Annotated in this window: 54 protein-coding genes and 2 pseudogenes (2 of these 56 cut by a window edge); 31 read left to right on the forward strand and 25 right to left on the reverse strand. The window is 69.8% G+C overall.

Annotation, left to right across the window (positions count from 1 at the left end; genetic code table 11):
* The 3 genes from ACFXJ8_RS04310 to ACFXJ8_RS04320 all read left to right on the forward strand — a co-directional run.
* Window positions 1-1,848 carry the 3' portion of an alpha/beta fold hydrolase gene (locus ACFXJ8_RS04310; protein ID WP_379642352.1) on the forward strand. Its footprint begins 807 nt before the window's first position, so the window shows 1,848 of its 2,655 coding nt (coding positions 808-2,655); the start codon falls outside the window, past its left edge; the stop codon is at window positions 1,846-1,848.
* 507 nt (window positions 1,849-2,355) lie between these two features.
* Entirely contained in the window at window positions 2,356-3,036 is a 681-nt protein-coding gene (locus tag ACFXJ8_RS04315; protein ID WP_379642353.1) for a DUF4191 domain-containing protein, read from the forward strand.
* Entirely contained in the window at window positions 3,036-3,797 is a 762-nt protein-coding gene (locus tag ACFXJ8_RS04320) for a class I SAM-dependent methyltransferase (protein ID WP_379642354.1), read from the forward strand. The genes ACFXJ8_RS04315 and ACFXJ8_RS04320 overlap by 1 nt, the downstream gene beginning before the upstream one ends.
* 10 nt (window positions 3,798-3,807) lie before the next feature.
* Here the strand turns inward: ACFXJ8_RS04320 and ACFXJ8_RS04325 are convergent, their stop codons facing one another.
* Complete coding sequence (locus tag ACFXJ8_RS04325; RefSeq protein WP_379642355.1) at window positions 3,808-4,275, reverse strand: RDD family protein; 468 nt, start codon at window positions 4,273-4,275, stop codon at window positions 3,808-3,810.
* 220 nt (window positions 4,276-4,495) lie between these two features.
* On the opposite strand from ACFXJ8_RS04325, the gene ACFXJ8_RS04330 reads away from it, so the two are divergent.
* Both ACFXJ8_RS04330 and glnA (ACFXJ8_RS04335) read left to right on the forward strand, forming a co-directional pair.
* Window positions 4,496-5,533 (forward strand): hypothetical protein, encoded by a 1,038-nt coding sequence (locus ACFXJ8_RS04330; protein WP_379642356.1) that lies wholly within the window; start codon window positions 4,496-4,498, stop codon window positions 5,531-5,533.
* A 95-nt stretch (window positions 5,534-5,628) separates the two neighbouring features.
* Window positions 5,629-7,053 carry a type I glutamate--ammonia ligase gene (glnA, locus tag ACFXJ8_RS04335; protein ID WP_379642357.1) on the forward strand — a complete coding sequence of 475 codons (1,425 nt, stop codon included), beginning with the start codon at window positions 5,629-5,631 and terminating at the stop codon, window positions 7,051-7,053.
* Between the two features lie 199 nt (window positions 7,054-7,252).
* Here glnA (ACFXJ8_RS04335) and ACFXJ8_RS04340 read toward each other — a convergent pair whose 3' ends face one another.
* Window positions 7,253-7,423 (reverse strand): hypothetical protein, encoded by a 171-nt coding sequence (locus ACFXJ8_RS04340; RefSeq protein WP_379642358.1) that lies wholly within the window; start codon window positions 7,421-7,423, stop codon window positions 7,253-7,255.
* A gap of 37 nt (window positions 7,424-7,460) precedes the next feature.
* On the opposite strand from ACFXJ8_RS04340, the gene ACFXJ8_RS04345 reads away from it, so the two are divergent.
* The 10 genes and pseudogenes from ACFXJ8_RS04345 to ACFXJ8_RS04390 all read left to right on the forward strand — a co-directional run.
* The gene (locus tag ACFXJ8_RS04345; protein ID WP_379642359.1) at window positions 7,461-7,778 is read left to right on the forward strand and encodes a UTRA domain-containing protein; all 318 of its coding nucleotides are present in this window, start codon (window positions 7,461-7,463) and stop codon (window positions 7,776-7,778) included.
* Window positions 7,779-7,933: 155 nt separating this feature from the next.
* Window positions 7,934-8,137: a hypothetical protein gene (locus ACFXJ8_RS04350; RefSeq protein WP_379642360.1), complete on the forward strand. Its 204-nt coding sequence runs from the start codon at window positions 7,934-7,936 to the stop codon at window positions 8,135-8,137.
* Window positions 8,134-8,661, forward strand: a complete 528-nt coding sequence (locus ACFXJ8_RS04355) for a DUF6879 family protein (protein ID WP_379642361.1) — start codon at window positions 8,134-8,136, stop codon at window positions 8,659-8,661. Before ACFXJ8_RS04350 ends, ACFXJ8_RS04355 begins: the two co-directional genes overlap by 4 nt.
* Window positions 8,642-9,496 (forward strand): helix-turn-helix domain-containing protein, encoded by an 855-nt coding sequence (locus tag ACFXJ8_RS04360; RefSeq protein ID WP_379642362.1) that lies wholly within the window; start codon window positions 8,642-8,644, stop codon window positions 9,494-9,496. The genes ACFXJ8_RS04355 and ACFXJ8_RS04360 overlap by 20 nt, the downstream gene beginning before the upstream one ends.
* A 60-nt stretch (window positions 9,497-9,556) precedes the next feature.
* Window positions 9,557-9,952 carry a hypothetical protein gene (locus ACFXJ8_RS04365; protein ID WP_379642363.1) on the forward strand — a complete coding sequence of 132 codons (396 nt, stop codon included), beginning with the start codon at window positions 9,557-9,559 and terminating at the stop codon, window positions 9,950-9,952.
* Entirely contained in the window at window positions 9,949-10,566 is a 618-nt protein-coding gene (locus ACFXJ8_RS04370) for a hypothetical protein (protein ID WP_379642364.1), read from the forward strand. Before ACFXJ8_RS04365 ends, ACFXJ8_RS04370 begins: the two co-directional genes overlap by 4 nt.
* 118 nt (window positions 10,567-10,684) lie before the next feature.
* On the forward strand, window positions 10,685-10,903 hold the full coding sequence (locus ACFXJ8_RS04375) for a putative ATP-grasp-modified RiPP (protein ID WP_379642563.1): 219 nt from the start codon (window positions 10,685-10,687) through the stop codon (window positions 10,901-10,903).
* 26 nt (window positions 10,904-10,929) lie between these two features.
* The gene (tgmB, locus tag ACFXJ8_RS04380; protein WP_379642365.1) at window positions 10,930-11,877 is read left to right on the forward strand and encodes an ATP-grasp ribosomal peptide maturase; all 948 of its coding nucleotides are present in this window, start codon (window positions 10,930-10,932) and stop codon (window positions 11,875-11,877) included.
* Complete coding sequence (tgmC, locus tag ACFXJ8_RS04385) at window positions 11,874-13,004, forward strand: ATP-grasp peptide maturase system methyltransferase (RefSeq protein ID WP_379642366.1); 1,131 nt, start codon at window positions 11,874-11,876, stop codon at window positions 13,002-13,004. Before tgmB ends, tgmC begins: the two co-directional genes overlap by 4 nt.
* Window positions 13,005-13,330: 326 nt before the next feature.
* A pseudogene (locus ACFXJ8_RS04390) lies at window positions 13,331-14,109 on the forward strand (IS30 family transposase); the annotation flags it as partial.
* A gap of 506 nt (window positions 14,110-14,615) precedes the next feature.
* On the opposite strand, the gene ACFXJ8_RS04395 reads toward ACFXJ8_RS04390, so the two are convergent.
* The 5 genes from ACFXJ8_RS04395 to ACFXJ8_RS04415 all read right to left on the reverse strand — a co-directional run bounded on the left by ACFXJ8_RS04395 (window position 14,616) and on the right by ACFXJ8_RS04415 (window position 20,939).
* Window positions 14,616-15,038, reverse strand: coding sequence for a hypothetical protein (locus ACFXJ8_RS04395; protein ID WP_379642367.1), 423 nt, complete (start codon window positions 15,036-15,038; stop codon window positions 14,616-14,618).
* A gap of 268 nt (window positions 15,039-15,306) precedes the next feature.
* The gene (locus tag ACFXJ8_RS04400; protein ID WP_379642368.1) at window positions 15,307-16,056 is read right to left on the reverse strand and encodes a GNAT family N-acetyltransferase; all 750 of its coding nucleotides are present in this window, start codon (window positions 16,054-16,056) and stop codon (window positions 15,307-15,309) included.
* 264 nt (window positions 16,057-16,320) lie between these two features.
* On the reverse strand, window positions 16,321-16,821 hold the full coding sequence (locus ACFXJ8_RS04405; RefSeq protein ID WP_379642369.1) for a hypothetical protein: 501 nt from the start codon (window positions 16,819-16,821) through the stop codon (window positions 16,321-16,323).
* Between the two features lie 47 nt (window positions 16,822-16,868).
* Window positions 16,869-17,915 (reverse strand): hypothetical protein, encoded by a 1,047-nt coding sequence (locus ACFXJ8_RS04410; protein WP_379642370.1) that lies wholly within the window; start codon window positions 17,913-17,915, stop codon window positions 16,869-16,871.
* Window positions 17,916-17,966: 51 nt separating this feature from the next.
* The gene (locus tag ACFXJ8_RS04415; protein WP_379642371.1) at window positions 17,967-20,939 is read right to left on the reverse strand and encodes a bifunctional [glutamine synthetase] adenylyltransferase/[glutamine synthetase]-adenylyl-L-tyrosine phosphorylase; all 2,973 of its coding nucleotides are present in this window, start codon (window positions 20,937-20,939) and stop codon (window positions 17,967-17,969) included.
* A 74-nt stretch (window positions 20,940-21,013) separates the two neighbouring features.
* On the opposite strand from ACFXJ8_RS04415, the gene ACFXJ8_RS04420 reads away from it, so the two are divergent.
* Window positions 21,014-21,679 (forward strand): HXXEE domain-containing protein, encoded by a 666-nt coding sequence (locus ACFXJ8_RS04420; protein WP_379642372.1) that lies wholly within the window; start codon window positions 21,014-21,016, stop codon window positions 21,677-21,679.
* On the opposite strand, the gene ACFXJ8_RS04425 is transcribed toward ACFXJ8_RS04420, so the two are convergent.
* Both ACFXJ8_RS04425 and ACFXJ8_RS04430 read right to left on the reverse strand, forming a co-directional pair.
* Window positions 21,651-22,322 carry a type 1 glutamine amidotransferase gene (locus tag ACFXJ8_RS04425; RefSeq protein WP_379642373.1) on the reverse strand — a complete coding sequence of 224 codons (672 nt, stop codon included), beginning with the start codon at window positions 22,320-22,322 and terminating at the stop codon, window positions 21,651-21,653. The two genes, ACFXJ8_RS04420 and ACFXJ8_RS04425, sit on opposite strands and share 29 nt — an antisense overlap.
* An 8-nt stretch (window positions 22,323-22,330) precedes the next feature.
* Complete coding sequence (locus ACFXJ8_RS04430; RefSeq protein WP_379642374.1) at window positions 22,331-22,552, reverse strand: hypothetical protein; 222 nt, start codon at window positions 22,550-22,552, stop codon at window positions 22,331-22,333.
* A 108-nt stretch (window positions 22,553-22,660) separates the two neighbouring features.
* On the opposite strand from ACFXJ8_RS04430, the gene ACFXJ8_RS04435 reads away from it, so the two are divergent.
* Entirely contained in the window at window positions 22,661-23,509 is an 849-nt protein-coding gene (locus ACFXJ8_RS04435; protein WP_379642375.1) for an alpha/beta hydrolase, read from the forward strand.
* Between the two features lie 47 nt (window positions 23,510-23,556).
* On the opposite strand, the gene ACFXJ8_RS04440 is transcribed toward ACFXJ8_RS04435, so the two are convergent.
* On the reverse strand, window positions 23,557-24,273 hold the full coding sequence (locus ACFXJ8_RS04440; protein ID WP_379642376.1) for a hypothetical protein: 717 nt from the start codon (window positions 24,271-24,273) through the stop codon (window positions 23,557-23,559).
* A gap of 216 nt (window positions 24,274-24,489) precedes the next feature.
* On the opposite strand from ACFXJ8_RS04440, the gene ACFXJ8_RS04445 reads away from it, so the two are divergent.
* Complete coding sequence (locus tag ACFXJ8_RS04445; RefSeq protein WP_379642377.1) at window positions 24,490-25,737, forward strand: serine hydrolase domain-containing protein; 1,248 nt, start codon at window positions 24,490-24,492, stop codon at window positions 25,735-25,737.
* A gap of 397 nt (window positions 25,738-26,134) precedes the next feature.
* Window positions 26,135-27,760, forward strand: a complete 1,626-nt coding sequence (locus ACFXJ8_RS04450; RefSeq protein WP_379642378.1) for an alpha/beta fold hydrolase — start codon at window positions 26,135-26,137, stop codon at window positions 27,758-27,760.
* A 216-nt stretch (window positions 27,761-27,976) separates the two neighbouring features.
* Here ACFXJ8_RS04450 and ACFXJ8_RS04455 read toward each other — a convergent pair whose 3' ends face one another.
* Window positions 27,977-28,423: a hypothetical protein gene (locus ACFXJ8_RS04455; RefSeq protein ID WP_379642379.1), complete on the reverse strand. Its 447-nt coding sequence runs from the start codon at window positions 28,421-28,423 to the stop codon at window positions 27,977-27,979.
* Window positions 28,386-28,529: a hypothetical protein gene (locus tag ACFXJ8_RS04460; RefSeq protein WP_379642380.1), complete on the reverse strand. Its 144-nt coding sequence runs from the start codon at window positions 28,527-28,529 to the stop codon at window positions 28,386-28,388. Before ACFXJ8_RS04460 ends, ACFXJ8_RS04455 begins: the two co-directional genes overlap by 38 nt.
* An 882-nt stretch (window positions 28,530-29,411) precedes the next feature.
* Between ACFXJ8_RS04460 and ACFXJ8_RS04465 the strand changes: the two genes are divergently transcribed.
* Window positions 29,412-29,894: a Pycsar system effector family protein gene (locus ACFXJ8_RS04465; RefSeq protein WP_379642381.1), complete on the forward strand. Its 483-nt coding sequence runs from the start codon at window positions 29,412-29,414 to the stop codon at window positions 29,892-29,894.
* A gap of 483 nt (window positions 29,895-30,377) precedes the next feature.
* On the opposite strand, the gene ACFXJ8_RS04470 is transcribed toward ACFXJ8_RS04465, so the two are convergent.
* Window positions 30,378-30,725 (reverse strand): hypothetical protein, encoded by a 348-nt coding sequence (locus tag ACFXJ8_RS04470; protein ID WP_379642382.1) that lies wholly within the window; start codon window positions 30,723-30,725, stop codon window positions 30,378-30,380.
* 170 nt (window positions 30,726-30,895) lie between these two features.
* Between ACFXJ8_RS04470 and ACFXJ8_RS04475 the strand changes: the two genes are divergently transcribed.
* The gene (locus ACFXJ8_RS04475; protein ID WP_379642383.1) at window positions 30,896-31,564 is read left to right on the forward strand and encodes a hypothetical protein; all 669 of its coding nucleotides are present in this window, start codon (window positions 30,896-30,898) and stop codon (window positions 31,562-31,564) included.
* Window positions 31,565-32,184: 620 nt separating this feature from the next.
* Window positions 32,185-32,436 (forward strand): annotated as a pseudogene (locus tag ACFXJ8_RS04480) (tyrosine-type recombinase/integrase); the annotation flags it as partial.
* A gap of 168 nt (window positions 32,437-32,604) precedes the next feature.
* On the opposite strand, the gene glnA (ACFXJ8_RS04485) reads toward ACFXJ8_RS04480, so the two are convergent.
* Window positions 32,605-33,969 (reverse strand): type I glutamate--ammonia ligase, encoded by a 1,365-nt coding sequence (gene glnA, locus ACFXJ8_RS04485; RefSeq protein ID WP_379642384.1) that lies wholly within the window; start codon window positions 33,967-33,969, stop codon window positions 32,605-32,607.
* 165 nt (window positions 33,970-34,134) lie between these two features.
* Between glnA (ACFXJ8_RS04485) and ACFXJ8_RS04490 the strand changes: the two genes are divergently transcribed.
* A complete protein-coding gene (locus tag ACFXJ8_RS04490) occupies window positions 34,135-34,680 on the forward strand; it encodes an EF-hand domain-containing protein (RefSeq protein WP_379642385.1) in 546 nt (181 codons plus the stop codon).
* A gap of 8 nt (window positions 34,681-34,688) precedes the next feature.
* Window positions 34,689-35,573 carry a terpene synthase family protein gene (locus ACFXJ8_RS04495; protein WP_379642386.1) on the forward strand — a complete coding sequence of 295 codons (885 nt, stop codon included), beginning with the start codon at window positions 34,689-34,691 and terminating at the stop codon, window positions 35,571-35,573.
* A 61-nt stretch (window positions 35,574-35,634) separates the two neighbouring features.
* Here ACFXJ8_RS04495 and ACFXJ8_RS04500 read toward each other — a convergent pair whose 3' ends face one another.
* The gene (locus ACFXJ8_RS04500) at window positions 35,635-36,876 is read right to left on the reverse strand and encodes an RNA-guided endonuclease InsQ/TnpB family protein (RefSeq protein WP_379642387.1); all 1,242 of its coding nucleotides are present in this window, start codon (window positions 36,874-36,876) and stop codon (window positions 35,635-35,637) included.
* A 260-nt stretch (window positions 36,877-37,136) separates the two neighbouring features.
* Between ACFXJ8_RS04500 and ACFXJ8_RS04505 the strand changes: the two genes are divergently transcribed.
* Window positions 37,137-37,490 (forward strand): RlpA-like double-psi beta-barrel domain-containing protein, encoded by a 354-nt coding sequence (locus tag ACFXJ8_RS04505; protein WP_379642388.1) that lies wholly within the window; start codon window positions 37,137-37,139, stop codon window positions 37,488-37,490.
* Window positions 37,491-37,515: 25 nt separating this feature from the next.
* Here the strand turns inward: ACFXJ8_RS04505 and ACFXJ8_RS04510 are convergent, their stop codons facing one another.
* Complete coding sequence (locus ACFXJ8_RS04510) at window positions 37,516-38,484, reverse strand: DUF5937 family protein (protein ID WP_379642389.1); 969 nt, start codon at window positions 38,482-38,484, stop codon at window positions 37,516-37,518.
* Window positions 38,485-38,542: 58 nt separating this feature from the next.
* On the opposite strand from ACFXJ8_RS04510, the gene ACFXJ8_RS04515 reads away from it, so the two are divergent.
* From ACFXJ8_RS04515 to ACFXJ8_RS04525, 3 genes are read left to right on the forward strand one after another with little or no spacing between them, the layout of a single operon-like run.
* The gene (locus ACFXJ8_RS04515; protein ID WP_379642390.1) at window positions 38,543-39,754 is read left to right on the forward strand and encodes an MDR family MFS transporter; all 1,212 of its coding nucleotides are present in this window, start codon (window positions 38,543-38,545) and stop codon (window positions 39,752-39,754) included.
* Window positions 39,755-39,776: 22 nt separating this feature from the next.
* Complete coding sequence (locus ACFXJ8_RS04520; RefSeq protein ID WP_379642391.1) at window positions 39,777-41,255, forward strand: BTAD domain-containing putative transcriptional regulator; 1,479 nt, start codon at window positions 39,777-39,779, stop codon at window positions 41,253-41,255.
* A gap of 55 nt (window positions 41,256-41,310) precedes the next feature.
* On the forward strand, window positions 41,311-43,086 hold the full coding sequence (locus tag ACFXJ8_RS04525) for an NAD+ synthase (RefSeq protein ID WP_379642392.1): 1,776 nt from the start codon (window positions 41,311-41,313) through the stop codon (window positions 43,084-43,086).
* Here the strand turns inward: ACFXJ8_RS04525 and ACFXJ8_RS04530 are convergent.
* Genes ACFXJ8_RS04530 through ACFXJ8_RS04545 form a run of 4 tightly spaced genes read right to left on the reverse strand, consistent with a single transcriptional unit; the run spans window position 43,048 to window position 47,163 of the window.
* Window positions 43,048-43,575, reverse strand: a complete 528-nt coding sequence (locus tag ACFXJ8_RS04530; RefSeq protein ID WP_379642393.1) for a TetR/AcrR family transcriptional regulator — start codon at window positions 43,573-43,575, stop codon at window positions 43,048-43,050. The two genes, ACFXJ8_RS04525 and ACFXJ8_RS04530, sit on opposite strands and share 39 nt — an antisense overlap.
* Complete coding sequence (locus tag ACFXJ8_RS04535) at window positions 43,572-44,783, reverse strand: hypothetical protein (RefSeq protein WP_379642394.1); 1,212 nt, start codon at window positions 44,781-44,783, stop codon at window positions 43,572-43,574. Before ACFXJ8_RS04535 ends, ACFXJ8_RS04530 begins: the two co-directional genes overlap by 4 nt.
* Window positions 44,784-44,788: 5 nt before the next feature.
* Window positions 44,789-45,181 (reverse strand): hypothetical protein, encoded by a 393-nt coding sequence (locus ACFXJ8_RS04540; protein WP_379642395.1) that lies wholly within the window; start codon window positions 45,179-45,181, stop codon window positions 44,789-44,791.
* Window positions 45,178-47,163: a hypothetical protein gene (locus tag ACFXJ8_RS04545; RefSeq protein WP_379642396.1), complete on the reverse strand. Its 1,986-nt coding sequence runs from the start codon at window positions 47,161-47,163 to the stop codon at window positions 45,178-45,180. The genes ACFXJ8_RS04540 and ACFXJ8_RS04545 overlap by 4 nt, the downstream gene beginning before the upstream one ends.
* Before the next feature lie 93 nt (window positions 47,164-47,256).
* Between ACFXJ8_RS04545 and ACFXJ8_RS04550 the strand changes: the two genes are divergently transcribed.
* On the forward strand, window positions 47,257-48,786 hold the full coding sequence (locus ACFXJ8_RS04550; protein WP_379642397.1) for a BTAD domain-containing putative transcriptional regulator: 1,530 nt from the start codon (window positions 47,257-47,259) through the stop codon (window positions 48,784-48,786).
* Between the two features lie 25 nt (window positions 48,787-48,811).
* On the opposite strand, the gene ACFXJ8_RS04555 is transcribed toward ACFXJ8_RS04550, so the two are convergent.
* The 3 genes from ACFXJ8_RS04555 to ACFXJ8_RS04565 form a co-directional block, all read right to left on the reverse strand.
* Complete coding sequence (locus tag ACFXJ8_RS04555) at window positions 48,812-49,417, reverse strand: TetR/AcrR family transcriptional regulator (protein WP_379642398.1); 606 nt, start codon at window positions 49,415-49,417, stop codon at window positions 48,812-48,814.
* A 7-nt stretch (window positions 49,418-49,424) separates the two neighbouring features.
* Window positions 49,425-50,963 carry an MFS transporter gene (locus tag ACFXJ8_RS04560; protein WP_379642399.1) on the reverse strand — a complete coding sequence of 513 codons (1,539 nt, stop codon included), beginning with the start codon at window positions 50,961-50,963 and terminating at the stop codon, window positions 49,425-49,427.
* Window positions 50,964-51,067: 104 nt separating this feature from the next.
* Window positions 51,068-52,270: an MFS transporter gene (locus ACFXJ8_RS04565; protein ID WP_379642400.1), complete on the reverse strand. Its 1,203-nt coding sequence runs from the start codon at window positions 52,268-52,270 to the stop codon at window positions 51,068-51,070.
* Between the two features lie 125 nt (window positions 52,271-52,395).
* On the opposite strand from ACFXJ8_RS04565, the gene panB reads away from it, so the two are divergent.
* Window positions 52,396-53,220 carry a 3-methyl-2-oxobutanoate hydroxymethyltransferase gene (gene panB, locus ACFXJ8_RS04570; protein ID WP_379642401.1) on the forward strand — a complete coding sequence of 275 codons (825 nt, stop codon included), beginning with the start codon at window positions 52,396-52,398 and terminating at the stop codon, window positions 53,218-53,220.
* A 240-nt stretch (window positions 53,221-53,460) separates the two neighbouring features.
* Here panB and ACFXJ8_RS04575 read toward each other — a convergent pair whose 3' ends face one another.
* Entirely contained in the window at window positions 53,461-54,540 is a 1,080-nt protein-coding gene (locus tag ACFXJ8_RS04575; protein WP_379642402.1) for a pyridoxal-phosphate dependent enzyme, read from the reverse strand.
* Between the two features lie 123 nt (window positions 54,541-54,663).
* Here ACFXJ8_RS04575 and ACFXJ8_RS04580 point away from each other — a divergent pair, with 123 nt between their 5' ends.
* Window positions 54,664-54,972 (forward strand): hypothetical protein, encoded by a 309-nt coding sequence (locus tag ACFXJ8_RS04580; protein ID WP_379642403.1) that lies wholly within the window; start codon window positions 54,664-54,666, stop codon window positions 54,970-54,972.
* Window positions 54,973-55,305: 333 nt separating this feature from the next.
* On the opposite strand, the gene ACFXJ8_RS04585 is transcribed toward ACFXJ8_RS04580, so the two are convergent.
* Window positions 55,306-55,660 carry the end of a trans-sulfuration enzyme family protein gene (locus ACFXJ8_RS04585; protein WP_379642404.1) on the reverse strand. 827 nt of this gene lie beyond the right edge of the window, so only the last 355 of its 1,182 coding nucleotides appear in the window; its start codon lies off the right edge, out of view; the stop codon is at window positions 55,306-55,308.

Here is a 55,660-nt window from a genome sequence, read left to right on the forward strand (position 1 = left end):
ACGGCAGTGGAACGTGTTCGGGCCCGCCTGCGCAGCGGCAGGCTCGTGACGCTCACCGGGCCGGGAGGCGTGGGCAAGACCAGCCTGGCCCTGGAGGTCGCCCGGGATCTGGACGACGCCTGGCTGGTGGAGCTGGCCGCCCTCGACGCCTCCGCCGGTGAGCAGGACCTCCTCCAGGCGATCCGGAACCTCACCCAGCCCGACGGGGAGCGCGTGCTGGTCCTGGACAACTGCGAGCACGTGGTAGAGCAGGTCGCCGCAGTGGCCGACAAGCTGCTGCGGACCGCTCCGCATCTGCGGATCCTGGCCACCAGCCGCGAACCCCTTGGCATCCTCGGCGAGCAGGTGTGGCCGGTCCCGCCGCTCGGCCTGCCGTCCTCGGCCACCGACTCCGGCGCCGTGGCGCGATCCAGCGCCATCCAGCTGTTCGTGGCCAGGGCCACCGCCGCCAAGCCCGACTTCCAGCTCACTCCCGCCAACACCCCGGCCGTGGTGGAGATCTGCCGCAGACTCGACGGCCTGCCCCTCGCGCTCGAACTGGCGGCGACCCGCGTCCGCGCCCTGGAGATCCACGATCTCGCCACGCGTCTCGACGATCGTTTCCGGGTGCTCGCCACCGGCCGTCGCGGCGCGCCGGACCGGCAGCGGACGTTGCAGGCCATGATCGAATGGAGCTGGGACCTGCTCACCGAGCCAGAACGGACCGTGCTGCGCCGATTGGCCATCCACCCCGACGCGTGGAGCCTGCAGGCGGCGGAGGCGATCTGCCCCGGTGACGTCGCCGACCTGCTCATCCGCCTCGTCGATCGTTCCCTGGTTTCGCCGCTGACCGGGACGACCGGCTCGCGGTACCGGCTTCTGGAAACCGTACGGGCCTTCTGCCTGGACCGCCTGCGCGACTCGGGCGAGTTCGAGGAGACCCGCAGGCAGTACGTCGCCTATTACGAGGAGCTGACAGACCGTAACGAGCCACGGCTTTTCGGGCACGGCGGCCTGCTCATCCAGGCCAGCGACCTCTACCGTGAGCCGCGCCCGGCGACGGGCACCCCGGATGGCGGGGGGCATGGCGGCGCGAAGGCCACCACCATCTCGGCAGACGGCACGATTATTGCCGTCGAGCGATGGGGCCAAGGCCCGCCACTCATCCTGGTCGGCGGCGCACTGAACGAGCGGACGGACTTCACCTCGCTGGCCGTACGGCTAGCTCCGCGGTTCACCGTGATCACCTATGATCGCCGCGGCCGCGGCGGGAGCGGGGACACCAAGCCGTACACGGTCGTCCGGGAGATCGAGGACCTGACAGCCGTCCTCGGCCAGGCCGGTGAGGCCGCGTTCGCCCTCGGCGTCTCCTCAGGCGCCGTCCTTGTCGCCGACTCGGCTGCGCGCGGCGTGCCGATCACCGGACTGGTGTTGATCGAGCCGCCCTTCATCCTCGACGGCACCCGCACAGCCATGCCCCTGGACTTCAGCGCACAGCTCGACAAGCTCGTGCGGGCAGATCGCCGAGGCGACGCGGTCGAACTCTTCCTGACCACCGCTGTGGAGACGCCGGCCGAGGTCATCGCCGCGATGCGCTCGGCTCCCCAGTGGCGAAGCCTCGAAGCCATGGCCCACACCCTGGCCTATGACATGGCTGTGATGGGCGACTTCTCCCTGCCCGTGCACTGGGCCGCCACCATCACCGTCCCCACCTTGGTCATCGACGGCACGCACAGTGCCGCCTGGCGACGGGACGCCGCACAAACGGTCACCGACCTGCTGGCTCACGGACGGCGCCACAGCGTGGACGCACCACACGACATGGCACCCGACGTCCTGGCGCCACTGCTGGAGCAGTTCCTCCTCTGAGACCCCGCTCACGACCGGATCGCCCGACGCGCCGGCCATGACGCCCACCGCGCCGCACACGCCGACACCGACCTGCTCAACGCCATCGCGGCAGGCAGCAGCCCGATCGAATCGTTCGTCCCGATCTCCCTCGGCCTGCCTACCCTCACCGTGGACACCTCCGACGGCTACCAGCCCGACATCGCAGTCTTCGCCACAGCCAACCGACTCGCCGACCGACAGGGGCATGGGTCCAGCCACTTGGTCTGCGAAGGACCTACGTGGGCGGTCGCCGACCAGGCCGCCCACGCCCGAGACCGGTAGAAACCAGTACGAACCGTAGTAGCAGAGATCGTCAGGCGTCCCCTCAACCCAAATAACCCCAGGTCAGAGGTGGGTTGCTCCATTGCTACTGGGACCCCTTCGACGGGCAGAGCCGCCGCTACCCGGAGGTGAAACCGATCCCCTTGTACGACTCGGTGGGTCACGTTTTCATCTCCGGCGGGGGGTGTTTGTATCCTTCACAACATGGCGAAGCCCGTAGACCCAGAGAAGCCGGGGCGCATCAAGCAGCTCCGCATGATCGCGAAGATCATCCAGCAGGCCAACCCCAAGGGGATGCCGATCGTCTTTCTTTCGGCGGTCGCCACGCTGGCGGTGGTCATCGTGATCGGCCTGGTCACGGGATTCTTCTGGTATTCCATCTTCATCGGCCTCATGCTCGCGTTCACCGTGGGCCTGGTCGTGTTCGGCCAGCTCGCGCAGCGGGCCCAGTACCGCATGCTCGACGGCCAGACCGGCGCGGCCGCTGCCGTACTGCAGGGCATGCGCGGCAACTGGGAGGTGACCCCGGCGATCGCCGCCAACCGCGACCAGGACCTCGTGCACCTGGTCGTCGGCTACCCGGGCATCGTCCTGGTCTCCGAGGGCCCTGGCAACCGCGTGCAGAAGATGCTCGTGGGCGAGAAGAAGCGGCTGCAGCGCGTCGTCATGGACGTGCCCGTCTACGACATCCAGTGCGGTGACGGCGAGGGGCAGATCCCGCTCGGCAAGCTGCAGCGGCACCTGATGAAGCTCCCCCGCAACCTCAAGAAGCCCGCGGTCAACCAGGTGAAGGACCGGCTGCGCTCGCTGCCGAAGAACCTGCCGATGCCCAAGGGCCCCATGCCCAAGGGCGCCCGCATGCCGCGCGGCCCGAAGATGCGCTAGTGCTGTCGCCTTCGTCGCGGGCCAACCGCTTCTGGTGGGACGGCAACGCCGACGACTACCAGGTGGAGCACGGCGAGTTCCTGCGCGACTCCGGCTTCGTCTGGTGCCCCGAGGGCGTCGACGAGGCCGAGGCGGGGCTGCTCGGCCCGGTCGAGGGCAAGGACGTGCTGGAGATCGGCTGCGGTGCCGCCCAGTGCTCACGCTGGCTCGCCACGCGCGGCGCGCGCGTGGCGGCCTTCGACATCTCCCACCGGCAACTGCGCCACTCCCAGCGGATCGACCTGGAGACGGGCCTGCGGGTGCCGGTGCTCCAGGCCGACGCCGAGAGCCTGCCGTTCGGCGACGACACCTTCGATGTGGCGTGCTCGGCCTTCGGGGCACTACCGTTCGTGGCCGCGCCGCTGAGCGTCTTCACCGAGGTCAAGCGGGTGCTCAGGCGGGGCGGCCGGTTCGTGTTCTCGGTGAGCCACCCGATCAGGTGGGCCTTTCCCGACGATCCGGGCGAGCGCGGGCTCACCTCCGACCGCTCCTACTTCGACCGCACGCCGTACGTCGAGGCCGACGACGACGGCACGCCCACCTACGTCGAGCACCACAGGACCATGGGCGACTGGGTCGGCCTGATCGCGGCGAGCGGGCTCACGTTGACCTCGCTGCTGGAGCCCGAATGGCCGCCGGGCCACGACCGGGTGTGGGGCGGGTGGAGCCCGCTCAGGGGCCGCCACTTCCCCGGCACGGCGATCTTCAGCTGCCGCGCGTAGCCCGCGCGCGTCACATCCGGACGACCACGGTGTTGGACACGCGGTCGTGCACGCCGCGCTGGTCCCTGTCGAAGATCACGGCTGGTACGGCCAGGCACAGCAGGATCGTGCGGACCAGCACGGGGAACCACCTGGGCCGCCCGCCGTCCATCGCGGCGACCCTGATGCCCAGCAGGCGATGCCCGAACGTCTGCCCGAGGAACCCGACGAGCAGCAGGTACTGCACGGCGAAGATCGCCACCGGCACCCACGGCGACTCGGCGGGATTGACCCTGAACAGCGCCTGCGCGATCGCCCACGTACAGATCAGCCAGTCGATGACCAGCGCGCCGATCCTGCGCCCGTACCTGGCGACCGAGCCGCTGCCCTCCTCGGGCAGGCCGAGGCGCTCACCTGGGTACCCGAGATCGACGCCCGCGGACCTCACCCCGCCCAGCCAGGTCTGGGTCCAGCGGGGCTGCTGCTCCTTGCTGCTCATGCCATCAACGGTATCCGCAGGGGTGGCCGGTCCTGACAGCCGTACATCGTGATCCAAACGCGCTTCAGTCCAAGGTCATCCCGCCAGCATCATGGCTGCGCACCTTTCACCTGCCCCTGGTACAGGGGCGGGTGACAGGGCCGGTTTTCACGGCCGGATCGCAAGGCCGGATCGCAAGGCCGGATCGCAAGGCCGGATCGTAGGGACGGGGAGTCAGGGGATGGACGGGGACGATCTCGACGAGCGCTTCAACGCGCTCGTCGCGCAGATCGACGCGGGCGAACAGCGCAGGATGCGGACCGCTGCCACCAAGGGGGTGCGCGGGCCGCGCCGGGCCCGTGCGCGGCGGCGCCGGTGGCCTGCGGTGTGGGCCGTGGTCGCCGTCGTGGTGGTGGCGGGCGCGGTCGTGACGACCAGGCCCGACCTGCTGTCGGGGATCTCGCCCGCCGTACGGCAGGCATCACCTGCCGCCGAGGAGACCAGCCCTGTCTTGGCGGAGACCGAGCCCACCACCGAGGAGACCGAGCCCACCCCCGGCGAGACCAGGCCAGCCCCCGTGGCGTCCGGAAACGTCGGCCCCTTCGACGGCTCCCCCGCGGAGCGGTACGCCGAGGGCGCGGCGGGCATCGTCCTGCCGCAGGCCAGGGCCATGGGTGGGCTGTCGAAGAAGGCGATCGCCAAAGGACTCCAGCAGGCCAAGGCCCTCCTCGCCGCCGCCTTCCTCGACCGTGCGACGCTCATGGGCGGCAGGCCCGAGGCGTACATCGCCGCTCTCGACCCCGCGCAGCGCGCCGAGTTCCGCGCGAACCTCGACGTGCGCACCAAGAATGGTCACCACAGCCGCGACATGCTGGCCAGCTTCGCGCCGGGGACCGCCGAGCTGGTCACCGACGTGATCAAGACCACCGGACGGATCACGCTCGCCGACGACCCCGACGGCGTGACCGTCAAGGTCAACCAGTTGTTCGTCTACGCCATCCAGCGGCCCGGCGCGCCGGACACGGCCATGCGGCTGGTCGTCCATGCGAAGGGCGAGGTCCTGCTCCGGCGCGATGTCGTGTGGTCGCGTGTCTACCAGGACGGGGCGACCCCCGCGCGCTGCGACGTGAACGACGGCTTCATCCACGCCTTCTACGCCGACTCGCCGCCCGACACCACGCCCAGGGAGTCCGGCGGCCCGTCCGACCCCTACGACCTAAGCGAGCAGTCAGGCAGGAAGAGGGCCGAAGCCGAGTGCACGGACTCCCAGCCGACCTGACGGCCCCTTAACACATGCGAAACAATCGGGACACGACCTGGAAACGGCCGACCCCTAGGGTCGGCCTGACAGCCCATGCCCCGGGAGGTTCGAGAGTGTTCAACTCCGCCGACGACGTCCTGAAGTTCATCAGGGACGAAGGGGTGCAGTTCGTCGATGTCAGGTTCACCGACCTGCCCGGGACGACGCACCATTTCACCTTTCCCGTAGAGAACTTCGGCGCCAACGTTTTCTCCGACGGCCTCATGTTCGACGGCTCGTCTATCCGCGGCTTCCAGGCCATCCACGAGTCGGACATGCTCCTGCTGCCCGACCCCTCCAGCGCGGTGCTCGACCCGTTCCGTCAGCACAAGACGCTCAACATCAACTTCTTCGTGCACGACCCGCTGACCGGTGAGGCCTACAGCCGCGACCCGCGCAACGTCGCGCGCAAGGCCGAGGAGTACCTCAAGGGCACCGGCATCGCCGACACGGCCTACTTCGGGCCCGAGGCCGAGTTCTACATCTTCGACGACGTGCGCTTCGAGACGAGCGCGAACGCCGGCTATTACTACATCGACTCCATCGAGGGCGCCTGGAACACCGGCAAGGCCACCGAGGGTGGCAACCTCGGCTACAAGCCCCGCTACAAGGGCGGCTACTTCCCTGTTCCGCCGATGGACCACTTCACCGACCTGCGTTCGGAGATGGTCCGCAACCTCATCGAGTGCGGCATCGACGTCGAGATGCAGCACCACGAGGTCGGCACCGCGGGCCAGGCGGAGATCGACTTCAGGTTCGGCACGCTGCTCAAGACGGCCGACAACCTGATGCTCTACAAGTACGTCATCAAGAGCACGGCGCTGGAGTACGGCCACACGGTCACCTTCATGCCCAAGCCGATCTTCGGTGACAACGGCTCGGGCATGCACTGCCACCAGTCGCTGTGGAAGGACGGCTCGCCGCTCTTCTACGACGAGGTCGGCTACGCGGGCCTGTCCGACACCGCCCGCTACTACATCGGCGGCCTGCTCAAGCACGCGCCCTCGCTGCTGGCCTTCACCAACCCGACGGTCAACTCCTACCACCGGCTCGTGCCCGGCTACGAGGCGCCCGTCAACCTGGTCTACTCCCAGCGCAACCGCTCGGCCTGCGTGCGCATCCCGATCACCGGGTCCAACCCGAAGGCCAAGCGCATCGAGTTCCGGGTGCCCGACCCTTCGTGCAACCCGTACTTCGCGTTCGCGGCGATGCTGATGGCGGGCATCGACGGCATCCGCAACAAGATCGAGCCGCCGGAGCCGGTCGACAAGGACCTGTACGAGCTTCCCCCCGAGGAGGCGCGGATGGTTCCGCAGGTGCCGGGCTCGCTGTCGGAGGTGCTCGACGCGCTCGAGGCCGACCACGACTACCTGCTCGAGGGCGGCGTTTTCACGCCCGACCTGATCGAGACGTGGATCACCTACAAGCGGGAGAACGAGGTCGACCCGATCAGGCTGAGGCCGCACCCGCACGAGTTTGAGATGTACTACGACGTGTGACGGCACGGTTTCCCAGCCTTGGTGATCTTCTCGAGAATGGGCGCTGAGCTGGGAGCACCTTGTCGTTAGTTGTCGTTGTTTGTCGTTGCTGAGCAACGTCAGCCGGAACAGAAGTCGCGAAGCTTGTCCGGCTCGATGCGGAGCTGCTCCGCTTCGAGCCGGGCGCGCTCACGTTCGGGGCTGGGCGCGAGGAGTCCTTTTACGCCGCCACCTCGTCGTAGCCGAACTCAGCGCCGATGCCGAGCCGGCGGCGCAGCTTGTGGTCGGTGCCGCCGATGACGCCGATCGGGTCGTACGGCTGGAACCGCGTCCGCTCGACGCAGGGACCGGCCAGCCCGGTGAAGGGGCAGCCGTGGCAGCGCCGCGGCATGATCGTCTAAGGTCCGGCCGTCATCATCGAGATCCCCATGGCCATCGAGCGGCGCGACGAGGCTACCGCGTGGGCGGCTGCCTGCCGCCGAGCCGGAAGCACAGGCCACCTGAAGCCGCAGACGGGACGTGTCGAGTCCGCGACCCAGGAAGTCGCCCAAGGCCTGCGCACCCGGATCCGCCCCGCTGGCCCGAAGGAAGCGTCGAAGCTCAAGGTCAGCCGCGGCAGTCCCCTGCTCGACATCACCCGTATCACCTACGACGACACCGGCCAGCCCCTCCACCTGCTGAGCCGCCTCGTCAACCCGCAGCGGGTCCACATCACCGACCAGCGGCTGCCACTCACTTCGCCCTGAACTTCCAACTCTGGGAGATCCTGGGATCAGCTTCGGAGAACACGGCCCGGCTCCCAACGGATTGATTAGCCGATTCGCCATCCCCCTTGACGCCTCTCGCGTCAAACCAGACGATCGAGGCGCGCAACAATCCGCAACTCGATAGGAGAGCGATCATGCGCCTCACGCTCGTGGCCAAGGACCCCGAAAGCAACCCGACCGGGTCGCCGACTCTCTACCGCACCGACCGGGGCACATGGATGGTGCAGGGCTGGGTCGTCACCGACCCCGAGGCCCTACAGGAAATGCGCATCCCCGACGGAGAGACCGTCGTCGAGATCCCCGACAGGATGATTCCGTTCTTCCAGGACGGCGCATGATCGTCTCAAGCGAGGAGTTCGAGAAGCTGCTGACCGACTTCCGTCACGACGCCATCCACCTGGAGACTCGCGACGCGTACGGAACGGAGGTCGAGCTGCCTTACATGGCCAAGTGGGCGGCTGGAGAGCTGGATGGTCTGGAGTGGCTGCAAGGCTGGTGCGCCACCCTGCGCGAGCACGTCGCCGCCGGTCGATCAGTGCGCCGGGTCCGGATCGTGTCGGAACCGCTGAGCGACTATCAGCGGTGGTCCCACAGCATCGCCCAACCCATGGTCGACGCCGGCGAGGACATCCGGTGGGTTCCGCGCCAACGCCTCACTGAGCCGGGCAACGTGGTTATGCTGCCCGGCAACGACTTCTATGTGTTCGACAGCCGCCTGGCCGTCTTCCTCACCTACGCGGGCAACGGCCTGTCCCGGGAGATGGTCAGCTCCACCGATCCCAAGGACATCGCTGCCTGCGAAGACGCCTTCGCGGACGTCTGGAAGCTGGCCATCCCCCACCGTGACTACTCGCCCCAGTAGCCCCGCCCAGCAGGTCGCCGAAGAGCTGGGGGCCCGCCTGCGTGAACTCCGAGCGGATGCGGCCTTGACGGGCCGCGCGCTCGCCGCGCAGGCGGGGTGGCATTACACCAAGGTCAGCCGCATGGAGCACGGCGCCAAGACCGCGACGGAGGAGGAGATCCGCGTCTGGTGCCGGATCTGCGGCGCGGAGGACCAGATTCCCGACCTTATCGCGACCGTGCGCGCCATCCAGTCCATGTACCAGGAGTTGCGGCGGCAAACGCGAGCGGGCATGAAGAGACTCATGCAGGCGCCCGTCCCGCTGTACGAGCGGACCAGACGCTTCCGCATCTATGAGCACAACGTGATCCCGGGCCTGTTCCAGACGGCTGACTACGCGCGCTCCATGCTCACTTTCTGGTTCGGGTTCCTCGACGCGCCGAACGACCTCGACGAGGCTGTCGAGGCTCGCATGGACCGCCAGCGAGTCATCCACGCGCCAGGCAAGCGCTTTGACGTACTTCTGGAGGAGCAGGCGCTGCGGACCTGGTTCGGCTCGGCCGTCGTCCAGCGAGAGCAGCTGGAACGACTGCTGACGGTCATGTCGCACCCGCACGTATCGGTGCGCATCATCCCCATGATGATCGAGCGGCCCTGCGTTGCCTCGGCGGGCTTCTGGATCTACGACGATGAGTTGGCGACCTTGGAGACCCCCACCGCCAGTCTTGAGGTCACCCGGCCCCGCGAGATCGAGCTCTACGACCGCATGTTCGAGCATCTGGCTAGCGTCGCGCTCAGCGGGCGCGCGGCGCGGACCCTCGTCCTGGCCGTCATTGAGGAGCTTAGCGCCCACTGATTGTCGCAACATTCCGCAACATTCTGGCCTGCGCGCGGCGGCTTACCTACGTTCCCAGATATGGACAGTCACGGGTCCACGCCCTCCACACCATCACCCGCCCGCACGGGCGCCACGAGCAGGCCTGCCGGCACTGACGTGACGCGGCGTGGGCAGGCCGAAATCCCTGGGTTTCGGAGCGTCGAGGAGCAGCCGGACGGCACCCGGATCGCCGACCACCACAGCGACCGCACCCCCGCGGTGGCGCCTGCCGGATGGAGTCTCCCGGAGATCCCTCACTGCACGGTCGAACGCACTGATGACGGACTGATGCGCATCACCCACAACCGCACCGGCGACACGGAGACGGCTGACACCGAGGAGCGCGCCGTCATCGCGGGCGTGATCCTGCGGGTGTCCGCCGGGTGGCCGCGCCGCGACCCGGAGCTCCCGTTCCGGACAGGCGACCGGCCATGACCGAGGGCGGCTACACCATCGTGCCGTACACGATCGCGTACGCCAACGAGCTGGTGGCGGACCCGATCTACTTCGAGTGGCACGCCCACGAATACCGCCTCACCTACGGCAAGCCCCGCCGCGGTGACTGGGTGAACGGCATCCTGCGCGCTCGCGTCCGTGATTGGAGGAACAGGCCAGACCGACGCGGCCCCGAGCGGATGCGCAAGCTCAACACCGCCAGGCAATGGCGCTGTATGGACAGGCTGCTGTGCCAGGTGTGCGGCGGGCCGGCGACGGACCGGGAGACCGGCCGAATCCCGTGGGCGCTGACCAAGACCGTGTTCGAGCGCACCGGCCCGGACAGTGGACGCACCAACGCGCCGCCGTCCTGCTTGTCCTGCATCCCCAAGGCCATGGAGCAGTGCCCGATGTTGCGCGACGACTTCACCTTCTACACGGTGGCCTCGACCACGAGCGCGGGCGTCCTGTCGGACCTGTACGACCACGGCATATGCGACCGGCCCATCCTCGCCAAGCACAACGTTTTCGTCGCCTGGGATGCCGTCCGCTACCACGCGTACGCGCTGGCCGTGGCCCAGGTGGTCGAGCTGCACGGCATGAAGTCCCTGTAAGAGCCCAAGTGCCCCTGTCTGGAGTCCTCCTCAGGCGAGGGCACCCTGCACCACCACTCAACCGCAGCAACAACGGCAGAGAGAAGGACAGCATGACCGCAGCAACAGCAGTTGCCCCCTGGGGCTCAGCCGGGTGACCGATCCACTTCCGGATTCTCCGCAGCTGTACACCACGGTCCACCTCGACCCGGAGACCCAGATCACGACGTTCCGCGACGCGGACGGCGAGATCGTGGACATGGGCAACAAGGTCACCGTCACCACGTCCAAGGGCGGCGGCAGCGACGGCTCAGGCGGCAGCGCGAACGTCGCCGACGACTCCACCACCGACTCGTAAGTCCCGTGCAGCCCACACCACAGACCGTGCTGGTCATCACCTCGGAAGAGGACGTCACCGCCAACCTGGTGATCGAGGCGCTGCACGAGCGCCAGGTGCAGGTCGTCCGAACCGATCCGGCCGATATCGGCGCCGAGCTGACGTTCAGCGCCTTCATCGGCGATGACCGCAAGGAGTGGGCGGGCCGGCTACGTACGGCGAGTCGCGACATCGCACTCGCAGAGGTTGGGGCGGTGTACTACCGCCGCCCCAACCCGTACTCGACCCGATTCGCCCACCTGCCCGCCCAGCAAAGCGCCTTCGCCACCGCTGAAGCACAGCACGGACTCGGCGGCATCCTGCGCACCCTGCACGGCGCGACGTACGTCAACCACCCTGCGGCGATCAACTCCGCTGACTACAAACCGGCCCAACTCCAAGCGGCCACCCAGCTCGGGCTGACCATCCCGCTGACCCTGATCACCAACGACCTTGAACAGGCGCAGAAGTTCGCCGCCGAGCACGGGCCGATCGTCTACAAGTCATTCCGAGGCGCCCCATCCACTCCAGATGGCCACGTCGCGATATGGACGCAGCGGATCGCCCCGCAGGACCTGGACGACTCGGTGTCAGTGACCGCCCACCTGTTCCAGCAGGAGGTGCCCAAAGTCGCCGACGCGCGGGTGACAGTGATCGGGCAGCGCGTGTTCGCCAGTAGGATCACCACTCCTGACGGTGCGCTCGACTGGCGCAGCGGCGGCTGGGAGAAGCTGGCCCACGAGCCCATCAACGTGCCCGAGCCGATCAGACGTGCGCTGCACGCCTACCTGGACCACTTCGGGCTGGTGTTCGGCGCGTTCGACTTCGCGCTCAACGCCGACGAGCAATGGACTTTCATCGAGTGCAACCCCAACGGCCAATGGGCCTGGCTGCCTGACTCCGACGCGATGGCACACGCCCTCGCTGATGTGATCTTGAAAGGATGGTGGTCGTGAGCGACACAGCCGCAAAGCTCCGCCACGCCCTGGCGGACACCGTAGGATCCGCAGGCTGGCACGCGGCGCTGGAGGCAGTGCCCCGCGAGCTGTTCGTCGGCGACGCCGTCCTGCTGCGCGACGCGGCCCGCGGCGACCTGTGGACAGCCTCTCGCCGCGCCGAGATGGACGAAATGGACTGGCTGGGCCTGGTCTACACGGACGAGACATGGGTGACCCAGGTCGATGGCGTCCTGGCCGAAGAGGCGAACGGCGCGGTGACGGGCGCACCCAGCTCCTCATCGACGACCCCGAGCCTGGTCGTGCGGATGCTGGAGGCCGCCCAGATAGCCGAGGGCGACAGGGCGCTGGAGATCGGGACCGGCACCGGCTACTCCACGGCGCTGATGTGCCACCGCCTCGGCGAAAGTTCGGTCATCTCGATCGAGTACGACCCGGCCGTGGCCAAGCGCGCGAGGAAGGCGATCACCGAGGCCGGATACACGCCGACCCTTGTAGTGGGTGACGGCCTTCACGGCTACGACGACAACGCCGGCTACGACCGGCTGATCGGTACCTGCTCAGTACGGACCATCCCCCCAGCCTGGATGGGGCAGGTACGCGCCGGAGGAACCATCACCACACCCATGTGGGGCTGGATGGGTGGGGTCGCGTTCGCGCACCTCACCCTCACCGACAACGAGGAGGCGAGCGGACGCTTCCTGCCGGACGACCTGTACTTCATGCGCGCCCGAACCCACATGCCGCCGCCCCGGCCACCGGTCAAGACGGGGATCGGCGACGCCCGCGAGTCCAGGATCGATCCGGCAGTCCTGGATGACGAAGCCGCGCTATTCGTCGCCCAGCTCGCCGCGCCAGCCGCCCAGCGGGCATCGGTCGGCGACACGACGATCCTGTTGGACGTCAGCACCGGGTCGCGGGCCGACACCAAGCCAGCCCCCGGCGGCGGGTGGATAGTCCACCAGCATGGCCCGCTGCGCCTGTGGGACGCGGTCGAGGACGCCATCCTGCTCTGGCAGGACGCCGGATCACCGCACCAGTCAGCGTTCGGGCTCACGGTCACCCCGGAGCGCCAACACATCTGGCTGGGCGAACCGGGCGGCCCATCCTGGGACCTGCCTGCCTGACAATCGTGCCGAAGACACGAAAAAAGCGCCCCGTCCCTCCCCTTCCGTTCTAGCGGTCGTCGCAACACCCCAGCCTGGGGAGTGCGATGGAAGAGTTCGAGATCCGCACGATCCGAACGCCACAGGGCCGCAAGAAGCTGACCCGTGAGCGAGAGGCATACTTCCGCCTTATGGATCAAGGCTTCAGCAGCATGGAAGCGTGCCGGATCGTCGGGATCAACTACCGCACCGGGAAGCGGTGGCGGAATGGCTCGGCACCCAATAAGGCAAAGAAGAAGGGGGCCCCGCCGGTCAGACGACCGGCGGGGCCCCCTTCTGGCGTGTCCCGCTACCTGCGGGAAGACGAACGCATCCATATCGCGGACCGGGTGCGGGAGAAGGTTTCGATCCGTGAGATCGCGCGCGAGCTGGGCCGTACGCCCTCGACCATCAGCCGGGAGATCCGCCGTAATCGACACCCTGCCAACGGCCAGTACCGGCCGCACGCGGCCCAGGCCCGAGCCGACGCGCGCCGGCCCCGCCCAAGCCCAGCAAGATCGGGCAGACCCCGGAGTTACGGGCCTACATCCAGGAGCACCTGCACAAGCGCTGGAGCCCAGAGCAGATCGTCCAGAGCCTACGCAGGACCTTCCCCGAGCGGCCGGAGATGCACGTGTGCCACGAGACCATCTACCAGGCCCTCTACGTCCAAGGCCGCGGCGAACTGCGCCGCGAGCTGACTAAGGCGCTGCGCACCGGTCGCGCGATGCGCAAGCCGCGCCGACAGGCCCAGCAGCGCCAGCCCCGCTACAGCGCACCCATGGTCATGATCAGCGAGCGGCCCGCCGAGGCCGACGACCGCGCCGTTCCCGGACATTGGGAAGGCGACCTCATCATCGGCAAAAACCAGTTGTCCGCCATCGGGACCCTGGTCGAGCGCACCACCCGCTACGTCATGCTCGTCCACCTGCCGCTCGACCACAGTGCGATCAACATGAGCGATGCCCTGCTGGACACTATCGCGACGCTGCCGGCGCATCTCCGGCGCTCCCTGACGTGGGATCAGGGCAGCGAGATGGGCCGCCACCACGAGTTCTCCGTCGCCGCCGACATGCCCGTCTACTTCTGAGCCGCGCTGCTCGAAGCTGATTCGGACCTCCTCGCGCACTGGATGCGCGTCACCCGGACGGAATGCCCGAGCCTGGCGCCAAGGGTGGAGGAAGATCGCGCGTCGCCCCGCGGTAGCTACCCGGCGGGGAGACCGAGTGGCAGGCATGGCGGCCATTCTTTCCGGGGCGAACCGACCGCCTCAGAAGGACCAGCGGTGACCACCTCGCTATGCTGACAGCCGCCAGCAAATGATCACCGTGTTGCGACGACTCCTAGAATTCGCCCCCGAAGGAGGAGCGGGGTGCTCTCGCGTGTTCAACGGAGAATGCGCGCGGTGGGCGTCTGTCTCACCTGAAATGGCCTTTTCCGGGGAGCGGCGTACCGCCGGGGCGGTGCAGTCGGTCCTCCAGGAGGCCGCCGACGCCGCCGAGCAGCCCCAGCCGAGCAGCCCCAGTTGTAGGTCCGTAGCAGCAGGAAGGCCCGCCGCGACCATCGCGCGACGGGTCTTCGTCATGTCGGGGGTCAGCCGCAGTGCACGTTGTTGAGCTCGCGGGTCACCCAGTCCGGTACCGTTCCGGCAACGTCAATACACTGGCCGGGCGCCGAGACGTACACCGGGCCGGCGTAGTACGTGAACTGCCCGGCATTGGTGTGTTCCCCGCTGCCGTCGCCTCTTGAGATCGTGACTCGCTTCCAGCTCCTGGTGTTGGCGTAGGGGCCGTAGCCGTAGGTCAGGGCGCAGTTCTTTCCGGCGCTGGAGCTGTAGTACACCTCCAGCGTGCCCGTGCGGGTCCCGTCTCCTCTAGAGATGGGGTAGACGCCAACCCGGGAGTAGCTGCTGCCGCAGGGGCCGGCGGCGCTGGCCGGGGCGGCGCCCACCACCAGCGTGGTAGAGGCAGCCAGGGCCGCGCCAGCCAGGAGGGTCGCCAGCTTACGTGTGCGCACGAATATCCTTTCGATTGCCATTGGTTTGATCATGATTACCACTGGCTAACGGCCGCTACCCACGAGTCGTGCTCAATGTGACGGTTCGCACATTTGAGACTGGCCATCCGTTTGGCCACATCACCCGAGAAATGGCCAGATCAACGGAGACCCGACAGCGGCGGCTACCGCTGGTTGTCAGGTGTGGTGGCGGGGCGATTCCTCTTTCCGGCCACACAGCTTTTCCGGCCTCACCGGCTCGCCGTGACAGGCTGGGCCACCTCGCCCTCTACCGGAGCGAGATGAACAGGGCCTCGCCCACCTTCCGGTAGCCGACACGGGCGTAGACGCGCGCGGCCTTGTCGTCGGCCGGGGTGAGGAACGGCTTGGCGATCTGGACGTCCGCCCCCGCTCGGGTCAGCAGCGCCGTTACCGCTCCCGCGATGCCCCTTCGCCGGTGCGAGGCCCGTACGGCGATGCCCGCGACCTCGGCGACCCCCTGGTGCGGGATGCCGATCTGCCCGGCGCCGACAACGTCGTTCGTTGTGGTGTCCACGGCGGCGGCCACGAGTCCGCCGCCGTCGAGGATCCGGCGCAGCCGCGCGACGTCGTGCTCGGTGGCCTCCGGGGCCTCGAACGCTTCGTTCATCACTCGGGCGACGTGCCAGAGGCCGGAGTCGTCGGTCACGAGCTCGACCAGGATGGCGGCGTCCACGGGCGCGTCGATCGACTCGCCCGGCGGGCACACCAGGAGCGGGTAGCGGCCTTCCTGGGCGAACCCGGCCGCGAGCAATGCGTCCTCCACCTTCGGCGCCGCCTGCGGCACGTACTCGAGGCGGGGTGTCCTGGCCCGTTCGCGGAACGCCGCGACCAGTGCGACGATCTCGTCGGCCGTGGGCGCGGCGTCGTCGTCGGGAATGGCGTAGTTGAACGGCGGCGCGTCGTCATGCTCGTCGAACCTGATCAGAAACGGCCCTGCCCGGTGCGCCCGGGTCCCGGCCATCGACCTGAGGTAGGCATGCACATCAGCGCCCAGCACGTGAGTTCCTCTCCGCGAACGACGAAACACCACAACCTAGGGTTCGGCGCCTCCCCTGGACAACCGCGTTTTGGAGCTCGCGGAAAGATCACCCGCCCTCGGACGCAGCGATGGGCCCTGCCAGAAGCCCCTCCAGAGGCCCCAGCCCCAGCTGGCCGACTCCCTCGGCGAACTGGCGTCCGCGCGCGGCGCGCTCGCCTGACGCACGAACACCAAGGCGCCCGCCTCGCCGTACCGAAGGGCCGGTGAGGCGGGCGCGGCGGCTCAGGGGCAGGACTCGCCGTACTTGACCACGCCGAGCGACACCGGACCCTCCAGCCGCGCGGCGGCGGCCGGGGTCTGGGTGCAGACGCGCCAGGCGGTGTCCCAGAAGACGATGCGGTTGCGTCCCGTGGCGTCGTTGATCCGTACCGTGGTACGGCCGGGCAGCGACCGGCGGGCGACGCGGACGCTCTTGCCTTGCAGGTTCGGCATGAGCCCGGGCCTGACCTGCTCGGGCGCGCCGACGGGGCAGCTCTCGCCCACCTTCACCACCGCCAGTTCCACCCGCTCCCGCACGGGGGCGGCTCCGGCGGCGGGCCGCTGGGCGCACACCTTCCATGAGCGGCGCAGGACCACGACGCGTCCGCGCCCGCTGACGTCAGTGGTCTTGACGCGCTCGTAGCCCGCGTCCCTGAGCGACCCGATGGCCCGCACCAGCTCCTGGCCCGAGACGTCGGGCACCGGCGCCAGGACGCTCGACATCATGACAATTCCGGCGATCATCCACATGGGGACTCCTCCCTGAGAACGTGGGGGGGAGTGGGGTGATCTTACTTGGAGGAACGCAGGCCCGTGATGCGGCGGAAGACGTCCCACCAGAAGGGCGCGCCGAACAGCAGGGCGAGATACGTGAGCAGGAAGCCTGGCCAGTGGCTGAGCGTGGTCAGCCGCTCCCACCAGACGCCGCCGTTCCACGAGACGGACGGGTCGCCCTCCTCGGGGATGACGACGCTGACGATCGCATGGTCGAACACCTTGACCAGGGCGGGCGAGCTGAGCGTCTCCGTGACGCACCGGTACGGGTTGCCGGGCGTGTCGCACTCCTGCTTCAGCGGCTCGATCCGCTCGGCGCCGCCGCCCGCGATCGCCGACACTGCCGAGCGGTAGGCGTTGTCGCGCAGCAGCGTCTTGGCGTATTCGAGGCCGTCGACGCTGAGCAGCAGCACGATCACCATCCCGACGACGCTGACGACCCACTTGACGTAACGCCGGTAGAGCATCGACAGGCGCCGCATCTCGGCGTCGAACCAGGTCTCGACGCCCTGCCTGAAGCGGTCCATGTCGCGCTGGGCGCCCTCCCACAGGCCCTGCAGGTGGCCGTGGAGCGGGCTGCCGATGCCCTTGAGCTTGGCCAGCAGCCCCTCGACGCCGTCCTGCTCTGCCGAGGCCATCTCCATCATCGCGACAGCGAACCGCTCGGGCGGGATGTCGGCGATGCTGGTACGGCCGGCCTTGGGATGATCGATCTCGCGGACCCGCTGGTAGAACAGCGTGGTCATGGCCTCCTTCGAGGCGCCCTCCTCGGCGGGCACGGGTGCGACCTCGGGCGGCGCGGGCAGCTGGTTGTGCTCGGGCCTGGGGTCGTGCGTGAACGGTAGCTTGGCGAAGACGTCGGCCACCTTGTTCGGCAGCCACGCCCTGCCGGAGGCGTCGGCGCCGTCCATGGTGTCCCTGAGGTAGGCCCACAGGAACTTGCTGCGGATCGACAGCAGCCTGACGAAGCCCTCGTTCAGCCCGCTGACCACCAGGGACAGCAGGAGGAAGCACAGCACGAGCCCGATCGCGAGATCGACGTAAAGAGACAGCAAAGCGATCACCCCACGCTGTGATACACGCCGGGTGGGGCGGGCGCAACGCTTTCGCCGGACTCAGTAGAAGATGCGTTCCACGACCTGCCGGGCGCGGCGGGTCACCCTGCGGTAGTCGTTGACGAAGTCCTCGGAGCCGTCGGGCGGGTAGCCGAGCGTCCTGGCGATCAGGCGGCGCTCGTGCGTGTCGGTCGGCACCATGTCGCCCGCCCTGCCCTTCACCAGCATGATCGCGTCGCGGATGCGGGAGGCGAACCGCCAGCCCTCGCCCAGCACGTCGGCGTCGGCCTGGTCGAGCAGCCCGGCGGACACGGCCGCGCGCAGCGCCTCAAGGGTTCGGGTGGTGCGCAGGCCCGGCTCGGCGGCGGCGTGCTGGAGCTGCAGCAGCTGGGCCACCCACTCCACGTCGGACAGCCCTCCCCTGCCGAGCTTGGTGTGCAGGGCGGGATCGGCGCCGCGCGGCAGCCGTTCGGCCTCCATGCGGGCCTTCAGCCTGCGGATCTCCCGTACCGCCTCCTGCGAGAGGCCGCCGCGCGGGTAGCGCAGGTCGTCGATCACGGCGACGAACGCCCTGCCGAGCTCGGCGTCGCCCGCGCAGAAGCGGGCGCGCAGCAGCGCCTGCGACTCCCACGGCGAGGACCAGCGGGCGTAGTAGGCACGGTAGGAGGCGAGCGTGCGCACCAGCGGGCCCTGCCTGCCCTCGGGGCGCAGGTCGGGGTCGATCAGCAGCGGCGGGTCGGGCGCGGGCAGCGCCAGCAGCCGCCGCAGCTCGTTGGCCACGGCGAAGCCCGCCTCGGGGCGCTCGCAGACGAACATCACGTCGGCGTCGCTGGCGTAGGAGCACTCCATGCCGCCCAGCCGGCCCATGGCGATGACGGCGAAGGCGCCGGGCGGCTCTCCCCTGTTCTCCAGGCGCACCTTGGCGAGCGCGGCGTCGAGCGCGGCCTGGATCGTCACGTCGTTCAGCTCCGACAGGGCCACACCGACGCGTTCGATGTCGGCCAGGCCGGACAGGTCGGCGACCGCCGTACGGAACAGCTCTCTGCGGCGCAGCGCCCGCACGGAGCCGACGGCGGCCTCGGCGCCCGCCTGCCTGGCCACGGCCGCGCCCGCCTCGGCCAGCAGCGCCGCGACCGGTCTCGGCTCGAGTTCGGCGTCGGAGCCGAGCATGGCGACGGCCTCGGGGGCGCGGGTGAGCAGGTCGGTGGCGTAGCGGCTGGCGCCCAGGACGCGCGCCATGCGGGCGGCCACCGCCGTCTCGTCGCGCAGCAGCCTCAGGTACCACGGCGTGGTGCCGAGCTGGTCGCTGACCTGGCGGAAGCCGAGCAGGCCCGCGTCGGGGTCGGGGGTGTCGGCGAACCAGCCCAGCATGACGGGCAGCAGCGTCCGCTGGATGGCCGCGCGTCTGGACACGCCGGTGGTGAGCGCGGCGATGTGGCGCAGCGCGCCCGAAGGGTCGTGGTAGCCGAGCGCCTTCAGGCGGGCGGTCGCCGCGGCCGCGGACAGGCGCGTCTCGGTCTCCGGGAGCCTGGCCACGGCCTGCAGGAGCGGCCGGTAGAACAGCTTCTCGTGCAGCCGCCGCGCCTCCATCGCGTGCTTCTTCCACTGCTTGGTGAACTCGGCCGCGGGGTCGGGGCCCGCCTTGAGCGCCCTGCCGAGCCTGCGCAGGTCGTCGGTGCCCGACGGCACCACGTGTGTACGGCGCAGCCGGTGCAGCTGCAGCAGGTGCTCGACCTGGCGCAGGAACGTGTAGGCCTCGGCCAGGCCCTTGGCGTCGTCCCTGCCGACGTAGCCGCCACGCGACAGGGCGGCCAGCGCGGGCAGCGTGGCCCTGCGGCGCAGCATCGGGTCGAGCCGCCCGTGCACGAGCTGCAGCAGTTGCACCGCGAACTCGATGTCGCGCAGCCCGCCGGGACCGAGCTTGAGCTGGCGGTCGCCGTCGTCACGGGCGTGCGCCTCGACGCGGCGGCGCATCGCCTGGACGTCCTCGACGAAGTTGTCCCTCGCCGCGGCGGCCCAGACCAGCTCGTCGACCTCCGAGACGTAGGCCGCGCCGAGCGCCGCGTCGCCTGCGACGGGCCTGGCCTTGAGCAGCGCCTGGAACTCCCACGTCTTGGCCCAGCGCTGGTAGTAGGCCAGGTGGCTGGCCAGCGTGCGCACCAGCGGGCCCGAACGGCCCTCGGGACGCAGCCCCGCGTCGACCTCCCACAGGTCGGCGCAGGCGCGCATCATCGCCTGGGCCAGGCGGGTGGCGGCGCGCAGGGCCTTGGTCTCGTCGGCGCCCTCGACGGGCTCGGCCACGAAGATCACATCGACGTCGCTGATGTAGTTGAGCTCGCGGGCGCCGCACTTGCCCATGCCGATGACGGCCAGCCGTACGTCGTCGGCGGGGACCTCGGCCCGCGCGACGGCCAGGCCCGCTTCGAGCGCCGCACCCGCCAGGTCGGACAGTTCAGCGGTGACCTCGGCGAAGGAGGCGGCGCCGGTGATGTCGCGGGCGGCCAGCAGCAGGAGCCGCCGCCGGTAGGCGGCTTTCAACCCCTCCGGTGGTACGGCAGGCGCCTCGGCCGGGTCTGGATGGGTTGGCGCCTCTACCGGACCTGGATTGCCCACGGCCTCGGCCGGGCCTGGGTTGCCCGCGCGGGGTGCCGGGTCGGCAGGGTCGGCGGCGACGGCGCGCAGGAGGGTGGCGCGTAGTTCGCCCTCGCCCGGTCTGGCGAGGGCATCGTCACCGGCCAGCGCCCGCCAGTGGCCGGGATGGGTGATCACGTGCTCTCCGAGCGCCGCGCTCACCCCCAGCACGCCCAGCAGGCGCGCGCGCAGCCCCTCGTCCGAGCGCAGTCCGTCGAGCACCGAGGGGTCGCGCTCGGCCAGCCTGGTCAGCGACGTCAGGGCCAGATCGGGGTCGGCGACGGCGGCGAAGGCGTCGAGCAGCCATGCCGCGTCGATCTCGGCGACCAGGCGTTCGGCGCGGGCCGGGTCGGCGAAGCCGAGCTTGGCCAGGCGGGCGGCGGTGGACTCGATCCTCGGCACCTTCTCATCTTGTCAGGTGCGCGTATAGTGAAAACTGCAACGCACCGTTGCGTTGCAATGATAGGGGTGAGGTCATGGCAGCATGGGGTCTGCTCGCCGCATGGGCGCTGCACGACGCCGAGGAACTGGCGACGATGGCGGGCTGGGCTCGCCGGGCGCGGCCCCGGTTGGCCGAGCGCTTCCCCTGGGTCCCCGACCAGGTGTGGGACGCCATGGACGTCGACCAGCGGCACGTCAACGTGGCCATCGGGCTCATGGGCGGGGTGGTGGCGGCCGCGGCGGCCAGTGGCCCGCGCAGCGGCTTCTACCGGGCCGCGCTGGCCGCGTTCGGCGCGCACGGGGTCGTGCACCTGGCCCAGGCGGCGGTCGTACGCGGCTACACGCCCGGCGTGGTCACCGCGCCGCTCGTGGTGATCCCCTACTCGGTGTGGGCGTGGCGGCGCCTGGAGTACCGGCGGCTGTCATCGTCGAGCTGGCTGCTGCTGCCGCTGGTCCTCGGCGGCATCCACACCGCCGCCCACCTCCTCACGAAGCCCCGCGACCAGGCAGCCGCCACCACCGCCATGAAGCCCCAGGACCAGGCAGCCGCCTGCGCCCTCGTGGGGCCTCGGGATCGGGCAAGCGCCACCGCGCTCACGAAGCCCCGTGGTCGGGCAGGCGCTCCCGACCACGCTCTCGGCAGGGTTCGGGACGGCGTCTCAGCGCGCCTGCTCAGGAAGTGGAGCGACCGCTGGTTCTGACGACCTCGCCGAACGCCGACGCGAGCGGCCGCCACGCGGCGACCAGGTCGTCCTCGGCCTCCTTCACCTCGACGACCAGCTCCTCGGGAGCCTGCCACGCCGCGAAGATCTCGGGCGTGGCCTCGGGATGGAACTGGACCGCCCACGCCCGGTCGCCGAGCCGGTAGGCCTGGTTCGGGTACTGCGCGCTGCCGGCCAGCCGTACCGCGCCGTCGGGCAGGACGGTCATGGCGTCCTGGTGGTACTGCACGGCCACGGCCCTGCCCAGGGCGCCGAGCAGCGCGTCAGCCGCCGCCTCCGGCAGCGCCACCACCTCACGGGCGCCGATCTCGAGTCCGTCGCCGCCGCGCTCCACCGTGCCGCCACACGCGATGGTCATGAGCTGGGCGCCCAGGCAGATGCCCAGCGTGGGCGTGCCGTCCGCCACGCTGACCCGCAGCAGCTCGCGGGTGGCGGGCAGCCAGGGGTAGCCCGCGTCGTCCCACGCGGAGGCCTCGCCGCCGAGCACGATCAGCCCGTCCTCGGCGTGCGAGGGCACCTCCTCACCCAGGTACGGCCGGACGACGTGAGCGTCGACGCCGAGCCAGTCCTCGAAGTACCCCAGACCGGCCCCGGCCTCGTGCTCGATAACGGTGATGCGCATGTGCGCAATTATCCGACCTTCACGGCTATGGGTGGTTCGGGCTCGTCCAGGTGCTCCGCCATCCCGGGAAGCGTCGGCTTGGGGCGCCTCGGCTCCCTGACGCCGCCCTCGCCTCCCGGCGGCTCGTCGGGGAATTCATCGGTCCAGTGCGGCTCGCCGGGGCCGAACCCCGGCATCCAGGCGGGCGCGCCACTGGTCAGCGCGCGACGCCGGCGTGAGCGTTTGCTCATCGCGGACACCCTTCGTGGGGGACTCCAGTGTCGCCCGGCCACCCCGAGAACGCCAGAGCTCATGCGCGGCTCCGCCGTACCGGAAGGGCTGCCCCTAGGATCTCGCGCATGAAGGAAGAAGACGTCGAAGGCCTGCGTATCGCCACTTTCGGGACGGGCCCCAAGCTGGTCATCGCGGTCCACGGCATCACCGCCTCGCTGATGGCGTGGCAGGCGGTGGCGCGAAGGCTGCCGAAGGACTGGTCGCTGGTGGCGATGGACCTGCGGGGCCGCGGTCACAGCCGCGACCTGCCGGGCCCGTACGGCCTGCCCAAGCACGCCGCCGACGTGCTGCGGGTGGCCGAGCACGTCGGCGCGGGACCCGACGCGGTGCTCGCCGGACACTCGATGGGCGCCTACGTGGCCGTGCTCGCGGGAGCGCGGCGGCGCTTCGGCAAGGTCGTGCTGGTGGACGGCGGCCTGCCGTTCCCTCCGCTCCCGCCGGACACCGACGTGGACGCGCGGATCGAGGCCGCGCTCGGTCCCGCGATCGCGAGGTTGAGCCAGACGTTCGCCACGGCCGACGACTACGTCGCCTTCTTCCAGGCGCACCCGGCGTTCGCGGGGCAGTGGACGCCCGAGGTGGAGGAGTACGTCAGGTACGACCTCATGGGGCCCTCAGGAGCGCTGCGCTCGCGGGCGGTGGGCCAGGCCGTACGCGAGGATGGCAGATGGATGCAGGTCAACAGCGAGATCATCGGCGGGGCGCTGGCCGCCATCGAGGCGCCGACGACCCTGCTGCGCGCGCCGCGGGGCCTGCTCAACCAGGACGTGGGGATGCTGCCCGACGAGCTGGCCGCGGCGTGGAGCGCGCGGGTGCCGGGGCTGCGCGACGAGCTGGTGCCCGACTGCAACCACTACACGATCCTGTTCGACGACCGGTGCGCGTCGCTGGTCGCCGACCGACTGACGCGGTGAAACGAATCAGGGGCGGCCCGTACGGACCGCCCCTGATCGTCGAGTCGTCAGCGTGGAGCGATCCAGGTCGCCTTGGCCGCGGCCACCAGCGTGCCGTCCACCTCGTAGACGGCGCTCTCGCCGAAGAGCTTGCGGCCCTCGCGGCCGGTGGCCTTGGCCACGACGGAGTACGTGCCGCCGGGGTAGACGCGCCGGTCGATCTGCAGGGTCAGGCGGCCGAGCAGGGCGTACTCGCCGGGCGCGAAGTGGGCCCAGCCAGTCACGCAGTCGAGCACGGAGGCCACGACGGCGGCGGGAACGGCCCCGTCCGCGTCGGTCACCGTGAACGGCACGCGCCATCCGGCCGCGACGACGTCGGCGCCCTCGACGGGGCCGGGGAAGACGCGCAGGCCGTCACCCGGCTCGCGCAGGCCGCAGGCGAAGCACTCGGGGAAGGCGTGGCCGTTCCAGCCGGGGAAGCCCGCCTCGGCCCGTGCGGCGTCGTTGAACGGGACGAATCCGGGCCCGCTCAGGTGCTCGGCGACCGGGATGGCCTCGACGAGCACCTTGCCGTCGTGGGAGAGGGAGGCGGAGTTGGCGACGTGCTCCAGCCGCAGCTCGGTCTCGAGCGGGGTGGGTGCATGAAGGGTGACCTCCACGGCCGATTGGAGACCGTTGAGCGCCTCGGCCACGGTGCCGGAGATCCAGCCGCCGTTGGCGATGCCCGCGGGACCGCGGAAGCGCTCGGGGACGGTCAGCACGGTCTGCAGGGCAGCCGTCGTCATGCCACACCCTCCAATATGTCTGGAAACATCATTTAGAACAGACCGATTTTACCCGAAACTCCCAAGACCAAGGGAACCGGGGGTGAGGTCGGGACCTGCCAAGCACGCGTAACGCGGCGCAGACCGCCTAGCTTCCCACGGAATCGGCGAAAGCGATGACTTGTCCGTAAGATGCTGACCCTTGACACAGATGTGACGTGGGGGTCAGAAGTGACTGTGCTGAGCCGTCGGAACCTGCTCAAGGCGGGCGCCGCCACCGTGGCGCTGGGCCTGCAGCCCGCCAGAGCCGAAGCGGACCTGCTGCCCAGCGGGGTCGTCCCGGCGCAGTTGGCCAGCTTCGACAAGACCCTTCAGAAGTACATGTCCGAGCGGAACATCAGCTGCGGCCAGCTCGCCGTCGCCAGGAAGGGCAAGCTGCTGGCCGCCCGCGGCTACGGCGTCTACCGCCCGAACACCACCAGCACGATGGCGCGCCTCGCCCGCGTCCAGCCGACCTCGCTGTTCCGCATCGCGAGCCTGAGCAAGAGCATCACCTCAGGAGCGATCCTGCGCCTGGCCCAGGACGGCAAGCTCTCGCTGACCACACCCGTCACCACGCTCCTCGGGCTGTCCGCCGCCGCCGACCCGCGCCTCGAACAGGTCACGCTGTGGCGGCTCATGCAGCACACCGGCGGCTGGGACAGGTCCGTCAGCAAGGACCCGTTGTGGCTCGACCACACGATCTCCGCCTCGCTCGACGCGCCGCTGCCGATCAGCCACGCCGACATCGCGAAGTACGTCACCGCCAAGCCGCTCGACTTCGAGCCCGGCAGCCGGATGTCCTACAGCAACTACGGCTACATGCTGCTGGGCCGGGTCGTCGAGAAGGTCTCGGGGCAGAGCTACGAGTCGTACGTGCGCTCGAAGCTGCTGGCGCCGCTGGGCATCGACAGGATGACGCTCGGCGAGAGCCTGCGCGAGGACATGTCGCCCAGCGAGGTCGGCTACGCCTCCAAGTACACCAACAAGAGCGTGGTCGACTCCTCGGGCGAGGTCGTGCCGTACCCGTACGGCGGGTTCAACATGCCCAACCAGGACGCCAACGGCGGCTGGCTGGCCTCGGCCGTCGACGTGGTCCGGTGGGCGAGCGCGTTCGACAAGGCGGGCGCCGTACTGAACGCCACCTCCATCTCCCGCGCCTTCACCAAGCCGGAGATCGGCGTCAGCGGCGACGGCTGGTGGTACGGCTGCGGCTGGTACGTCAGGACGTCGGGCAGCGGCCTCAACACCTGGCACACCGGGTCGATGCCGGGCACCTTCACCCTGCTCGTCAGGAACGCGGCAGGGGTGACGTGGTGCGTGCAGTTCAACCGGCGCGAGGAGGAGGGGTCGCCGGACTTCGACGTGATCGACCGCCTGATGTGGCAGGCGCACGACGCCGTCACCTCGTGGCCGACCACCGACCTGTACCCGAAGTACCTCTGACCGCACCGAGCCGCTCAACCGGCGTGCCTGTCGCGCTGCTCCTCCCGCAACGCACGGCGAGGCCGGCGAGTGATACCGCTACTTTCCACCAGATCCGTCTGGGCTTCGACATGGGTGCATACGAGGAGAACCCCCCGGCAAATGGGGCGGTTTATGCGGTCTTCACCGTCATTGTCAGGATCTTGATGCGGCTGCTGTTGTATCGTGCTGCCGTCGATTTGTCGCGATCAAGACGGGGCCGCGCTTTTCGCCGCCGCCGGCTTCGGATCTTCGCGGCCATCGACCGATGATGATCAAGGTCGGTTGGTCGGGTGCCGCATGAGCGGGCGCCTGGCTGATCGACGATTGGAGCACTGTGCGAAGAAGATCTTCTCTGCTTGCCGCCGCCTTCGTGACGATGGCAACGCTGTTACCAGTATCGTCGGCCGTCGCCGCGGCCCCTGAAAGCGGAGCCACGGCAACCCCGACGGCGACCCCGACCCAGAAACCCACGGCGACCCCGACGGCCTCGGCGACCCCGAAGCCCTCAGCGACTCCGACAGCGACCCCGACGCCTACCGGGAAGGGTCGCATCGCCTGGGCGCCCTGCGAGGAGGAGCCCAGCGCCGAGTGCGGCAAGCTGGCCGTACCGATCGACTGGTCCCGTCCGACTGGGCCCACCATCGACCTGGCCATCGCCCGCCGTAAGGCCACCGACCCCGCGGCCCGCGTCGGATCCCTGGTGATCAACCCCGGCGGTCCTGGCGGATCGGGCGTGGAGGCCGCCTACGGCGCTCCCGGCTTCTTCACCCCGGAGCTCCAGAAGCGGTTCGACATCGTCGGCTTCGACCCCCGGGGCGTCGGCCGCAGCCATCCGGTGATCTGCTCGGCATCGGTGTTCAACCAGATGCCGCACGCCGTCATGAAGAGCCAGGCCGACTTCGTCAGGTGGACCGCCTACACCAAGAAGCTGCGTGCGGATTGCCGGGCCCGGACCGGCCCCCTGTACGACCACGTCGACTCGGTCAACGTCGCGCGCGACCTGGACGCCCTCCGCGCCGCCCTCGGCGAGGAGAAGCTCACCTACTACGGGATCTCGTACGGCACGCTGATCGGCCAGATGTACGCCGAGCTGTTCCCGAACCGGATCCGGGCCATGGCCCTGGACAGCAACATGGACCACAGCCTCGGCGTCAAGGCGTTCCTCGACAGTGAGGCCGCCGCCGTCGAGGACGCCTTCGACCAGTTCGTCGGCTGGTGCGACCAGGAACCCGGTTGCGCCCTCCACGGGAAAGACGTCCGGGCGGTGTGGGAGAGGATCCTGGCCAAGGCGCGCAGCGGCCAGCTGTACTACCCGGGCGTCAAGGACCGCCCGATGACCGAGATCCAGGTCCTGTGGCAGGGCGTGCTGGGCAACGAAGGGCCTGCCTGGCAGTTGCTGAGCGAGATGCTTCGCGCTCTGGACGGCGGGGCGCCGCCCGAGTGGATCCCCCCGCTGCCCGGCCGGGGGCCTGTCTCGGGAGAGGTCGCGCACCTGCCCACCGCGATCCTCTGCCAGGACTACAAGCTACGGGTGCGCAACTACAAGGAGTACGCCGCCCTGTTGCGCAGCTCCCACCGACGGGCCCCTGACATGCGGTTCAACCCGATGCCGATCGAGGACCTGCCCGTCTGCCTCAACCACCCGACCACCAACCCGCAGCACCGGTTGCGCTACACGGGCAGCGCTCCGATCCTGCTGGGGAACTCGTTGCACGACCCGTCCACCCCGTATTCCTGGTCCGCCAACGTGGCCCGCCAGCTCGGCCCCAACGCGCGCCTGATCACCTACGAGGGCTGGGGTCACCGCATCTACGGCAAGGACGAGTGCAGCACGGTGCCGATCGACAACTACCTGATCTCGCTCACCGTGCCGCCGCCCGGCTTCCGCTGCCCCGTGGGCGGCAGAGCGGAGCTCAGGCTCAAGAAGGACCAGCGTGAGCTGTGGCCGACGGACAAGCTCCCCTGGGGCGCTCCGATCGGCACGTCCAGGACGTCCCGCTGAGCTTCGACCGGCGCTGAACCGGCTCCGCCGATGGTCACACCGTGATCGGCAGCCTCGCACCCGATGACCGGGTGCGAGGCGACACCCCGGCGGAGCCGGCCTGACGGCCCAGGGCGCAAGGGGCCACTCAGGTCGTCACGTGTTTCAGGGCCGCGACCGGGTCGTCGGCGAAGAAGCGGATCGACGTGACCTGCACGCGGCGGCCAAGAGGCCTCGTCACGATGACCTTAGTCCGAGGACCAGGTTGGCCTGGGACGACACCGCCACGATGAGGCGATCGTCCTCCACCGTGACCACACCGCTCGGGTAGTCACGCCGCATTCGCACCGAGGCGATGAGCTCGCGTGGAATGCGTACATCGAAATAGGCGCCATAGCGGAGGCGCACTTCTGCGGCGGTCACGACGTGCGGCCGCGTGACGCAGGCCGCGCCCAGCCCCAGCCCGAACACGAGGCTGTAAAGATCAGCCGCCATGACGACAGTACGCAGGCCGGTCGGCGCGCCCGAAGTGGCCATCATCAGCTCCACGGCGACCACCTGGACGACCTGGGCGAAGAGCAGTACCAGCACCAGAGACGCCTGTGCCTTCGCATACAACAGGGCGATGCCGTCCTGGGGCACACCATCACGGCCACGCCTGGCCCACAGCACGATACTGGCCAAGCACCGGCAGGTAGCGGCGCAGCTCGAACTCCGTCACCTGGCGGCGGTAGTCGCGCCACTCGGTGCCCTGCTCGGGCTCCCCCTTGTTCAGCCTCCTGCGGCACACGGCGTCGGCGCCCCTCCAAACCGCATCAGCAGCTAGGGCCTTGATCGTTCCGGGGCGTACCATGTGGACTTATGGCCTGCGGCGGTCTGCCCGAAACTCGGTTGGACGTCGATGAATTGCAACCCGCATCGATCTTCACCTGCGCAACCCCGCTTCTCGGTGGGCCGGGGCTGAGGAACGAAGTCCTGGACCTTCGATCGCCCCCAGCCACGTACGGGGGTCACCACAACCAGGCGATCGTGAGGCCTTCACGCGCGCCCAACTCAGATCACTTGGTGTCCCTGGGGGACTCGAACCGTTCGCCTACCTCTGGAGATCGACTGAGTGGCCCTGATGGGCGCGCACCCCGCCCCGTCGACCCGCCCGAAGGGGGCGGACCAGGGTTACGGATACCAAATGCAGCGCCCCACTGGACGAACGACCTGGTGTCCGTAGCCCTGGTCTGCTCGGCTTGTCCGGGTCGATGGTGGGCGGGATGATCAGGCTTCCACCTCAGCCCGCTACCGCCCCTTCGGCCACGAGTACGCCGTGGCGATCATCCCGGAGGCGGAGTGCCCCACCCAGAGGGGTTCGTTGGAAAGAAGCAGCCGGCTTCCACCCGCCCATAGCCCATGAGCAGGGCGCACACCCAGGCAGAGTCATTGGACACTGGAGCCGGCATCGACTGCCTTTTCCGGTCCTGTCCTGGCTCCACACCTACAGTCAAAGGTAGGTGAACTCACCTCCGCCACGTCTGAAGCGTCGGCTGCCTCGTCATTCACCGGCCGCCGGTCGGCTCCATCGGCTCGCGACTGCGACAGAAAGGACCTGCCCACCATGAACCACGAACCGGCTCCATCCAGCGGCCAGTCCGCAGACGACGGCGGCGCGCAGCGTGTGTCCATGTCCCCGTTCCTCAGGGACCGCCTCGACGCCGCCACCGCCACGGCCCGCGCCGAGCTGGTCAGCGCCAGCGAGAGGAGGGCCGGCCTTCTGCTGTCCTGGTCGGGCGTCGCCTACGGCGTGATGGTCACCCTCATCGTCACCGGTCCGGCCCGCTTCCCGGGAGTCGGGCGCTTCGGCGTCATCCTGGCGCTGATCCTGCTGTCGGCGGCGGTCCTGCTGATCCTGATCACCATCCGCCCGCTGTCGTCCGAACAGGGCGGGCAGAGAGTCCTCGCCTACGCCGAGGAGCCCACGCCCGAAGCCCTGATCGAGCGGATGAACGCCGAGACGAAGGACTACGAGCTGTTCCTTGCCGCCGACGCCCTTCAGATCGTCCGGGTCGCGCGCACCAAGCACCGCAATCTGCGCTGGGCCGTCAACCTGATCGTCACCGCTATCACGCTCATGACGGTCGTGGTCTTCCTGGAGCGCCTGCTCTGACACCGTCAGGACCGGTGGCTTCTCCCTCTCCAACGGCTCGCCCTCGCGCCTGAACGTCGCACAGTGCGACAACGAGGATGAGGGGCATGTGGCGAGGTCGTACTGCCCGTCGTTCATTCGCTGCGCATGGCCAGCGGGGAATTGTGACGACCAGAGAGCCGTCGGAGATCACCAATGAGCTGTGCATCTCATGGCTCGGGCCGACTGCGTGGTGATGTACCAGCGGGAAGGCCCTGATCTGCGGCTCCACGTCGTGTCGGGACCGGACCCGCACGATAAGGCTCTGTTGGTGAAGCGGTTGAGGTCAGCTGCCCTCTGCCCGGTGAGCGGCACTGTCTTTGACTCAAGGCGGAGGTGGGCGTCCCATCCTTAGCAGGATGGCGGGTGGAGACGGGCGGTCGGCAACGCCCGAAGAAAGCGTAGTCGTGGGCCCCAGATGTCTGGTGCCCACGACCCAAGCTGAGAGCATCGCCCCCCGACGTCTCACGTCTTCTTTCTGCTGCTGCTTCCCCTGGCGGTGGTGGTGGTCGGCCTGGCGGCCTTCGAGCCGCCGGCCTTGGCGTTGGTGGTGTACTGCTCCAGGACCTTCATGATCTCGGGAGTCAGCGCCTCTGCCAGCGCGGGCGCGAGAGCATCGGCCAGAGCGGAGGCCAGAACCTGTGCGAGCAGGAGCCTTTCAATAGTCGAGGCCTTCAGCATCGCGCGCGGCGCTGATGTGAGGGCTGTTTCGATCAGGGTGGCCATGGAGTCCCCGCCGCGGGCAAGAACCTTGGTGGACTGGCTCGCCTCGTTGAGGATGTCGCGAATGACGTCGTCGATCAGCGACTCCACCGGGTCATGCTCGGTCGGTTCGGCGGCTTCCTCTGACGCCATGAGTTGCTCCTCTGCGGTCGATGTGATCTGTCCCTAGCTGCCGATTCGCACGAGCCGAGGGACACCTTTTCTGCCTGCGATCGGGCGTTGCGCCACTACCGGTTCGCGAGGGCTGCGAGCAGGAGCGGGTGCTCGATGCCGCCTTCCTCTTCGCCTTCCCCGCGGCGGCGCATGAGCATGGCGAGCAGGAGCGGGTGGCTGATGCCGCTCTCTTCGCCTCCCCTGCGGCGGCGCATGAGCATGGAGAGGAGGAGGGGGTGGTCGATGCCGCTCTCCTCTTCGCCTTCCCCGCGGCGGCGCATGAGCATGGCGAGCAGGAGCGGGTGATTGATGCCGCTCTCTTCGCCTCCCCGGCGGCGGCGCATGAGCATGGAGAGGAGGAGGGGGTGGTCGATGCCGCCTTCCTCTTCGCCTTCCCCGCGGCGGCGCATGAGCATGGCGAGCAGGAGCGGGTGGTCGATGCCGCTCTCTTCGCCTCCCCTGCGGCGGCGCATGAGCATGGAGAGGAGGAGGGGGTGGTCGATACCGCCTTCCTCTTCGCCTTCCCCGCGGCGGCGCATGAGCATGGCGAGCAGGAGCGGGTGGTCGATACCGCTCTCTTCGCCTCCCCTGCGGCGGCGCATGAGCGCGGCGAGGAGGAGGGGGTGGTCGATGCCGCCTTCCTCGCCTTGTTCGCGGCGAGCGGCCAGCGCGGCGAGAAGCAGGGCCTCCAGGGATCGCCCTTCGCCCTCGGTCGACTCCGTACGCTGAGCCTCTGCGGTAGCGGTCATGGGATTTCCTTTCAAGCGCCGGTATAAGCACACCAGGTTTGTGAGGGGGATGCATCGTCCCGATACCCGAGGCCTATGAAATCTATTCACAAAGAAACATCCAAGAAAACCTGGTTTATGTCGCAACGAGCCTTTCGCCCTCTTCCTGGCTGCGGCCACGCCAGGCCCGACATCTACCGGCTCCGATCCAGCGATGATCTCGGTCTATTCATCACAGCTGGCAGACAGAGAGGCGTCCGGCCGCTCACCCCTCGCGAGCTGCGACGATAGGCAGCAAGAAGCGCAATGATGACCGCTTCTTTCCCCCTTTGCGGGTCGACGTCATGCGCCCAGATCGAATTCTCAATAATCACCGAAGCCAAGGGCTTGGCATTGAAATTTATTGATACGCCTCCGTGAATGTTGAGCTCGCATATTTCGTGGTTCAACGATCACGGCAGGTGTGATTCGAGATCAATGGCGGCTTGCTCGGCGTGCGCTGTCGGGATCGTTGAAGGGGAGCCGTTCCTTCCCATCCGAAGCGAAAGCGGGAGCGCAAGCGAGTTCGGCCGGCGGGGGATCATGCCTTGCGCCGCCCGAGTGGCGGGCGCGCGCGAGAACGGCCCCCAGGCCGCACGCGCAGCGTGCGGCCCGCAAGCTCGGGCCGCGTGGCGGCGCTTGCGCCGCCCTTGATCTTCGTCCGGGGAACGGGTCTCGCGGTGCACAGGGGCTCGTTCAACTACATCTGGCGCGGAGCGATCGAAACCGCGGGGATCGTGCCGCCCACTCCCCCAGGAACCCGGCGGAAGCCGTACCGGGAGCACGGCTGTCACAAGCTCCGTCACACCGCAGCGTCGGCATGGCTGGCCGCCGGCGTCGACATCGTGACTGTGGCCGAGTATCTCGGGCACAGCGACCCACCTCATGCCCAGCGCGACAGAGCGCGCTCGGCGGGCAATGGACGCCTTCTTCAACGGCGGCGCGAGTGCTCTGGATATGCCCTGATCATGATGAGAACTGCAAGATGCCCTGCCGCTGAACCACTCCGGATCACAACGGGGTTTTCAGCAGCAGGGCATTTTTCCTGTTCACAGCACGGGCAGGTAGCGGCCCAGCTCGAACTCCGTGACCTGGCGGCGGTAGTCGCGCCACTCGGTGCGCTTGTTGCGCAGGAAGTAGTCGAAGACGTGCTCGCCCAGCGTCTCGGCGACCAGCTCGCTCTGCTCCATCACCGAGATGGCCTCGTCGAGCGACTGCGGCAGCGGCTGGATGCCGAGGGCGCGCCGTTCGGCGCTGGTCAGCGCCCAGACGTTGTCCTCGGCGGGAGCAGGAAGCTCGTAGCCCTCCTCGATGCCCTTCAGGCCGGCCGCCAGCACCAGCGCGAACGCCAGGTAGGGGTTGCAGGCCGAGTCGAGCGAGCGGAACTCGATGCGGGTGGAGCCGCCCTTGTGCGGCTTGTACATCGGCACGCGTACCAGCGCCGAACGGTTGTTGTGCCCCCAGCAGATGTAGGAGGGCGCCTCGCCGCCCATCCCCGCGATGGCCTCGGCGCCGCCCCAGAGGCGCTTGTAGGAGTTGACCCACTGGTTGGTGACCGCGGTGATCTCGGCGGCGTGCTTGAGCAGGCCCGCGATGAACGACCGGCCGATCTTGGACAGCTGGTAGTCGGCGCCGGCCTCGTAGAAGGCGTTGCGGTCGCCCTCGAACAGCGACATGTGGGTGTGCATGCCTGAGCCGGGGTGCTCGGTGAACGGCTTGGGCATGAAGGAGGCCCAGATGCCCTGCTCCAGCGCGACCTCCTTCATGACCAGGCGGAAGGTCATGATGTTGTCGGCGGTGGTGAGCGCGTCGGCGTAGCGCAGGTCGATCTCCTGCTGGCCTGGGGCGCCCTCGTGGTGGCTGAACTCCACCGAGATGCCCATCGACTCCAGCATCATGATCGCCTGGCGGCGGAAGTCGTGGCCCGCGCTGTGCGGGGTGTGGTCGAAGTAGCCGCCCGAGTCGATCGGCTCCGGCCTGGGCCCGCCCGCCTCGGGCCGGTTCTTCAGCAGGAAGAACTCGATCTCGGGGTGGGTGTAGAAGGTGAAGCCCATGTCGGCGCACTTGGCGAGGGCGCGCTTGAGCACCCACCGGGGGTCGGCGTGGGACGGCGAGCCGTCCGGCATGAGGATGTCGCAGAAGATGCGCGCCGCGCCCGGGCTCTCGCTGCGCCACGGCAGGATCTGGAAGGTGCCAGGATCGGGCTTGGCGAGCATGTCGCTCTCGTAGACGCGCGCGAAGCCCTCGATCGCCGAGCCGTCGAACCCGATGCCCTCGGAGAAGGCGCCTTCCAGCTCGGCGGGCGCGATGGCGACGGACTTGAGAAAGCCGAGCACGTCAGTGAACCAGAGCCGGATGAACCGGATGTCGCGCTCCTCGAGTGTGCGGAGAACGAACTCCTGCTGACGGTCCAAGGCGTCCCCTTGACTGAAAAGACATGTCTGGTCCTCTACAGTCTGCCTGTTTCGTGTTTCACGCACGTTACGGAACGTCGCACGCCGTACAAGCGCGTGCCTCGCTGACAAACGGCTCCCCGCCCTCCTAGGGTGATCACGCACTGCATCTCGGGGGAGTCAGGAATGAGCGCTGAACTGCGCAAACACAAGCTCGATCGAGCTTTCACGCATATCGACGTCAACAGCAGAGGGCAAATCGAGCGCGACGACCTGCTGGGCCTGGGCGCGCGCATGCTGGTGGGGTTCGGGGAGTCGCCCACGTCGGTCACCGGCGACCGTGTCGTGCGGGGCCTCGACGACATCTGGTCGACGCTGTCGGCAGAGCTCGGCAGGGACAACGACGCGTGGATCTCCAACCCCGAGTTCCACGCGGGCATGACCGCCGCCTTCATCGAGGGTGACCGGTTCGACCCGGTCTTCAGGCCGGCCGCGACGGCGGTGGCCGAGCTGTGCGACGGCGACGGAGACGGCAGGATCGCGGCGCCGGAGTTCCGTGTGCTGCTCAGCGCGTTCGGCACCGCCTACGACGACGTGGACGAGGCCTTCGACCGGCTCGACCGCGACCGCGACGGCACGCTGGCCGTGCAGGAGCTCGTCGAGGCCGCCAGGCAGTACTACACCGGCGACGACCCCCACGCCGCCGGCAACTGGCTGTTCGGGCCGCTGTAGTGCTGACCATGACGCCCGCGAGCGTGCTGACGCCGCTCATCTCGCGGGTTCCCGCGCTGGCCGCGCCGTGCCGGATGCACCGCTCGGTCCACGCGATCGAGGCGGCGGTCATCGACTGGACCAGGCGGACGGGGCTGCACGTCGACCGCAGGTCGGCCTGTCACCGCCTTGCCGCGCGCGCCTTCGCCGAGTTCGACGCGAGGGCGGCGGCGCTGTTCGCGCAGTGGCTGACCTGGTTGTTCCACCTGGACGACCTGGTGGACGAGGCGGGCCAGCCGTACCCGAGGCTCTTCGAGGGCACCGGGGCGCACCCGCTGGAGGCGGCGTTCACCGACCTGTGGCGGGCCACGAGCGCGACCATGAGCGACGACTGGCGGCTGCGGTTCGCGACGAACCTGCAGCGGCAGGCGGACGCGTGCCGGGCGCAGGCGGACAACAGGGTCAGTGGCAGGGTGCCGACCGTCGAGGAGTACCCCGCGCTGCGCAGGGGCACGGCGGGCCCCTTCCTGTACGACCTGGTGGAGCCCTGTCTGAGGGTGGAGGTGCCGCCGGAGCTGGCCGCGGCGGAGCCGTGGCAGGCGCTCGTGGAGGCCTGCGCCGACGTGGCGGCCTGGTGCAACGACCTGGCCTCGCTGCCGAAGGAGCGGGGCGACGCACACAACTTCGTGGTGGTCGTGACGCACGAGCTGGACCTGGGCGAGCCGGAGGCGGTCGACTGGGTGCTCGACCGGATCGCCGGCCGGTGCGCCGACATGCGGGCGGCGGCCAGGCGGCTGCCGCTGGACGAGCTGCCCGCCAGGACCGCCAGGGACGTCAGCAAGGTGGCGTGCGCCTACCTGACCGCGCCGAGGGCGCACCTGGACTGGGTCACCGAGAGCGAACGGTACACTTGACATCTCCCCGCCATGAATGACGGGGTTCTCCCGCCTCGCGGCGGGATGGTTACTGCTGCTTCTACGCCGCTCGCGCGGCGCAGGTTTCGGGCGGGGCCAGGGTCGGGATTGCCTCGCCTGGTCTTACCTGCCCTTCACAGTCGTTTCGGGTGTCCGCCAGCCCGGCGGCCACGTCGTGCAGGGACCGCAGGCGGATGCCTTCGGCGAGGATGTTGAGCGCGGCGGCGATGTCGCGGTCGTGGTGTTCGCCACACGATTGGCAGTCCCACTCACGGACATCCAGAGCGAGTTTCCCGATCTTCCAGCCGCAGCACGGGCACAGCTGGGAGGACGAATACCAGCGGTCGATGGTGACGTACTCGCGGCCGTAACGGACTGCTTTGCCCTCCAGCAGCCGTAGGAAGGCGCCCCAGGAGGCGTCGTTGACGCTCTTGGCGAGCATGCCCCGCGCCAGGCCCAGCACGGCCAGCCCTTCGACCACTACCGTTTGGTTCTCGCGGAGCAGTGTGGTGCTGGTTTGGTGCAGGAAGTCTCGGCGGGCGTCGGCGACTTTGGCGTGCTGACCGGCGAGCTTGATCCGGGCCTTGGCCCGGTTGGCGCTCCCCTTCTTCTTACGCGACAGGGCCCGCTGGAGTTTCTTGAGCTTGCGTTCCCTGCGGCGCAACCACCTCGGATTCGCGATCTTCACGCCATCCGACGTCACCGCGTAATGGGTCAGACCGAGATCGATCCCGGCCTCGCCGTCGGCTTGCGGGAGCTGGTGGGCGTCGTCGTCGAGCTCGACGACGAAGGAGGCGAAGTATCTGCCCGCCGCGTCCTTGACGACCGTCACGCTGGACGGCGGAACGGGCAGCTCGCGCGACCACCGGACCTCGATCTCGCCGATCTTCGCAAGATACAAGGCGCCGCCGGGGCGCACTTTGAAGGCGTTGGTGTTGAACCGGGCCGACTGCCGGTGATCGTGGCGGGACTTGAAGACGGGCAGGCCCATCTTCGGGCCTTTCCGCCTGCCCGACACCGAGTCGAAGAAGTTCTTGTACGCCACGTCGAGGTCTCGCAACGACTGCTGCAACGGCACCGGGGACACCTGACCGAGCCATTCCCGCTCGGCGGTCCGCTTCGCGGCGGTGATGCAGATCTTCTGCAACTCCGTGCCGCTGATCTGCGTCCGGTCGGCCTTCCACGCGGTTTTGCGCCGCGCGAGCGCGTCGTTCCACACCGCGCGCACGCATCCGAACGTCCGGGCCAGCAACTCCCGCTGGGGCGCATCCGGGTAGAGCCGGTAGTTGTAGCGCAGCTTCACCGAACACCACCCCCTCGCGACACCGACGCCCCACAGGCTCGAACACACTATCTACTGGCCTGTGGCACTGTCAGACGAATAGCGGAACGGCAGCATGTGGCTTCCGCGATGCATGCCCATCTGGTCTCTTTGACCACATACCGGCGGAACGTGTCCGACGACGAGACGCAGCGCCGCTGCGAAGAAATCATGATCGAGGTCTGCGACCGGTCGAGGCCGAACTGCGCGAGTCCAACGGCGAACACGACCAGGTCCAGCTCTTGGTCCCCTACCCGGCAAAGGTCGCGGGAAGGCCGCGGGGCGCCGTACGGGTGCAGATCGTCGACAGCTGCCCGACCTGCGGCCCTGGTCAGCTGGACCTGAGCACGGCGGCCTTCTCCAGGATCGCCGCCCCGCGCTCGGGTGTGGCGAAAGTGGCCTACCGCTCGGTGCGCGACCCCGAGCTGGGGCGGGGGCTGGCTTTCCGGGTACGGCAGGGCTCGTCGGCCGCCTGGCTGGCGCTCCAGGTGCTCGACCACGGCAACCGGCTGCGCGGGGTCGAGCTGCGCGACGGCGACAGCAGCGCACCCGCCCCCACGCCGCCGACCGCCGAGCACGTCAGCCACCGCTGCTGACCTCCACGCCGCCATCCCGGTTGGGTCAGGCGGCGCCGACGGCCAGCGCGTCGCCCATGGCCGTACGCCGGTAGACGACCTGTTTGCCCAGCCGGTTGCCCACCGTGAGCCCGCCCGCCGACAGCACGCCCAGGTGCTGGCTGACCGCGCCGGGGCTGAGCGACATCCGCCTGGCCAGCGCCGACGTCGTGGCGGGCTCGGCGAGCGCGGTGAGGATCTGCGCCCTGCTGCGGCCGATGAGGGCGGCCAGCGCGCCGGGCGCGGGCGCGGGCCCCTGCTCCCACAGCGTCCCCACCCCCTGCACCGGGTAGATGAGCATCGACTGGTAGGGGGCGCTCATCACCGCCACGCTCGGCCAGTAGAACGCCGACGGCAGCAGCACGAGCCCCTCGCCGTGCAGCCCGGTGTCCAAGGGGCACAGGGGCTGGTCGACGAGCAGGTGCTCGCCCGTCCACCTGATGGACGGGTCGAGCCCGGCGAACAGCTGGCGGGCCCCGCCGGAGGCCAGCTCGCGGGAGCGGCGCATGACGTCCCTTTCGAGCAGGCCGTACACGCGTGGCCAGTACTCGGCGAAACACGCCTCCCAGTAGGCCTCCAGCGCGTCGGCCACGCGGGCGATCCCTGCCGCCGGGTCGGACCTGAACCGTTCGATGACCGCGGGGTCGGAGCCGACCACGTCGCCCGCCTCCTCGGCCGCGCGTTCGGGCGGCGTCATCCTGATCCGCGCGATCTCGGTGGCGAACTCGGGCAACGGCGTGTCGGGCGGAGGGGTGAGGAAGTCGGCGAGGTAACCGCTCGGCGGCACCAGTGCGAGCAGCTCGCCCAGGTCGAGCTCGGGCAGGCGCGGGCGCACCGCCTTGATCCACGGCAGGTGGACCGACTGCCGGGCGGGGTCGCGCAGCGTGCGGAGGCTGGCCACCAGCTCCCACACGGGCGAGAAGGCGAACCTGATGCGGGCCACGTCTTCGGGCTTGAGCGTCCACATGACGGACATCCTTTTAGTCTGCCCTAAATGGTTCGCGGTGCGGACGAAACCCGGACAATGTATCCGCGTGACTACCACAAGCATGGAAAAGCCGTCATTTCTCAAGTCGAAGATCGGCGGGTTGCCGCGCCCGTTCTGGGCGCTGTGGAGCGGCACCCTGGTCAACCGGCTGGGCACCATGGTCATGCCGTTCACCGGCGTGTACCTGACGCAGGCGCGCGGCCTGTCGCTGGCGGCGGCGGGCATGGTGATGGCGGTGTTCGGCGCGGGTCAGCTGGTCTCGCAGCTGATCGCCGGATCGCTGACCGACCGGATCGGTCGCAGGGCGACGCTGTCCGGCAGCATGCTGGCCACGGCGGTGGCGATGCTGGCGCTCGGCTACAGCACGACGCTGCCGGCGATCCTGGTCGCGATGTTCGTGCTCGGCCTGGTGATCGACGCCTACCGGCCCGCCTCCAGCGCGCTGGTCGCCGACCTGATCGCGCCCGCCGAGCGGCCCAGGGCGTACGGCCTGCTGTTCTGGGCCATCAACCTCGGCTACGCGGTCGGCATGACGGCGGGCGGCTGGCTGGCCCAGTCGGGATTCCTGTGGCTGTTCTGGTTCGACGCCGTCAGCTGCGTGGTCTTCGCGGTGCTGGTGTGGCGGGCGGTCCCCGAGACCAGGCCAGAGCCCGAGGCCGGGGCGCCTGGCGGCGGGCTGCGGGTGGTGCTGCGCGACTGGCTGATGGTCGCCTTCACCGTCGTCGTGCTCGGTAACGCGCTCGTCTACTCCCAGACCTTCACCACCCTGCCCGTGGCCATGAAGCTCGCCGGGCTGAGCACCGCCGAGTTCGGTGTCGCGATGGCGGCCAACGGCGTGCTCATCGTGGTGCTGCAGCCGCTGGTGTCCGGCTGGCTCGGCCGCAGGGACCCGGTCAGGAGCTTCGCGCTCGGCGTCGGCGTCATGGGCGTCGGCTTCGCGCTGACCGCCTTCGTCACCTCGACCGCCGCGCTCGTGGCCACCGTCGTGGTGTGGACGCTCGGCGAGATCGTCACGGCGGGCATCGCGGCCGCGATCGTCGCCTCGCTGGCCCCCGCCCACCTGCGCGGCGCCTACGCGGGCCTGTTCGGCTTCGCGTGGGCGCTGGCGGGCATGGTGGCGCCGCTGATGACGCCGCTGCTGAAGATCAGCCCGTCGGCGCTGTGGTTCACGGTCGGCGTCATCGGCCTGATCACCGCGGCGGGCGGCGTGGCGCTGGCCCCCGCGATCAGGCGCAGGGCGGCGTCGAACGAGACCTGACTTCACTACGCTTACGCGTGCCATGGTGACATTCAGCGCACTCGGACCGTTTCAGGTCCTTCTCGACGGGCTTCCCCTCGACCTCGGCGGCCAGCGCCAGATGGCGGTACTGGCCAGACTGGTGGTGGCGGGGGGCCGCGCCGTACCCGTGACCACGCTCATCGACGAGCTGTGGCCAGGACAGCCGCCCGCCCAGGCCCTGTCCACCATCCAGGGGTACGTCTCCCGACTGCGCCGCGCCCTCGAACCGAACCGGGCGCCGCGCTCCGAGGCCGAGGTGCTGGTGTCGGCACCTCCCGGATACGCGTTGCGGGCCTCGGCCGAGCAGGTGGACTGCTGGCACTTCGAGCGGCTCGTGCGGATGGAGGGGCCCGCCCAGCAGGTGTGGGCCTCGATGGAGGAGGCGCTGGGGCTGTGGCGGGGGCCCGCGCTGGCCGAGTTCGCGGACCTGACGTGGGCCTCGACCGAGGGCGGGCGGCTGGAGGAGCTGCGGCTCGTCGCCCTCGAACGGCGGGCCGACGCGGGGCTGAGCCTGGGACGGTCGGCCGCGCTCGTGCCGGACCTGGAGGCGCACGCCGGCGCCCATCCGCTCAGGGAGGAGGGGTGGCGGCTGCTGGCCACAGCCCTCTACCGCAGCGGCCGGCAGGGTGACGCGCTCGCCACTCTCAGGCGGGCGCGCGGGATCTGGCGTGACGAGCTGGGCCTGGATCCTTCGGCCGTGCTGCAGCGGCTGGAGGCGGACATGCTCGCCCAGTCCCCCCACCTGGACGCCGCCCCCGAGAAGCCACCGGCGAGCGGCTCCCCCGGGGCGGCCGGTTCCGAGGCCGGGCAGGAGGCGGCGCGGGCGGCGGGGCTGCGGGTCGTGGTCGCCGACGACCAGGCGCTCGTCAGGACGGGGCTGCGCGTCGTGATCGACACCGAGCCCGGCCTGGAGCTGGCAGGCGAGGCCGCCGACGGCGAGCAGGCCATCGCCGTCGTCAGGGAAACCCGCCCCGACCTGGTCCTGCTGGACATCCAGATGCCGAGGCTCGACGGTCTGACCGCCGCGCGCAGGATCCTGGCCGACCGCAACCCGCCCAAGGTGATCATGATGACCACCTTCGGCACCGACGAGAACCTCTACGCCGCCCTCCGCGCGGGAGTCAGCGGTTTCGTGCTGAAGACCTCGCCGCCCGAGCAGCTCGTCGCCGCCATGCGCGCGGCCGCTGCCGGTGACGCGCTGATCGACCCGTCCCTGACGACGAGGATCATCTCCGCCTTCGCGGGCAGGACCGATCCCGCCGCTCCCCCGGCCCTGGCCGGGCTCCCCGACCGGCAGCTCGACGTGCTCAAGCTGATCGCCCGCGGCCTGACCAACCGCCAGATCGCGCACACGCTCGCCGTCCCCGACCGGCAGGTGGCGGGCGCCGTGAGTGAGCTGCTCGATCATCTGGGCCTGTTCGACAGGGCGCAGCTGGTAGTCGCCGCCTACGAGTCGGGTCTGGTCACGCCCGGGAGGTGACACCTCACTTATCGTCGTTTTGACGATAAAAAAACCGGGGTACTAGGCTGGGGCCGTGGCTCAATTGCGCATCGCCCTGGCTCAGACAAACCCGGTCGTCGGCGACCTGACCGCCAATGCCGACGCGCTGGTCCGATGGACGCGTGAGGCCGCCGACCGCGGCGCTCACCTCGTCCTTTTCACCGAGATGTTCCTGACCGGCTATCCGGTCGAGGACCTCGTCCTGCGCACGTCCTTCGTCGACGCCAGCGTCAGGACGCTCGAGGACGTCGCGGTCCGGCTGGCCGAGGAGGGTCTCGGCGACCTGCCCGTCGTGGTCGGCTACGTCGACAGGGCGGGGCTCGCACCCCGCGTCGGCCAGCCGAAGGGCGCGCCGCTGGACGCCGCCGCGCTGCTCCACCAGGGCAGGGTCGTCACCCGTACGGCCAAGCACCACCTGCCCAACTACGGCGTCTTCGACGAGTACCGCTACTTCGTGCGCGGCGACCGACTGCCGATCTTCCGCCTGCACGGGGTCGACGTGGCCATCGCGGTCTGCGAGGACCTGTGGCAGCAGGGCGGTCCCGTCGCCGTCGTCGGCGAGGCGGGCGCGGGCCTGCTCGTGGTGCCGAACGCCTCGCCGTACGAGCGGGAGAAGGACGACGTCCGCCTGGAGCTCGTGGCGCGCAGGGCGCGCGAGGCGGGGTGCGCGCTCGCCTACGCCAACCAGGTCGGCGGCCAGGACGAGCTGGTCTTCGACGGCGACTCGATCGTGGTGGACGCCTCGGGCGAGCTGGTGGCGCGGGCCGGGCAGTTCCGCGAGGAGCTGCTGGTCGTCGACCTCGACGACCTGCCGGTCTCCGACGCCGAGCCCGGCGTCTTCCCCTACGGCGCCGGCGACGGATCGACGATCACGGTGGAGCGGCTGGTGCTGTCGGCCGAGCCGGTCGCGCCGTACGCCAGGCAGGTGCCCGAGGTGGCGCCCAGGCTCGACGACACCGGCGAGGTCTACCAGGCGCTGGTCCTCGCGGTGCGCGACTACGTCGCCAAGAACGGCTTCCGCTCGGTGATCCTGGGCCTGTCAGGCGGCATCGACTCGGCGCTGACGGCCGCCATCGCCTCCGACGCGATCGGGCCCGAGCGGGTCCACGTGGTGATGATGCCCTCGCGCTACTCCTCCGAGCACTCTCTCGGCGACGCCGAGGAGCTGGTGCGCAGGCAGGGGATCAACGGCCGGATCGTGCCGATCGCCGACATCGTCACCGCGTTCGAGAAGGAGATCGACCTGTCGGGTCTGGCCGCGGAGAATCTGCAGGCCAGGGTGCGCGGCATGATCCTCATGGGGCTGTCGAACGAGCACGGCCACCTGGTGCTGACCACCGGCAACAAGAGCGAGCTCGCGACGGGCTACTCCACGCTGTACGGCGACTCCGCGGGCGGGTTCGCGCCGATCAAGGACGTGCCGAAGACGATGGTGTGGGCGCTGTCCAGGTGGCGCAACGAGCACACCGACCCGTCGTTCCTCATGGACGTCGAGCGGCCGATCCCGGAGAACTCCATCACCAAGGAGCCCAGCGCCGAGCTGCGGCCCGACCAGCGCGACACCGACTCGCTGCCGCCGTACGAGGTGCTCGACCGGCTGCTGGACGACTACGTCGAGAAGGACATGGGCTCGGCCGAGCTCATCGCGGCGGGGCATGATCCCGCGCTGGTGACCAGGATCATCAGGCTGGTCGACCTCGCCGAGTACAAGCGCAGGCAGTACCCGCCCGGCCCGAAGATCACGCCGAAGAACTTCGGCAGGGACCGCAGGCTACCGATCACCAACAGGTGGCGGGAGACGACGGCCTAGGTAGGAGCGCAGCAGCTGTTTGGTCTCCTCGACCAGCTCGGGGTCGTCGTGGTGGGCGCGCAGCAGGGCGTCGGCCGCCTCGACGGCCACCAGGATCGGGTTGACCCCGACGCCGAGCAGGCCGGCGAGGGTTCGCGCGACCTCGCGGTTGTCGCCGAAGTCCAGAACGGCGAAGCCGGGGACGGTGGCCTTCATGTCGAGGTACTCGTCCACGACGGCGTCGATGACCGGGTCCCACTGGCGGGCCCCGGCCAGCTTCGGCTCGATGCGGGCGACGAAGTGCTCCAGGTTGCGCCTGGTCAGCGCGTCGGCCAGCGAGCGCTTGTCGCTGAAGAAGCGGTAGATGGAGCCGATCGGCATCCCGGTGCGGGCGGCCACCGTCCTGGTGCTCAGGGCGTCGTAGCCGCCCTCGTCCAGCAGCGCGGCCGCCGCGTCGAGCATCCGGTCGACCTTCTCCGCGCTGCGCCGCTGGACGGGGATGCGTCTCATGCCGCAAAGAGTAGGGTCAGCCCGCCGATGGTGTAGCAGACCATGAGCACGAACAGCGGGATCTGCCCGGCGACCGCCCTGGCCGGTTCGAGCAGCCGCACCGACCTGTCGTGGGCGGCGACCACGCCGAGGACGTGGCCGATCACGATGGCCAGCACCTGCACGGTGGCGATGGCGCCCGCGCTGACGACGTCGGCGTTCACCTCGGTGTCCAGGCCCAGGGCGAGGATGATCGCGCGCTGACCCTCGATCATGAACAGCGAGAAGTAGTGCGCGACCAGGTAGCCGACCGCGATCGGCACCAGCGAGTGGGCGAAGCGGGGGGTCAGCCCGCGGGCGCCGCCGATCAGGCCCGCCGCCCACAGGCAGGCGGTGTACAGCAGCGCCACTCCCCCGACGGCCGTGAACAGGCCGACCGTGCCGAGGCCGGTCCTGCCGAGCGGGCTGGTCTGCAACGCCTCGACCCAGAAGGGCGCGCCCGCGAAGCCGTCGTATCCGGTGCTGCCCAGCAGCACGCACACGGTCGCGACGAGTCCGGGCGCCGGGGCGATCGCGTCGAGGCCGTTGAAGGGGCTGCGCAGGACGAGCGTCCCGTCGGCCCTCCTGCCCAGCGGCGACAGGTGGCCGACGAGCGTGGACAGGACCTCGAAGGGGTCGCCCCTGTCGAGCCAGGCGTGGCCGTACCGCAGGGTTCCCGCGGCGGTGGCCGTGCCGTACAGGAGGAGGAAGACCAGCAGCGTCGCGCTCGCGGCAGGCTCGGGCGCGACCAGCTCCATCCAGGTGAAGGCGGTCAGCCCCGCCGCGGCGGGCCAGTAGCCGACCCGCTCCGGCAGCGGGCGGTGCGGCCGGTCGGGCAGCAGCCGGAACGGGTTGGCCAGCCGCCACACCGGCCCGAACAGCAGCGACGCGGGCACCAGCCCCACCCAGAAGACCACATAGATCAGGTACGGCGCGGCGTTGTCCTTGGCGGGCCCGAGGACCAGCCAGCCCAGCGTGTAGAGCGCCATGAGCGCGGTGACGACACGTAGCGTCCTGACGGGCGGACGCCAGGACAGCGCCCTGCCCGCCCGGTCGCCGCTGAAGCGGGAGTCCGCCCAGAGCAGGCCCAGCGCCAGGAACGACACGACCAGCGCCGCGAACGCCCCCGCGTAGGCGTAGAAGAGCGGGATCGGCAGGTCGCTGCGGCTGCCGATCCCATGCGCGAGCACGCCCGTCACGTGACCGCCAACTGGATGAGCACCAGCTCGCTCTCGTGCGTCTCGACCTCGAACACGCCGGTCATGTCCGCCTTGAAGCTGATGACGGCAGGCTTGCCCGGCTGGAGCTCCTGGCCCAGGTCGAACCCGTGCACGTGCAGCTCGTCGGCGACGTCGCTGGTCACGGTCAGGGTCACGGTCTGGCCGCGCTTCACCTCCAGCCAGCCGGACGGCGGCGTCACCTTCCCGCCCGCGATCGTGATCTGCGCGTGCGGGTCACCTGGAGCGGGCGCCACCGTCGCCACCTCGTGTCCGGTGCCCGGCCGGTGGTGCGTGTCGGGCAGCGATCCGCATCCGGCGGCCAGCGCCAGCGCGACCAGCCCCAGAATCAGCGCCGCCATCCGTCTCATGCGGCCACCTCCGCCGCCTTGGCCGTACGGCGGGGCGCCACGGCCACCACCGCGCACAGCACCCACACGCCGGTGAGCAGCCCGCGGATCCAGCCGGGACCGATCGGCAGGATCGGCAGCATCCACACCGCCTTGTCGAAGGCGTCGACCAGGTGCAGCACGCCGAGCACGACGCCCAACCAGCCGAAGGCACCGCGCATGATCAGCCCCGACCCGAGCAGCCAGACGCCGGTCAGCGTGAGCGCGGCGGCGGGCAGCACGGAGTAGCCGTCCAGCGCCCCGAACACGTCGAGCGTCAGCCCCGCCAGACCGACGAGCGTGAGCGGCAGCGCCCACCGCGAGCGCAGGCGACGCCGCCACAGCAGGACGGCCATCAGCCCGAGCACGAGCGAGCCGCCCAGCGCGAGCTGCACCTCCACCCTGGCCAGGCCGCTGGAGCCGAACCACCAGCACCCGCCGGGCAGGCGGCGGTCGCCGATGCTGTAGTCGTTGCACAGGTACATCTGCACGAGCTTGACCGGCTCGGCCACCACTCTGGCGGGACCGCTGCCGCCGCCGCAGGCAGGCAGCACCGCCGGGCTGCTGACGCGCACGCCGTCCCAGCAGTTGCCGCTGCCCTGGCCGTCCCAGTAGACGTCGGCGCCGTTGGCCCGCTTCTCCCCCGTCGGGGAGACGCCCAGGTGGTTGCCCGTGTAGAGGTTGTGGTGGGAGGTGTCGAACTGCTTGTCCCACGCTTCCTCGCCCCTGATGAAGGCGGGCACCGCCAGCAGGTTGAAGGCGGCGTTGTCGTGGCCCCAGATCCAGTTGTTCTTGAAGACGTTCCAGTTGCCGCCGCCGGTGATGATGCCGCTTCCCGGTGGCAGGCCGATCTGCGGGCAGACCACGCCCTTCTCGTAACCGCGCTCGGCGGGCGGCTTGGCGCAGGTGCCGTCCCTGACGTACTCGTAGTAGGTGGCGTTGTTGTCGTAGATCTTGTTGTTCTCGAACCTGGCGTGGTTCTGCGGCAGGCCGGGGTGTCCGGGGAAGGCGCTGTCCATCGTGGCGCCCGCGAGGTTGCCCCAGAACTCGCTGTCGTGGACGTAGACGGAGTCGCCCGCCGTACCCGAGTAGCCGACCATGTTGTGGTGGCTCTTGCAGCGCCTGATCTCGATGGAGTAGCGCGGCACCTCATGGCCCCGGCCGTCGTTGATGTTGGAGGCGCTGCCGGGGTAGAGGCCCGAGTCGCCGTTGCCGTACGACTCGCAGTCGGTGTAGAGGCCGTGGTCGCTGGCGAAGGTCAGGAAGCCGTACTCGTCGTTCCACCTGGTCAGCATCTTGTCGATGACGAAGCCGTCGGTGGCCAGGATGTAGAGGGAGTTGAAGGTGGTGCGCTGGGCGGTGAAGTTCCTGAAGTAGACGCCGTCGGTCATGTCGGCGCGGATGGCGTTGAGCTTGCGGTACTGCGCGTCGATGATCACGTCGAGGGGGCCCGCGCCGGTGCCCTCGATCTGCAGGTCCTTCTTGCCGAGGATGGCGACCAGGTTCTGGTTGTGCGGGCACTGCACCTGCTGCTCGTAGGAGAGGATCTGGTAGCCCCAGCTCGACAAGCGGGCGTCGAGCTTGGCGCAGGCTCCCTCGGGCTGCGGCTGGCCCGGCTCCTCCAGGTAGAGGCCGGGGAGGATGGCGATGTTCATGCCAGGCCGGTCGACGCGGTCGACGGCTTCCTGGAGGTGCCTGACGCCCTCCTTCTGACAGCGGGCGAAGAGGGCGAGGTTCCGCTGCTTCAGATCATCCGGAAATTTCGCGATTCGCCGCTCGAAGTCCGATTTATCCGTCTTGCAGACCAGGAGGTCGGGCTCCCCCGTCCGGTAGACGGGGACGCTCCCCGAGCCGTCCGGCAGCTTCACCTCCCGCTCCTCGTGGGCAAGTGCGGCGCCGGCAGGTAGGAGCAGGGCGAGGACTACGCCTAAGAGCGTCAGCGTCCTTCGGGCGATGAGGGGCATGGCGGCGAGACTAGAACATTGCTCACGTTCTGCCTAGAGCCTTCTTCGGTGACCCAACGCGGAACCAACACCCCGCGCGTACGGTGACCTGGCATGTCGTTCGCCGAGGTGCAGTTCAGGATCCTGGGCCCGCTCGAGGTCCTGGTCGGCGGCCTGCCCGTGCACGTGGGCGGCCCGAAGCCGCAGGCCGCGCTGGCCGCCCTCCTGCTCGGTCTCGGCCGCGTGGTGTCCGTGGACCGGCTGGTCGACGTGGTGTGGGGCGAGGAGCCGCCCGACTCGGCCCGCTCCCAGGTGGCCATCGCGATCTCCAGGCTGCGCAGGGTGCTGCGGGAGGCGGGCGCCGATCCCCACGTGATCGAGACGGTCGGGGCGGGCTATCGGGTACGGCCTGCCGTACCGCTGGACGCGGCGGAGGCGAAGCGGGGGATCGACGCGGCCAGGGAGGCGGCGGCTGCGGGACGGCGGCGGGAGGCGGTCCTCGGCATGCGCGGGGCGCTGGCGCTGTGGCGCGGGCCGACGCTGGTCGGGATGAGCAGGCGGGTTCAGGGCGTGGGCTTGTGGGACGAGCTGCGCCTGGCCGTCACCGAGGAGTGCGTGGAGCTGGAGCTGGGTCTGGGCGGGCACGGCGAGCTGGTGGCGAGCGTGGCCGCGTTCGTGTCCGAGCACCCGTTGCGGGAGCGCTCCCGTGCGCAGCTCATGCTCGCCCTCTATCGGACGGGGCGCAGAGCCGAGGCGCTGGAGACCTACCGGCAGGGCCGCGACCTGCTCGACGTCGAGCTCGGCCTCGAACCGGGGCCCGAGCTGCGGTGGATGGAGCGGGCCGTCCTGGCCGACGATCCCGCGCTCCTCCTGGGTGCGCCGGACCTTGGTGCGCCCGGACTGGATGCGCCCGATCTCGGGGTGCCCGGTCTCGGGGTGCCCGCCGAGTGTCCGGCGGAACTGCCCAGGGGGGCGGCGTCGGGGTTCGTCGGCCGCGCGGCCGAGCTCAGGTACGTGCACAAGCTGGCCGGAGAGGACCTGCCGATCGCCGCGATCAGTGGCCGGGCGGGGGTGGGAAAGTCGGCGCTGGCGGTGGAGGCGGCACGGCGGCTGGCGGGCCGGTTCGGCGACGGCCAGCTCTACGTCGACCTGCGCGGCTCGACGTCCGCCCCGCTGGAGCCCGGTGAGGTCCTCGGCCGGTTCCTGCGCTCGCTCGGCAGGCCCGACGTGCCTGCCGAGGTGGATGAGGCGGCCGGCAGGTTCAGGTCGCTGACGGCGCGCAGGAGGATCCTGGTGCTGCTCGACGACGCGGCGGGAGCGGCGCAGGTGCTGCCGCTGCTGCCCGCCGGAGCCGGGTGCATGGTCGTCGTCACCTCACGGCGTCCGCTCACCCTGCTGGACGGCGCGGCGCACGTGCGGCTGGAGCCCATGGCGGAGGACGAGGCGATCAGCCTGCTGGAGAGCGCCGTCGGCGACTCCCGCGCCGCCGCCGAGCCCGCTGTCGCGCGAGAGCTCGTACGGCGGTGCGGCGGGCTGCCGCTCGCCGTACGCCTGGTGGCCGCCAGGGCGGCGGACCACCCCCGCTGGCCGCTGTCACGGCTGCTCGACAGCACCCCGAGAGCAGATGCCCTGCACTCGGCGTAGCCCGCTCGACGAAACGCGGCGGGCCTCAGCCCGCCATGCCTCTCAGCAGGTTGTCGACGATGCGGGCGGGCAGGTCGGCGGGCAGGTCGCCGTCGTCCTTGGCCCGCTTGATGTGCCACATCATCGTGCCGGCCAGCGCGCCGTTCGCCAGCCGCGGCTCCAGGTCGGCCCGCAGCTCGCCGGTCCTGATGCCGCGTTCGAGCACGTCCGTCATCGCCGCCGTGCGCGGCTCGACGGCCTGCTTCATGAACTTGGCGAACAGCTCCGGGTGGCGGTCGGACTCGCTCATCGCGATGTTCATCACGCAGCGCGTGCGCGACTGACCCGACTCGCGCATCATCGTGTCGAGCAGGGCGACCAGGTCGTCGCGCACCGAGACCCCCGCCAGCGGGGGGATCGGCGCCTTCAGCGAGGCGAGCGCGTCGGCGACCAGGTCCTCCTTGTTGGACCAGCGCCGGTAGATGGTCGTCTTGCCGACCCCGGCCCGCGAAGCGATCGCCTCGATGGACAGCTCGGAGATCCCCATCCCCTCGCCGATCAGATCGAGCGTCGCCTCGATGATCGCCTTCTCGGCCTTCTCGCTGCGCGGACGGCCCGCGGGGCGCGCCGTGCCGGTCTCTGTCGTCGTCATCGCCGTCTCAGACTACCGCTGGTTCCTTCTGTTCGACCTTGACGACGGCGGGCGCCTTGCCCGGCATCCAGATCGCCACGACGACCACGCCGACCAGGGCGATGACCGCGGAGACCAGGGCCGTGAGGTGCATGCCGTCGAGGAAGGCGTCGAAGGCGGGGTTCAGGATGGCGGGGTTGCCCTGCGCCACGCCGACGGTGGCCATGATGGACTCGCCGGCCGCGTGCCGTACGTCCTCGGGCAGGTGGGCGAGGGCGGGGGCGATCTCGCCGCGGTAGGCCGACGACAGCACCGAGCCGAGGACGGCCACGCCCAGCGCGCCCGCCACCTGGCGGACGGTGTTGCTCATGGCCGAGCCGACGCCCGCCTTCTCCCTCGGCAGCGACTCCATGATCGCGGTGGTCGCGGGCGGCATGATGTTGGCCATCGCCGCGCCCTGGACGAAGAAGACGGTCTCCATCAGCCAGATCGGGGTGTTCCTGTCGAACAACGCGTAAGCGGCCAGGGCGGCCGTGACCACGATCATGCTGGCCGTGGAGGCAGCCTTCGCGCCGAAGCGCTGGTTGACCCGCTGGCTGAGCGGGGCGAAGATCAGCTGCGCGGCGGCGAACGGGATCATCAGCGCGCCCGCCTCGATGGGGCTGTAGCCCTTGACGATCTGGATGTAGAACGTCAGGAAGAACATCCCGCCCATCATCGCGAAGAAGACGATGCCCATCATGGCGATGGCCGAGGTGAAGCGGACGTTGCCGAAGTTGCGCACGTCGAAGGCGGGGTGGTCGATGCGCCGCTCCCACCAGACGAACGCGGCCAGGACGAGCACGCCGAAGACGGTCGGGAGCAGGACCTCCGCGCTGGCGACGGTGGCGAGCTCGCCCATGCGGATGATGCCGTAGACGACGGCCACCAGACCGATGATGGACAGCACCACGCCGACGGGGTCGAGCCTGGACGGCTTGGGGTCACGCGACTCGGGGACGACGGTGGCGATGAGCACCATGCTGATCAGCACGATCGGCACGTTGATCAGGAAGACCGAGCCCCACCAGAAGTGCTCGATCAGGAAGCCACCGGTGATCGGGCCGATCGCCACCGCCAGCCCGACGCCACCGGCCCAGATGCCGATGGCCTTGCCGCGCTCCTGAGGCGGGAAGACGTTGGAGATGATCGCCAGGGTGGCCGGCATGATCGCCGCACCGCCGATGCCCATCGCGGCGCGGGCCAGGATGAGCTGCATCGGATCCTGGGAGTAGGCGCTGGCCAGCGAGGCCAGGCCGAACAGCAGCATGCCGATGAACAACATCCTCTTGCGGCCGGTACGGTCACCGATCACGCCGAAGGTGAACAGCAGGCCGGCGAAGACGAGCGTGTAGGAGTTGATCGCCCATTCCAGCTCGCTCTGCGTCGCCCCCAGACCCTCGACGGGGTCGGCGATGGTCTTCATCGCGACGTTGAGGATCGTGTTGTCGAGCACGACCGCCAGCAGGCTGAAGACGAGGACGCCGAGGATCGCCCATCGCCGGGGGTGGCCTGTCTGTGGTTCCATCAGGGGCTCCAAATTTCGATACGGCTTAGTTTCGCAACGCAACCGTAGCGCATGTTATTTCGATACGCAACGGTTGCGTTTCATAAGTAGGAGCCCCCGATGGGTCAGACCTTCACCGGCACGGGCTCGGGCGGGATCTCCCGCTGCGGGGTCCGCTTCCAGAACGGCAGCGCGACCAGCACCATCACCACCGCCACCAGCCCCGCGACGGCGAACGCCCAGCCGGGCCCGTGGGCGTCGATGACGGCTCCCGCGATCGGCGCCGACGCCGCGCCGCCGATCAGCAGCGCGGTACCGTGCAGGCCCATGGCCTCGCCGCGGGCGGCGGCCGGGGTCCATCTGCTGAGGGTGTCGACGGAGGAGGCCAGGGCGGGCGCGCACAGCACACCCGCGGGCACCAGCGCCACGACCAGCCACCGCCAGTCGCCACCGGCCAGACCGACCGGAATCGTGAGCGCACCCATCAGCGCGGTCAGCACAAGCGTGGAGAAGCCGCGCGGCAGCCCGCCGTACACGAAACCGCCGATGAGGGAGTAGACGCACCAGATGCCCACGGCCAGGCCGATCCACTCGGTCTCGCCGGCGTGCTCGAGCGTGGCCACCAGCGACAACTCGCTGGCCGTGAGCACGAACGTGGCCGCCGCGACCGTGCCGAACAGCGCGATGAGCGAGGGGGTCAGCCACTGGCGGCGCGAGACCTTCTCCCCGGCCCACCCCATCTCCTCCTCGGACCTGGTGGGCGGGTTGAGCACCAGCAGCCCCGTGCCCGCGCAGGCCAGGCCGACGGCGATCAACGACATCGTCCACGTGCTGCCCAGCGTGGTGAGGCCCGCCACGGCCAGCGCGGGACCCGTCATGTAGGCCAGCTCGACCAGCATCGAGTCGAGCGAGAAGCCCATCCTGCGCTGGTCGACGGGCACCATCGCGGCCAGGCACTGGCGGATCACGCTGAAGATCGGCAGCGCCAGCAGCCCCGCCACCCCCGCGGCCGGCACCAGCACGGCGTACGGCAGCAGCCACGCCGTCGCCCAGAACGCCACCTGCGCGACCGTCGTGACGGCCAGCACCGGACGAAGGCCGTGTTTGTCGACGAACCTTCCCGACAGCGGCGAGCCGACGGCCATGCCGATCGTGCTGGCCATGGCGACCAGGCCCGCCTCGCCGAACCCGAGCTTCAGGCCGTTCACGACGTGCAGGGTCAGCGCCATGGCCGTCGCCGTGGCGGGGATCCTGGCGAGCAGCCCGACCAGCAGCAACGTGCGGACACCGGGGAGTTTGAGCAGACGCCGGTAAGGTTCGATTGCCATTTTTATTGCTTACCTCCGGCCCCCATTGTCTCGTTGTCCACCGACACTTTTCTCCGCATGTCATCATCGGAGGGGTCCGGGTACGCCACTGGGGCGACTCGAGACGGCTCTGGAGGGTTACATTCATGTCCTCTTCCCTGTACGGCGGCGCCCCAGGGCGCAGGGTCACCGTCCGCGACCTAGCGGCGGCCAAGGAGCGCGGCGAGAAGTGGCCGATGCTGACCGCCTACGACGCGATGACGGCCCGCGTGTTCGACGAGGCGGGCATCCCCGTCCTGCTCGTCGGCGACTCGGCGGCGATGGTCGTCTACGGCTACGACTCCACGCTCCCCGTCTCCGTCGACGACCTGCTGCCGCTGACCGCGGCGGTGGTGCGCGGCTCCTCGCGGGCGCTGGTGGTGGCCGACCTGCCGTTCGGCTCCTACCAGGCCTCGCCCGCGCAGGCGCTGGAGTCGGCGGCCAGGTTCATGAAGGAGGCGGGGGCGCACGCGGTCAAGCTGGAAGGCGGACGCAGGGTCCTGCCGCAGGTCGAGGCGCTGGTCTCGGCGGGCGTGCCGGTGATGGCGCACCTCGGCCTCACGCCCCAGTCGGTCAACGCCTTCGGCGGGTATCGGGTCCAGGGGCGCGGCCAGGCGGGCGACGAGCTCATGGCCGACGCCAAGGACCTGCAGCAGGCGGGCGCGTTCGCGGTCGTGCTGGAGTGCGTGCCCGCCGACCTGGCCGAACGGGTCACCACGTCACTGTCGATCCCGACGGTCGGCATCGGGGCGGGCGCGGGCACCGACGCCCAGGTGCTGGTCTGGCAGGACCTGATGGGCCTGACGCCGAATCCCGCGAAGTTCGTCAGGGCGTACTCGGACCTGCGGACGGAGATGGACAGGGCGGTGCGCGCCTTCGCCGCCGAGGTCACCTCGGGCGCGTTCCCCGCGCCCGAACACGCCTACAGCTGAGGCAACGGCGCCGCGGAGCCTCCAAACCGGGCTCCGCGGCACCCTCGCACCCTGGCACCTGACCGGAATCCGCGAGCCCGGCGGATCGGCTCCCGGCACCTGTCACGAAGACCACGAGGGTCAGCGGTCGGCCCCCACCCGGGCCCGGCGATCGGGTGTGCGACGCCTTGCACGAGGGCGGCGGGCCTGGCGCTCGGCTCACACGAGGCTCTCGAGGACTGGCGATCGACTCGCGGCACCCTACACGAGGGTGGTGGGGTCGGTGTTGGAGCCGCACACCACCACCGCGACCCGCTCACCGGGGGCGCGCACGTAGGCGCCCGACAGCAGCGCCGCGTAGGCGGTCGCGCCCGCGTGCTCGGCAGCGATCCTGAAGTCGGCCCAGAGGGTACGGCGGGCGGCCTCGATGGCGTCGTCGGGCACCAGCAGGCTCCTGACGCCCGCCTTGGAGACGATGTCGTAGGCCACCGCGCCGAGGCGGGTGGCGCCCAGCGCGTCGGCGGCGACCCCGCTCACGGCGACGGGGACGGGGCCGCCCGCCTTGAGCGCCTCGTGAAGCGTGGGGATCAACTCGGGCTCGACCGCGACGATCGCAGGCCCGCGCCCGCCGCCACGCCCGCCGTCATGCCCGCCGCAAAGCCCATCGTCACTCCCGCCTTCGCGCTCGCCTTCATGGCCGCCGCCCGCCGCGCCGGATCCCGGCCTACCCGCTCCCTCAGAGGCGTCCGCCGTACCGGATCCCGCGATGCCCGCCCTCTCGGAGCCGCCCGCGGCGCCGGATCCCACGGTGACGCCTGCCACGAGGCCGCCGCCACCGACCGCGATCAGGATCGTGTCGACGCCGCCGGTCTGCTCCATCATCTCGAGCCCGAGCGTGCCCTGCCCCGCGACCACGTCGGGGTGGTCGTAGGCGTGCACCTCCAGCGCTCCCGTCTCGGCCGCCCGCATGGCCGCCGCGTCCGCGGCCTCGGAGTAGATCGCCCCCGTCTGGGTGACCTGGGCGCCGAGCGCCCGCAGGCCCGCGACCTTCACGGGGCTGGCGACCGCGGGCACGAAGATCTCGGCCCGCAGCCCCAGCGCCCTCGCCGCGTAGGCGACCGCGAGCCCGTGGTTGCCCCCACTGGCGGCGATCACACCGGCGTCGGGCACGTGGGCCGACAGCATCCTGTTGAACGCCCCGCGCACCTTGAACGAGCCCGAGTGCTGCAGCCCCTCCAGCTTGAGGAACAGTCCTTCGGCGATCTCGATGACCGGTGTGCGCAGCACGCGGCCCTCGATCCTGCTCGCCGCCGCCAGCACGTCGTCATACGCAACCGTCATCACAGCTCCCGCTCGATCGTCGGCTCGCTCGCGAGGGCGCGGAGAGTCGTCAGCACTGAGGAAGTTTCCTCAATGCCTGAGCGCTCCGTCAAAGTGTCGGCGCCGTCGAGTAGCTTTCCGAACATGGAATCGAACCTGTGCGAACGCTTCGTCGAACTGGTGGAGTCCTGTGGTCCCGTGACCTGTGTCAGGTCCGCCACCTCGATGACCTTCCGCGGGCCCCGCCGCGACTTCGCCGGAGCCCGCCGCACTCCCCTCGGGCTGACCGGCTATCTCGGCCTGCGCCGCGTCGTCCACGACCACCGCTTCGGCGGGGCCACGCGCTACACCGACCAGCTGTTCGTGCACCGTTTTCACCTGCGCCGGTGCGAAGACCTCGACGAGGAGTTCGCGCAATGGGTCCGCGAGGCCTACTTAGTGGGCTCCGCTTAGCGCCTCAGTGAGCTCCACCCGGACCCCTTAGCGCCTCGAGGCCCGCCTGGTGCCTCAGCAGCCTCCGCTCAGGTCGAGCGCGGGCTCCGCTCCGGGGCATTGGAGCCTCGGGCCACCTGGGGCTCTTGAAGCCTCGGGGCTTCGCTTCGGGCCTCGCGGGCCCCACCTGAAGGCTCTCGGGGGCCTTGGAGCCTTGAGCCTGAGTCGGCCCCGCCCAGGGCCGTTGAGACCTCGGGGTTCCGCCTCATGCCTCGCGTGCTCCGTCTGGGGGCTCTTGGGGCCTCGGGGCTCCGCCTCGCGCCTCGGGGGCTTCATCTCGGGCCCCTTGGGGCTTCAGTGGGTTCCGTCCAGGGCCTGGGCGAAGTCGGCCCAGAGGTCCTCGGCGTGCTCGATGCCGACCGCCACCCGCACCGTCCCCTCGGAGATGCCCTGCCGTCCCAGTTCCTCGGCGCTCAGCGACCTGTGCGAGGTCGTGGCCGGGTGCAACACCAGCGTCTCCACGCCGCCCAGCGAAGGGGCGAGCAGCGCCAGCTTCAACGAGGCCATGAACCTCTCACCGGCCGCGCGTCCGCCGACCAGGTCGAAGGAGAACACACCGCCGAATTCGGGCAGCAGCTTGACCGCCACGTCGTGCGAGGGGTGCGAAGGCAGGCCGGGCCAGTGCACCGCGCTGACGGCCGGGTGCTCG

Origin of the sequence: Nonomuraea sp. NPDC059194, assembly GCF_042754765.1 — a bacterium.
GTDB lineage: Bacteria > Actinomycetota > Actinomycetes > Streptosporangiales > Streptosporangiaceae > Nonomuraea.

Bases quoted from the DNA above. Each gene is read 5' to 3' on its own strand.
- ACFXJ8_RS04315 (WP_379642353.1), top strand. From the start codon at position 2,356: ATGGCGAAGCCCGTAGACCCAGAGAAGCCGGGGCGCATCAAGCAGCTC.
- ACFXJ8_RS04325 (WP_379642355.1), bottom strand. From the start codon at position 4,275: ATGAGCAGCAAGGAGCAGCAGCCCCGCTGGACCCAGACCTGGCTGGGC.
- ACFXJ8_RS04330 (WP_379642356.1), top strand. From the start codon at position 4,496: ATGGACGGGGACGATCTCGACGAGCGCTTCAACGCGCTCGTCGCGCAG.
- ACFXJ8_RS04340 (WP_379642358.1), bottom strand. From the start codon at position 7,423: ATGCCGCGGCGCTGCCACGGCTGCCCCTTCACCGGGCTGGCCGGTCCC.
- ACFXJ8_RS04345 (WP_379642359.1), top strand. From the start codon at position 7,461: ATGGCCATCGAGCGGCGCGACGAGGCTACCGCGTGGGCGGCTGCCTGC.
- ACFXJ8_RS04350 (WP_379642360.1), top strand. From the start codon at position 7,934: ATGCGCCTCACGCTCGTGGCCAAGGACCCCGAAAGCAACCCGACCGGG.
- ACFXJ8_RS04355 (WP_379642361.1), top strand. From the start codon at position 8,134: ATGATCGTCTCAAGCGAGGAGTTCGAGAAGCTGCTGACCGACTTCCGT.
- ACFXJ8_RS04365 (WP_379642363.1), top strand. From the start codon at position 9,557: ATGGACAGTCACGGGTCCACGCCCTCCACACCATCACCCGCCCGCACG.
- ACFXJ8_RS04370 (WP_379642364.1), top strand. From the start codon at position 9,949: ATGACCGAGGGCGGCTACACCATCGTGCCGTACACGATCGCGTACGCC.
- ACFXJ8_RS04405 (WP_379642369.1), bottom strand. From the start codon at position 16,821: ATGATCGCCGGAATTGTCATGATGTCGAGCGTCCTGGCGCCGGTGCCC.
- ACFXJ8_RS04420 (WP_379642372.1), top strand. From the start codon at position 21,014: ATGGCAGCATGGGGTCTGCTCGCCGCATGGGCGCTGCACGACGCCGAG.
- ACFXJ8_RS04425 (WP_379642373.1), bottom strand. From the start codon at position 22,322: ATGCGCATCACCGTTATCGAGCACGAGGCCGGGGCCGGTCTGGGGTAC.
- ACFXJ8_RS04430 (WP_379642374.1), bottom strand. From the start codon at position 22,552: ATGAGCAAACGCTCACGCCGGCGTCGCGCGCTGACCAGTGGCGCGCCC.
- ACFXJ8_RS04435 (WP_379642375.1), top strand. From the start codon at position 22,661: ATGAAGGAAGAAGACGTCGAAGGCCTGCGTATCGCCACTTTCGGGACG.
- ACFXJ8_RS04440 (WP_379642376.1), bottom strand. From the start codon at position 24,273: ATGACGACGGCTGCCCTGCAGACCGTGCTGACCGTCCCCGAGCGCTTC.
- ACFXJ8_RS04450 (WP_379642378.1), top strand. From the start codon at position 26,135: ATGGCAACGCTGTTACCAGTATCGTCGGCCGTCGCCGCGGCCCCTGAA.
- ACFXJ8_RS04465 (WP_379642381.1), top strand. From the start codon at position 29,412: ATGTCCCCGTTCCTCAGGGACCGCCTCGACGCCGCCACCGCCACGGCC.
- ACFXJ8_RS04490 (WP_379642385.1), top strand. From the start codon at position 34,135: ATGAGCGCTGAACTGCGCAAACACAAGCTCGATCGAGCTTTCACGCAT.
- ACFXJ8_RS04495 (WP_379642386.1), top strand. From the start codon at position 34,689: ATGACGCCCGCGAGCGTGCTGACGCCGCTCATCTCGCGGGTTCCCGCG.
- ACFXJ8_RS04510 (WP_379642389.1), bottom strand. From the start codon at position 38,484: ATGTCCGTCATGTGGACGCTCAAGCCCGAAGACGTGGCCCGCATCAGG.
- ACFXJ8_RS04520 (WP_379642391.1), top strand. From the start codon at position 39,777: ATGGTGACATTCAGCGCACTCGGACCGTTTCAGGTCCTTCTCGACGGG.
- ACFXJ8_RS04530 (WP_379642393.1), bottom strand. From the start codon at position 43,575: ATGAGACGCATCCCCGTCCAGCGGCGCAGCGCGGAGAAGGTCGACCGG.
- ACFXJ8_RS04540 (WP_379642395.1), bottom strand. From the start codon at position 45,181: ATGAGACGGATGGCGGCGCTGATTCTGGGGCTGGTCGCGCTGGCGCTG.
- ACFXJ8_RS04545 (WP_379642396.1), bottom strand. From the start codon at position 47,163: ATGCCCCTCATCGCCCGAAGGACGCTGACGCTCTTAGGCGTAGTCCTC.
- ACFXJ8_RS04550 (WP_379642397.1), top strand. From the start codon at position 47,257: ATGTCGTTCGCCGAGGTGCAGTTCAGGATCCTGGGCCCGCTCGAGGTC.
- ACFXJ8_RS04555 (WP_379642398.1), bottom strand. From the start codon at position 49,417: ATGACGACGACAGAGACCGGCACGGCGCGCCCCGCGGGCCGTCCGCGC.
- ACFXJ8_RS04560 (WP_379642399.1), bottom strand. From the start codon at position 50,963: ATGGAACCACAGACAGGCCACCCCCGGCGATGGGCGATCCTCGGCGTC.
- ACFXJ8_RS04565 (WP_379642400.1), bottom strand. From the start codon at position 52,270: ATGGCAATCGAACCTTACCGGCGTCTGCTCAAACTCCCCGGTGTCCGC.
- panB (WP_379642401.1), top strand. From the start codon at position 52,396: ATGTCCTCTTCCCTGTACGGCGGCGCCCCAGGGCGCAGGGTCACCGTC.
- ACFXJ8_RS04575 (WP_379642402.1), bottom strand. From the start codon at position 54,540: ATGACGGTTGCGTATGACGACGTGCTGGCGGCGGCGAGCAGGATCGAG.
- ACFXJ8_RS04580 (WP_379642403.1), top strand. From the start codon at position 54,664: ATGGAATCGAACCTGTGCGAACGCTTCGTCGAACTGGTGGAGTCCTGT.